Origin of the sequence: Photorhabdus temperata (genome assembly GCF_025384845.1) — a bacterium.
GTDB classification, from domain to species: Bacteria; Pseudomonadota; Gammaproteobacteria; order Enterobacterales; family Enterobacteriaceae; genus Photorhabdus; species Photorhabdus temperata.
Map to the genome: position 1 here is coordinate 1 of NZ_JAJAFX010000016.1, position 57,671 is coordinate 57,671.

49 protein-coding genes, 3 tRNA genes and 2 pseudogenes (1 of these 54 running past the window's edge) are annotated in these 57,671 nt (G+C 45.4%); 12 read left to right on the forward strand and 42 right to left on the reverse strand.

Features of this window, described 5'->3' with window-relative positions:
- Positions 1 to 555 precede the first annotated feature (555 nt).
- Positions 556 to 1,542 (reverse strand): 6-phosphogluconolactonase, encoded by a 987-nt coding sequence (gene pgl / locus LGZ99_RS08100; RefSeq protein ID WP_023044212.1) that lies wholly within the window; start codon positions 1,540 to 1,542, stop codon positions 556 to 558.
- A 148-nt stretch (positions 1,543 to 1,690) separates the two neighbouring features.
- Between pgl and LGZ99_RS08105 the strand changes: the two genes are divergently transcribed.
- Positions 1,691 to 2,509 (forward strand): pyridoxal phosphatase, encoded by an 819-nt coding sequence (locus tag LGZ99_RS08105; protein ID WP_023044211.1) that lies wholly within the window; start codon positions 1,691 to 1,693, stop codon positions 2,507 to 2,509.
- A 131-nt stretch (positions 2,510 to 2,640) separates the two neighbouring features.
- Here the strand turns inward: LGZ99_RS08105 and modC are convergent, their stop codons facing one another.
- From modC to LGZ99_RS08125, 4 genes are all read right to left on the reverse strand, one after another.
- Positions 2,641 to 3,705: a molybdenum ABC transporter ATP-binding protein ModC gene (gene modC / locus LGZ99_RS08110; protein WP_036838614.1), complete on the reverse strand. Its 1,065-nt coding sequence runs from the start codon at positions 3,703 to 3,705 to the stop codon at positions 2,641 to 2,643.
- A complete protein-coding gene (gene modB / locus LGZ99_RS08115; protein ID WP_036838612.1) occupies positions 3,699 to 4,391 on the reverse strand; it encodes a molybdate ABC transporter permease subunit in 693 nt (230 codons plus the stop codon). The genes modC and modB overlap by 7 nt, the downstream gene beginning before the upstream one ends.
- Positions 4,392 to 4,407: 16 nt before the next feature.
- A complete protein-coding gene (gene modA / locus LGZ99_RS08120; RefSeq protein ID WP_036838610.1) occupies positions 4,408 to 5,178 on the reverse strand; it encodes a molybdate ABC transporter substrate-binding protein in 771 nt (256 codons plus the stop codon).
- 240 nt (positions 5,179 to 5,418) lie between these two features.
- Positions 5,419 to 5,553, reverse strand: a complete 135-nt coding sequence (locus LGZ99_RS08125; protein WP_071789454.1) for an AcrZ family multidrug efflux pump-associated protein — start codon at positions 5,551 to 5,553, stop codon at positions 5,419 to 5,421.
- A gap of 183 nt (positions 5,554 to 5,736) precedes the next feature.
- Here LGZ99_RS08125 and modE point away from each other — a divergent pair, with 183 nt between their 5' ends.
- From modE to gpmA, 7 genes are all read left to right on the forward strand, one after another.
- Entirely contained in the window at positions 5,737 to 6,528 is a 792-nt protein-coding gene (modE, locus tag LGZ99_RS08130) for a molybdenum-dependent transcriptional regulator (protein ID WP_021325683.1), read from the forward strand.
- Positions 6,529 to 6,704: 176 nt separating this feature from the next.
- Positions 6,705 to 8,180, forward strand: coding sequence for a molybdate ABC transporter ATP-binding protein ModF (modF, locus tag LGZ99_RS08135; RefSeq protein ID WP_036838608.1), 1,476 nt, complete (start codon positions 6,705 to 6,707; stop codon positions 8,178 to 8,180).
- 458 nt (positions 8,181 to 8,638) lie between these two features.
- A complete protein-coding gene (locus LGZ99_RS08140) occupies positions 8,639 to 8,968 on the forward strand; it encodes a hypothetical protein (RefSeq protein ID WP_036838605.1) in 330 nt (109 codons plus the stop codon).
- A 90-nt stretch (positions 8,969 to 9,058) separates the two neighbouring features.
- Positions 9,059 to 12,778: a hypothetical protein gene (locus LGZ99_RS08145; protein WP_036838603.1), complete on the forward strand. Its 3,720-nt coding sequence runs from the start codon at positions 9,059 to 9,061 to the stop codon at positions 12,776 to 12,778.
- Between the two features lie 44 nt (positions 12,779 to 12,822).
- Complete coding sequence (locus LGZ99_RS08150) at positions 12,823 to 13,605, forward strand: hypothetical protein (RefSeq protein ID WP_051769397.1); 783 nt, start codon at positions 12,823 to 12,825, stop codon at positions 13,603 to 13,605.
- Between the two features lie 349 nt (positions 13,606 to 13,954).
- Positions 13,955 to 14,779, forward strand: a complete 825-nt coding sequence (locus LGZ99_RS08155; RefSeq protein ID WP_200875275.1) for a CPBP family intramembrane glutamic endopeptidase — start codon at positions 13,955 to 13,957, stop codon at positions 14,777 to 14,779.
- Positions 14,780 to 14,939: 160 nt separating this feature from the next.
- Entirely contained in the window at positions 14,940 to 15,692 is a 753-nt protein-coding gene (gene gpmA, locus LGZ99_RS08160) for a 2,3-diphosphoglycerate-dependent phosphoglycerate mutase (protein ID WP_021325676.1), read from the forward strand.
- A gap of 93 nt (positions 15,693 to 15,785) precedes the next feature.
- Here the strand turns inward: gpmA and aroG are convergent, their stop codons facing one another.
- From aroG to nadA, 3 genes are all read right to left on the reverse strand, one after another.
- Positions 15,786 to 16,838: a 3-deoxy-7-phosphoheptulonate synthase AroG gene (gene aroG / locus LGZ99_RS08165; protein ID WP_023045246.1), complete on the reverse strand. Its 1,053-nt coding sequence runs from the start codon at positions 16,836 to 16,838 to the stop codon at positions 15,786 to 15,788.
- Positions 16,839 to 17,098: 260 nt separating this feature from the next.
- Positions 17,099 to 17,824 carry a nicotinamide riboside transporter PnuC gene (gene pnuC / locus LGZ99_RS08170; protein ID WP_021325674.1) on the reverse strand — a complete coding sequence of 242 codons (726 nt, stop codon included), beginning with the start codon at positions 17,822 to 17,824 and terminating at the stop codon, positions 17,099 to 17,101.
- 42 nt (positions 17,825 to 17,866) lie between these two features.
- Entirely contained in the window at positions 17,867 to 18,919 is a 1,053-nt protein-coding gene (gene nadA, locus LGZ99_RS08175; protein ID WP_036838598.1) for a quinolinate synthase NadA, read from the reverse strand.
- Between the two features lie 221 nt (positions 18,920 to 19,140).
- Here nadA and LGZ99_RS08180 point away from each other — a divergent pair, with 221 nt between their 5' ends.
- A complete protein-coding gene (locus LGZ99_RS08180) occupies positions 19,141 to 19,992 on the forward strand; it encodes an aminoglycoside 6-adenylyltransferase (RefSeq protein ID WP_036838597.1) in 852 nt (283 codons plus the stop codon).
- A 39-nt stretch (positions 19,993 to 20,031) separates the two neighbouring features.
- On the opposite strand, the gene LGZ99_RS08185 is transcribed toward LGZ99_RS08180, so the two are convergent.
- From LGZ99_RS08185 to tnpA, 12 genes are all read right to left on the reverse strand, one after another.
- A tRNA-Lys gene (locus tag LGZ99_RS08185) sits at positions 20,032 to 20,171 on the reverse strand.
- Between the two features lie 35 nt (positions 20,172 to 20,206).
- A tRNA-Lys gene (locus LGZ99_RS08190) sits at positions 20,207 to 20,282 on the reverse strand.
- Between the two features lie 35 nt (positions 20,283 to 20,317).
- Positions 20,318 to 20,393 (reverse strand) — tRNA-Lys (locus LGZ99_RS08195).
- A 147-nt stretch (positions 20,394 to 20,540) separates the two neighbouring features.
- On the reverse strand, positions 20,541 to 21,308 hold the full coding sequence (gene cpoB / locus LGZ99_RS08200) for a cell division protein CpoB (protein ID WP_036838595.1): 768 nt from the start codon (positions 21,306 to 21,308) through the stop codon (positions 20,541 to 20,543).
- 9 nt (positions 21,309 to 21,317) lie between these two features.
- Positions 21,318 to 21,818, reverse strand: coding sequence for a peptidoglycan-associated lipoprotein Pal (gene pal, locus LGZ99_RS08205; protein WP_021325044.1), 501 nt, complete (start codon positions 21,816 to 21,818; stop codon positions 21,318 to 21,320).
- Between the two features lie 42 nt (positions 21,819 to 21,860).
- Positions 21,861 to 23,153: a Tol-Pal system beta propeller repeat protein TolB gene (gene tolB / locus LGZ99_RS08210; RefSeq protein WP_021325045.1), complete on the reverse strand. Its 1,293-nt coding sequence runs from the start codon at positions 23,151 to 23,153 to the stop codon at positions 21,861 to 21,863.
- 133 nt (positions 23,154 to 23,286) lie between these two features.
- Positions 23,287 to 24,324, reverse strand: coding sequence for a cell envelope integrity protein TolA (gene tolA, locus LGZ99_RS08215; RefSeq protein ID WP_036838594.1), 1,038 nt, complete (start codon positions 24,322 to 24,324; stop codon positions 23,287 to 23,289).
- 45 nt (positions 24,325 to 24,369) lie between these two features.
- Positions 24,370 to 24,795, reverse strand: coding sequence for a colicin uptake protein TolR (gene tolR, locus LGZ99_RS08220; RefSeq protein WP_023045408.1), 426 nt, complete (start codon positions 24,793 to 24,795; stop codon positions 24,370 to 24,372).
- Between the two features lie 14 nt (positions 24,796 to 24,809).
- Positions 24,810 to 25,505 carry a Tol-Pal system protein TolQ gene (gene tolQ, locus LGZ99_RS08225; RefSeq protein ID WP_021325048.1) on the reverse strand — a complete coding sequence of 232 codons (696 nt, stop codon included), beginning with the start codon at positions 25,503 to 25,505 and terminating at the stop codon, positions 24,810 to 24,812.
- Positions 25,505 to 25,906, reverse strand: coding sequence for a tol-pal system-associated acyl-CoA thioesterase (gene ybgC, locus LGZ99_RS08230; protein ID WP_036838592.1), 402 nt, complete (start codon positions 25,904 to 25,906; stop codon positions 25,505 to 25,507). Before ybgC ends, tolQ begins: the two co-directional genes overlap by 1 nt.
- 116 nt (positions 25,907 to 26,022) lie before the next feature.
- Positions 26,023 to 26,145 (reverse strand): cyd operon YbgE family protein, encoded by a 123-nt coding sequence (locus LGZ99_RS08235; protein WP_081704233.1) that lies wholly within the window; start codon positions 26,143 to 26,145, stop codon positions 26,023 to 26,025.
- An 84-nt stretch (positions 26,146 to 26,229) separates the two neighbouring features.
- On the reverse strand, positions 26,230 to 26,634 hold the full coding sequence (tnpA, locus tag LGZ99_RS08240; RefSeq protein WP_051769400.1) for an IS200/IS605 family transposase: 405 nt from the start codon (positions 26,632 to 26,634) through the stop codon (positions 26,230 to 26,232).
- Between the two features lie 58 nt (positions 26,635 to 26,692).
- Here tnpA and LGZ99_RS08245 point away from each other — a divergent pair, with 58 nt between their 5' ends.
- Positions 26,693 to 27,919: an RNA-guided endonuclease InsQ/TnpB family protein gene (locus LGZ99_RS08245; RefSeq protein ID WP_262979014.1), complete on the forward strand. Its 1,227-nt coding sequence runs from the start codon at positions 26,693 to 26,695 to the stop codon at positions 27,917 to 27,919.
- A gap of 50 nt (positions 27,920 to 27,969) precedes the next feature.
- Here the strand turns inward: LGZ99_RS08245 and LGZ99_RS08250 are convergent.
- From LGZ99_RS08250 to sdhC, 12 genes and pseudogenes are all read right to left on the reverse strand, one after another.
- A pseudogene (locus tag LGZ99_RS08250) lies at positions 27,970 to 28,128 on the reverse strand (cyd operon YbgE family protein); the annotation flags it as partial.
- Positions 28,128 to 28,244 (reverse strand): cytochrome bd-I oxidase subunit CydX, encoded by a 117-nt coding sequence (gene cydX, locus LGZ99_RS08255; RefSeq protein WP_021325053.1) that lies wholly within the window; start codon positions 28,242 to 28,244, stop codon positions 28,128 to 28,130. The gene cydX and the pseudogene LGZ99_RS08250, both read right to left, overlap by 1 nt.
- 12 nt (positions 28,245 to 28,256) lie before the next feature.
- On the reverse strand, positions 28,257 to 29,396 hold the full coding sequence (cydB, locus tag LGZ99_RS08260; protein WP_036838580.1) for a cytochrome d ubiquinol oxidase subunit II: 1,140 nt from the start codon (positions 29,394 to 29,396) through the stop codon (positions 28,257 to 28,259).
- A 17-nt stretch (positions 29,397 to 29,413) separates the two neighbouring features.
- The gene (gene cydA / locus LGZ99_RS08265; protein WP_021325055.1) at positions 29,414 to 30,982 is read right to left on the reverse strand and encodes a cytochrome ubiquinol oxidase subunit I; all 1,569 of its coding nucleotides are present in this window, start codon (positions 30,980 to 30,982) and stop codon (positions 29,414 to 29,416) included.
- 662 nt (positions 30,983 to 31,644) lie between these two features.
- On the reverse strand, positions 31,645 to 32,520 hold the full coding sequence (gene sucD / locus LGZ99_RS08270) for a succinate--CoA ligase subunit alpha (protein ID WP_262979015.1): 876 nt from the start codon (positions 32,518 to 32,520) through the stop codon (positions 31,645 to 31,647).
- Entirely contained in the window at positions 32,520 to 33,686 is a 1,167-nt protein-coding gene (sucC, locus tag LGZ99_RS08275; RefSeq protein ID WP_023045846.1) for an ADP-forming succinate--CoA ligase subunit beta, read from the reverse strand. The genes sucD and sucC overlap by 1 nt, the downstream gene beginning before the upstream one ends.
- A gap of 158 nt (positions 33,687 to 33,844) precedes the next feature.
- Positions 33,845 to 35,062, reverse strand: a complete 1,218-nt coding sequence (gene odhB / locus LGZ99_RS08280) for a 2-oxoglutarate dehydrogenase complex dihydrolipoyllysine-residue succinyltransferase (protein WP_021325057.1) — start codon at positions 35,060 to 35,062, stop codon at positions 33,845 to 33,847.
- A 13-nt stretch (positions 35,063 to 35,075) separates the two neighbouring features.
- The gene (gene sucA / locus LGZ99_RS08285; RefSeq protein WP_262979016.1) at positions 35,076 to 37,883 is read right to left on the reverse strand and encodes a 2-oxoglutarate dehydrogenase E1 component; all 2,808 of its coding nucleotides are present in this window, start codon (positions 37,881 to 37,883) and stop codon (positions 35,076 to 35,078) included.
- Positions 37,884 to 38,149: 266 nt separating this feature from the next.
- Positions 38,150 to 38,866 (reverse strand): succinate dehydrogenase iron-sulfur subunit, encoded by a 717-nt coding sequence (locus tag LGZ99_RS08290; protein ID WP_021325058.1) that lies wholly within the window; start codon positions 38,864 to 38,866, stop codon positions 38,150 to 38,152.
- A 36-nt stretch (positions 38,867 to 38,902) separates the two neighbouring features.
- Complete coding sequence (gene sdhA, locus LGZ99_RS08295; RefSeq protein WP_262979017.1) at positions 38,903 to 40,669, reverse strand: succinate dehydrogenase flavoprotein subunit; 1,767 nt, start codon at positions 40,667 to 40,669, stop codon at positions 38,903 to 38,905.
- The gene (gene sdhD / locus LGZ99_RS08300) at positions 40,670 to 41,017 is read right to left on the reverse strand and encodes a succinate dehydrogenase membrane anchor subunit (RefSeq protein WP_023045843.1); all 348 of its coding nucleotides are present in this window, start codon (positions 41,015 to 41,017) and stop codon (positions 40,670 to 40,672) included.
- Positions 41,011 to 41,400: a succinate dehydrogenase cytochrome b556 subunit gene (gene sdhC, locus LGZ99_RS08305; RefSeq protein WP_036838571.1), complete on the reverse strand. Its 390-nt coding sequence runs from the start codon at positions 41,398 to 41,400 to the stop codon at positions 41,011 to 41,013. Before sdhC ends, sdhD begins: the two co-directional genes overlap by 7 nt.
- Positions 41,401 to 42,267: 867 nt before the next feature.
- On the opposite strand from sdhC, the gene LGZ99_RS08310 reads away from it, so the two are divergent.
- The gene (locus LGZ99_RS08310; protein ID WP_023045841.1) at positions 42,268 to 43,554 is read left to right on the forward strand and encodes a citrate synthase; all 1,287 of its coding nucleotides are present in this window, start codon (positions 42,268 to 42,270) and stop codon (positions 43,552 to 43,554) included.
- Between the two features lie 361 nt (positions 43,555 to 43,915).
- Here the strand turns inward: LGZ99_RS08310 and LGZ99_RS08315 are convergent, their stop codons facing one another.
- Complete coding sequence (locus tag LGZ99_RS08315; protein WP_036838570.1) at positions 43,916 to 44,659, reverse strand: type 2 GTP cyclohydrolase I; 744 nt, start codon at positions 44,657 to 44,659, stop codon at positions 43,916 to 43,918.
- A gap of 174 nt (positions 44,660 to 44,833) precedes the next feature.
- On the reverse strand, positions 44,834 to 45,043 hold the full coding sequence (locus LGZ99_RS08320; protein WP_021325062.1) for a YbfA family protein: 210 nt from the start codon (positions 45,041 to 45,043) through the stop codon (positions 44,834 to 44,836).
- A 241-nt stretch (positions 45,044 to 45,284) separates the two neighbouring features.
- Between LGZ99_RS08320 and LGZ99_RS08325 the strand changes: the two are divergent.
- A pseudogene (locus LGZ99_RS08325) lies at positions 45,285 to 45,383 on the forward strand (hypothetical protein); the annotation flags it as partial.
- Between the two features lie 72 nt (positions 45,384 to 45,455).
- Here LGZ99_RS08325 and LGZ99_RS08330 read toward each other — a convergent pair.
- The 8 genes from LGZ99_RS08330 to LGZ99_RS08360 form a co-directional block, all read right to left on the reverse strand.
- Positions 45,456 to 51,761, reverse strand: coding sequence for an SPM autocatalytic domain-containing protein (locus LGZ99_RS08330; RefSeq protein WP_262979018.1), 6,306 nt, complete (start codon positions 51,759 to 51,761; stop codon positions 45,456 to 45,458).
- A gap of 48 nt (positions 51,762 to 51,809) precedes the next feature.
- Entirely contained in the window at positions 51,810 to 52,331 is a 522-nt protein-coding gene (locus LGZ99_RS08335) for a DUF5625 family protein (protein WP_023045838.1), read from the reverse strand.
- Between the two features lie 48 nt (positions 52,332 to 52,379).
- Positions 52,380 to 52,901: a DUF5625 family protein gene (locus LGZ99_RS08340; RefSeq protein ID WP_023045837.1), complete on the reverse strand. Its 522-nt coding sequence runs from the start codon at positions 52,899 to 52,901 to the stop codon at positions 52,380 to 52,382.
- 58 nt (positions 52,902 to 52,959) lie between these two features.
- Entirely contained in the window at positions 52,960 to 53,481 is a 522-nt protein-coding gene (locus LGZ99_RS08345; protein ID WP_023045836.1) for a DUF5625 family protein, read from the reverse strand.
- Between the two features lie 28 nt (positions 53,482 to 53,509).
- Positions 53,510 to 53,785, reverse strand: coding sequence for a DUF5625 family protein (locus tag LGZ99_RS24665; RefSeq protein ID WP_315903478.1), 276 nt, complete (start codon positions 53,783 to 53,785; stop codon positions 53,510 to 53,512).
- Complete coding sequence (locus LGZ99_RS24670) at positions 53,715 to 54,029, reverse strand: DUF5625 family protein (protein WP_023045835.1); 315 nt, start codon at positions 54,027 to 54,029, stop codon at positions 53,715 to 53,717. Before LGZ99_RS24670 ends, LGZ99_RS24665 begins: the two co-directional genes overlap by 71 nt.
- Before the next feature lie 120 nt (positions 54,030 to 54,149).
- A complete protein-coding gene (locus LGZ99_RS08355; protein ID WP_036838566.1) occupies positions 54,150 to 55,565 on the reverse strand; it encodes an HlyD family type I secretion periplasmic adaptor subunit in 1,416 nt (471 codons plus the stop codon).
- Positions 55,566 to 55,669: 104 nt separating this feature from the next.
- Positions 55,670 to 57,671 carry the 3' portion of a type I secretion system permease/ATPase gene (locus tag LGZ99_RS08360; protein WP_036838564.1) on the reverse strand. It continues 134 nt past the right edge of the window, so only the last 2,002 of its 2,136 coding nucleotides appear in the window; the start codon falls outside the window, past its right edge; it ends in the stop codon at positions 55,670 to 55,672.

A 57,671-nucleotide genomic window follows, 5' to 3' on the forward strand; every position in this document is an offset into this window, starting at 1 on the left:
GCCCGCCCGTTAAATGTGATGGTCTGGTCACCGGTGATGATAACTCCACCACAGGTCGTTTTATCACCAACGAGCAGATAATAGCCTTTTGCCATTCTATTGACTTCCCCATTGGTTTACAGTACGAAGAGTGGGTCTAACTAAATTGGTCATCATATCCTTACCACTTATAGGTTAATAGATAATCAATAGTGCAATGAATTTAACTTAAAAAGATATAGGAATATTCCGAAAATTGGAGAAATTAGCTTGATTGATTGTGGTAATTCATCATGTTAATTAACATATTGGATACATTTTTTTAGCAAAAGTGGGCATCACGAATGAATTTAAAATCAATGGCGACATCGGTTTTACGTACCAAATGATTTTTAGGAAAGTCATGTCACGCTAATGGGACGTGGGCAGGTTTTACTCAAAAAATGGTCAGATCATTTTTGTACTCATCTTCATCAGTTCAAAGTGCTGACCAAAAGACCGGCACTTTGTCATTAATCTGAGATGTATTTACAATCTACCTATTATCGCCGTCATTACATAGCAATCCTATCGAACTCAAAGAACCAGCACCGTCACCCACATTGGCGCTTTTCCGACAGGATAACGCGCTAATTCAGTCAATTTACCGGTATATTTATCAATAGCAGAAACCGAGATATGGTCAGACTTTTGACCGGATGCAATTAGGTATTTTCCGCTATGATCGATAGCAAAACCACGTGGCTGAGTTTCGGTTTTATAGTGCCCTGCCAAAGTCAGATTAAAACCATCTTGTGAAATAACAAAATGGCTGATCAAACTTTCAGTACGCTCACAGGTATAAAGGTGACGACCATCCGGTGTAATATGAATATCCGCCGACCAACGAACACCCGCTAAATCTTCCGGCAATGAATCAATGGTCTGAATAATCCGGTATTTTTCCCATTTGCGATAAACATCCACGGTAGAATCCAGTTCATTAATGCAGTAAATCACCTGCTGATTCGGGTGGAATGCCATATGACGAGGACCAGCCCCCGCTGCTGTAGCCACTTTTTCAGCACGCTTCTCTGTCAGATAACCCTCTTCTGTCATCTCAAAAATTCGGATGTGATCTTCTTTCAGACAAGGTACTAATAGCTGTTTATTATCCCAATCAATATTGGCTGAATGCGGTGCTTGCAAGCCTTCAATAATCTGAACAGGCGCGCCTGCAATACCTTGATCGTCAATTGGGCTGACACTCAGGTTGTTATAACTATAGGAAACAGAGAATAGAAAACGACCTTGCCTGTCAGTAGCGATATGCGTCGGGCTACCCGGTATTGGTGAAATTCCCTGCTGTACCAGTTTCCCATCAGAGCCAATCTGGTAAGTGACAATACTGAATTGTGGCCGGACCCCAACATAAAGATGCTTGCGATCCGGGCTAACCACCATTGGCTGTACTTCTCCCGGCACATCAACTGTCTGAATTAATGATAACTCACCTTCATTATTCAGGTTCCAAACATGAATCTGACGACTGTTTGGACTCGCAGTATAAACCACCTGTTTCATCTTCACTCCTTAATTATCCGTTACTATTTTATTGATCTGTAACGACTCAATTTCAATTTTATCGGCCAAATTCACCGCACAATTGGTTTAACTTTATTCAGTTCCAATGTAATATCTTTTACATTATATATAGTTATGAGGCTAATCTATGTCATATCGCGTCATTGCTTTGGATCTGGACGGTACGTTACTGAGTCCGCAAAAGAATATCCTGCCAGAATCACTCACTGTACTAAATGAAGCCCGTAAAGCCGGTGTTAAGGTGCTGATTGCAACTGGCCGCCATCATGTCGCTATCCACCCTTTTTATCAGGCTTTGCAACTCGATACGCCTGTCATCTGCTGTAATGGGACGTATCTGTATGATTACCATCAGAAGAAAGTATTAGCCTCAGATCCACTGTCATCTCAGGAAGCGATAAAAGTTCTCGCCCACTTAAGCAACACAGATATTCATCGTCTGATGTATGTGGATGATGCCATGTTATATGAAGAACTGCATGACACAATTATCCGCACCATGACATGGTCTGAGACCCTGCCTGAATCTCAACGCCCAAATATGCAGCATGTCAGTAGTTTTCAATATGCTATTGGTGAAGTGCAGTCTATCTGGAAGTTCGCTACCTGTTCCCCTGATTTAGTAAAACTTCGTGAAATAACTGAACAGATCGAAAATGATATCGATCTTGCGTGTGAATGGTCATGGTTTGATCAAGTGGATATCACCAAAAAAGGTAACAGTAAAGGTATGCGTTTGAAACAATGGGTTGAATCACAGGGAATGAGCATGCAGGATGTTATCGCCTTTGGTGACAATTTTAATGACCTGAGCATGTTGGAAACCGTCGGGCTCGGTGTTGCTATGGGTAACAGTGTCGATGCGGTCAAAGAACGGGCCGATTTAGTGACGTTGGATAATACTCAACCAGGTATTGCCGAAATTATTCGCAAGCATGTTCTTTAATTTCTTATCTGATTTAGCGATATCCATAAATCACACTCAGGGGCAACCCCACATGGGAACCCCTTGTTATCCCAGACAATCTTCTTTCTTCCAACTGACAACCCGTTTACTCATTTATGAAAAATCAGATTCTACAGTTGCCGATTAAGAGAAACGCTCTTTATCTGGGCATATAGCCATTGCCCTTGCCGCAAATTAAGTTCATCCCTTGCCCACGGAGTAATTCTTGCCCATAAATAATGACCACTCAGCGCCAATTTAACATCGACCTGGTCATCATCATCAAAAAATTCAACCACTTTCGCGGCTAAAATATTACGGATACTACTACCGCGAGGAGGTTCCAGTACTAATGAAACATCGGAAGCGTCTATCCTGACACGCAAATCAGTTCCCGATTGAGCATCAATTTTAGGCAACCATAAAGCCTGGTCAGCAAAGGCTACTGCGGTCATTTCATAGCGATTATGATGTTCGACCATTGAAACGTTCAGAATGCTGCTGAGAGTCTCTTTTTGTAACCAGGGACGCAGTGCGCTGCTAGCCCAAACCTCTGCTAATTTCCCTGTTGCCCTGACTTTCCCGTTATCCATTACGATCACATTTTCAGCCAGACGAAGAATTTCATCCAAATTATGGCTAACATACAAAATCGGGATTTTGACATCCTGAGAAAGTCTTTCAAGATAAGGCAAGAGTTCTCGTTTCCGCGGGAGATCCAAAGATGCCAATGGCTCATCCATTAACAGTAATTCAGGGGCAGTCAACAAAGCGCGACCAATAGCAACCCGCTGTTTTTCACCACCGGACAGGGTAAGAGGAAAACGCGATAGCAGGTGTTCAATTCCCAGCAAATTAATGATGCTGTCAAACTCCGGTTTCATCACCGGAGACATTCCGTATTGAAGATTGCCTTTTACCCGGTAATGAGGAAACAGCCGGGCATCCTGAAAGACATAACCTATCCGGCGCTGCTCTGGCGGCAAACAAATCCCTTTTTCAATATCCACCAACACATGATCATTGAGAAGAACCCGCCCTTTCTGTGGACGTAACAAACCCGCAATCACATTTATCAGTGAAGTTTTTCCAGCACCTGAAAGGCCAAAAACAGCCGTAATTCCCTCAGAGGATAACTGCGTGTCAACCTGTAAATGAAGATCACCAAGTTGTTGTTCAAAATCCAGCTCTAACATGTTGCTCCCAGACGTTTCCTTCCCCAACGGGTTAACCATTCAGAAATCATCAATGACATCAACGCAAGAATAATGGCAATAATACATAAACGAGCCGCGGCAGTTTCTGCGCCAGGTGTCTCAATCAGGGTATACATTGCCAAAGGTATTGTCCGCGTTTCACCCGGAATATTAGATACAAAGGTGATGGTTGCGCCAAACTCCCCCAATGAACGGGCAAACGCCAGAATAGTGCCAACAATAATCCCGGGCAAAGAGAACGGCAATGTAATAGTAAAAAAGACCCTGAATGGATTCGCCCCCAAGGTGCGGGCAGCCTGTTCCAACCGTCGATCAACACTTTCCAGCGCCAAACGTATCGCCCTGACCATCAGCGGAAAAGCAACAACAGCAGAAGCCAATACAGCACCACGCCAACTGAATGCAACGCTGATCCCAAACCAGTCATATAACCATTCACCAATGAATCCACGACGTCCCATGCTGATCAACAGCAGATACCCCACTACCACTGGCGGCAATACCAATGGCAGATGAATAACACTGTCAAGCAATGATTTACCCGGAAACCGGAAACGAACCAGAATCCATGCCATCAAGATCCCAAATGGCAGACTGATTAACACCGCCATACCTGAAACTTTCAGACTCAGGATGATGGCTTGCCATTCGTATTCACTTAACATCTCCAAAAATCTATTCCTAAAGTGGGCGAAAACCGTAACGTTTAAAAATTGCAGCGGCCTCTGGGGTTTTCAGATAGTTATAAAAGCTAAGAACTGCGGGATTATTATGATCTTTGATCATCGCCATAGGGTATTCAACAGGCTTGTGGCTCTCTGCCGGGAAAATCCCCACAACGTTGACTTTATCACTGGCAACCGCATCTGAAGCATAAACAATACCCAATGGAGCTTCAGCACGTTCCACCAGCGCCATACCACTGCGCACATTACTGGTACGGGCCAGCAGAGGATTAACCGTCTCCCATGCTCCCAAATATTGCAGCGATTGTTTAGCGTAGATACCGACCGGAACATGATCTGGATCACCGACAGCAAGACGACCATCAGCCAACAAAGATTTCCATTTGGTCTCTTTATTAATGTCAATTTTATTGAGTTTACTCTCTTTCGGTGCAATCAGAACCAGTTGATTTCCCAGAATAGTAAAGCGAGTTTTATCAATAATCAGTTTCTTCCCGGCAACGTAATCCATCCACTGTTGGTCAGCGGAAATAAAAATATCTGCCGGAGCGCCTTGTTCAATCTGACGGGCCAAAGTAGAGGATGATGCATAGGAAGCCACCACGTCACCTTTTTTCTCTTGCTTATATTGTATCGAAATCTCGTCAAGAGCATTGGTCAGTGAGGCAGCAGCAAATACGGTGACTTTCTCCGTAGCCCATGCTTGCCACGTCAAAGTAAAAGAAATGATAACTCCCGCTAACAGTTTAGCAAAACTCTTCTTCATCTATTTTCCACCTGCTTAATTACCCATTGGTTCGCTGTATATAACAAGATATAGCGCTAAATGGAAGACTATCCCATTAATAATCGGCAAATTGTGAGCAACTTTTACTATCTGATTTAATTTGAAGTAAAATGCTGTAATAGAAAAACAGAATAAACTGATTGTGATCAATTAAGACAAATTACCCGGTGAATCACCGGGTAATCAGAATAGCACCTGGTGTACAAAGAAATATTAGTTCTACTTTTCAGAATGACCAATACGGGAAATGATATTAAACAATTCCCCAAGGGCATAAATTAAACCTAAGATTCCGACCATCACTACCGGTACCATGACCAGGGAGAAGGCCATACTTTTAATCAACTCAAACATGGTAGCCTCACATAGTGGCTCATTAGATGAGCCGGCAACATAACACATTTTTAACCATAGCGCATAATAGCGCTATAATTAGTACCATTCTAAACAAAGACAAACAACTATAACTGGCTAAACGTGCGTTTTTCCGGGTTAGCCAACAAAAATTCACGATTTTATTTCCTGAAAAAAACAATTATGCAAGCCGAAATTCTATTGACACTGAAATTACAGCAACGGTTATTCGCAGATCCACGGCGAATATTATTACTGAAACAGATTAAAGCAACGGGTTCTATCAGCCAGGGGGCAAAGCTGGCTGGCATCAGTTATAAAAGCGCCTGGGATGCCATCAATGAAATGAATCAGTTAGCAGATGAAACCGTCGTGGATCGTGCTACTGGTGGTAAGGGCGGCGGCGGGACGAATCTTACCCATTATGGTGAACGTTTATTACAACTTTATGATTTACTCGCACAAATTCAACAAAAAGCCTTTGATGTGCTGAAAGATGATCCCCTTCCCCTCAATAGCTTGCTGGCTGCGATTTCCCGTTTTTCGCTGCAAACCAGCGCCCGTAATCAATTCTTTGGCACAATTACTGACCGTGACCATAATCAGGTGCAGCAACATGTCCGCATATTGCTGGCAGATGGTCAAACATCACTGAATGCGGCATTGACAGAACAGAGTGCTGACCGTCTTGGTCTGATAAAAGGTAAGGAGGTATTGGCTCTGATTAAAGCGCCCTGGATAACATTGACTAAAGAACAACTTCCCACTAGCCATTTTGACAATGCCCTGACAGGACAAGTGAGTAAAATCGAAACTGGCGAAAAGAGCACAGAAGTTCTTATGGTTCTTGATGGTGGTGAAACCCTCTGTTCTACTCTGACCAATCAAAGCGCTGATAAACTGAAACTGCATCCTAAAGATAAAATCACTGCACTTTTTAATGCTGATCAGGTGATTATTGCAACTCTTTGTTGAAAATTGACACTATTATCACTGAATAATTCGGAATATCAGGGGATATTATGCAGTTATGTACCTCACATATCCCCTGATATCTAACATTAAATGTTAATTAAAAGTTAATATTGACATTCAGCGTCATTCCGCTTATTTGTGAGAGGATATTTGCGTTGCTTAAAAAGGAATAAAAGATGTCTGAATTGCAAATAACGCAAGGCTGTTTCCGTTTAAGTGATACCCAAACCTTGCAGTTACCGTCACTAAAAATTACCTCTGGTGAAAACTGGGCTTTTGTTGGTGCTAACGGTAGTGGTAAATCATCATTGGCCCGTGCGCTGTCAAATGAATTAGTACAACTTTCCGGCGAACGAAATTGCTCATTTCGTACATGTGGCCGCGTCTCTTTAGAACAATTACAAAAACTGACTGAGAAAGAGTGGCAACGCAATAATACTGATATGCTGAGTGATGATGAGGATGATACCGGCCGCACTGCGGCAGAAATTATTCAGCTTAATCATAAAGATAATGAGCTTTGTCTGGAACTGGCAAAACAGTTCGGTATTATGGATTTACTTTCCCGTCGTTTTAAATACCTTTCTACCGGGGAAACCCGAAAGACATTGCTTTGCCAGGCACTGATGGCTGCACCTGATTTACTGATCCTTGATGAACCTTTTGATGGCCTTGATGCATTTGCCCGCGGTCAACTTGCTGAATTACTGGAAACATTGTCAGCAAAAGGCATCGTTTTGGTGCTTATCCTTAACCGGTTCAGTGAAATCCCAGGTTTTATTGATCAAATTGGTGTACTGGCAGATTGCCATCTGACATCTGCTGGCATAAAAGAAAAAGTGATGGCGGATCCACTGGTTGCTCAACTGGTGCACAGCGAAAAACTTGATGGTATCCATTTACCAGAAGCGGATGAATATCGCATTGATGATCAGTTACCTCCTGACCAACCTTTGATTATCTTGCGTAATGGTGTGGTTCAGTATAACGAACAACCCATTTTGCACGGGCTGGACTGGCAGGTAAACCCGGGTGAACACTGGCAGATTATGGGTCAAAACGGTGCTGGAAAATCAACCCTCCTGAATCTGATTACCGGAGATCATCCCCAAGGCTACAGTAATGAATTGATTTTGTTTGGCCGCCAGCGCGGTAGTGGCGAAACGATTTGGGATATCAAACGCCATATTGGCTATATCAGTCACAGTATTCATCTGCAATATCGGGTCAGTACCAGTGTTCGTAATGTGATTCTGTCCGGCTTCTTCGATTCAATAGGTCTTTACCAGGCAGTATCAGATCGCCAGCAACAACTTGCCGATGAATGGCTGGCTTTGCTGGGATTATCCGCTCAGATTGCCAACGGCCCGTTTCACAGCCTTTCATGGGGACAACAACGGCTGGTTCTGATAGCTCGTGCTCTGGTTAAACATCCGGCTTTATTGATTCTTGATGAACCTCTGCAAGGGCTTGATCCACTCAACCGTCAGTTAATATTACGTTTTATTGATATCATGATTGCTGACGGTGATACTCAGCTACTATTTGTTTCTCATCATCAGGAAGATGCTCCGCAATGCATTACTCACCGGCTGATATTTATTCCTGATGGTGACATATATCGTTATAAAACAGAAAGAATCAATCATTAAAGTATTAAAATGAGCATTAATGCTGAAACAAAAGCCAGCATTGCAAAGTGTGTTTATGTCAACCTCGTAGCAATACATATGCAAGTATGCTGGCTTTATCTATTCGTAGCAATTATAAAGTATCAAGAAAGTTAGGTAACATAAAAATACCCGTCGTTAATCTTTTCCCCATAAAATAATTTAACTTTATGAATGACAGATTTAAATATAAGAATATTAATTTAATATAGACAAAGATAATAAAAAGAATCTCTCAATCATTTATCTTTTAATGAAACTTTTATTCATTTAAAAATTCCATTTTATGATCATTATATAGACATTCATCACATTAATTAAATAGATTATTTAGCGAATTGGATTTTAGATTAAACTATTATTAGAAGTAGAGTGAAAAAATGTTTCCATCAGGCCAAAGATGGATTCCCTACTATTACATACCCATTCGGAGAATAATAATGAGTGGTATAAATGCCGTCATATCAGTCAAACTTAAACTTGGTCAAGACAGTTATAATGTTGATTTAAATATTCCATCGTCAACTCCGGCTCCTGAAGCACCTTTTCTTTTTAGTGTAGCTTCACTCGACAAAGATGGAAAACCTGTAGATACCTTATTGGAAGTCGCTATCGGTGATTCAAGTAATATCTATATTGCCGTTGCGCCACCAGGTTCATTATTGAAAGAAACCGGTGTTGATAAGGTAGTGGAAAATCTTAATGTTGTTGTTTCCGAAGGTAAATACAACAAAACAGATAAGAAGTTTGACGAAGATAAAAAAGACTAAATTATCAGTTCAATATTGACTATAAGGCTATGCGTTTAGAACCATAAATCACATAGCCTTCGCAATACATTTTACTATCTGAGGTAAAGTATGGGGATACGATTTGAGGTTAAAGCCAATTTTGATTGGTGCAAAATATTTGATGGCGAAATGCGTAGCCCAATGCAATGCCAGCTTGCTTTATTCAACAGTTATTCTCTAATCTATATTGATATGACTGCGAAACAAGCTGAGGCTGATAATCTCAATATCTTTAAATTACTCAACCATGCTTTTCATCTTGATTTACCAGAGAAAGAAGCTCCGCTATTAATACAGGATGCGGGTTTTTTTACTTTCTCCAATCATGCCAATCCACCAGAAGCAGAGAAACTATGTAACATTTTTCCACAAATACCTTTGCCAAAGTCAGTGACAGAAATAGAAACGCCTGTATCCCATAGTTGTACCTTCTGGCTAACCTTGCGTTTAAAAGGCAATTATCTATTTAACAACTTAATTGAGGTTGGTGTTAAAAATGGCGATCTACCACAGGCAGACATTTCGCTCTGGGGGCGTTTGGATCGGGGAATATCCGCAGGTGAATCAATTAAACAAAGCCGCTATATTGCCGTTCTTCCTAATTTCAAACTATTTAAGATTTTTGGCTTCAATAATTTAATACTTAAATATCAGTTTGATAATTACGCAAAATACGAAATAAAAGGCATTATCACATTAGATTTGTTCCAGAAAACGTATTATTTTGACGGTGCTTTAAACGCGGATGAAAAGCAAGTACAGGCATCTTTACAAATCTGTGATAAAGATTCAGAAAAAACTATTCATCAGCCCTTTAACGGAGGCATGACTGGCATCACGTTTAATGATTTATCTTTTGGCATTGATTATACCTTTGCCGTGCCAGAGAAAAAACAACCTAAAGTTGGATTATATTGGGTAAAAGGAACAATCAATTATGCAAAACTATTGGTATTAAGCGGATCTATTTATCTTCTGGATAATACCCCCATACTAGCCTCAGTGGCTATTAATAAAGATTTATCGATACATGATATATTCGAAGCATCATTTTCTGATTCTGGTTCTGTTTTCTCCTGGCCGAGTGATTTTATCGATATCGTTTTTCATCCCGGGAGCAACCTTTATTACCGCCGCAAAACAGATGGAGATATTAAACAGGAAAATGCTATTATTTCCTCTTTAGCCGAAAAGTCTCTGTTATTAAATCAGGATATCACCAATTATCAACCAGGATTTCACCTCCATGCCCTGTTTGACATTACACTGATTGAAACTTTGAAGCTCAAAGGGGATATGCAAATTACTAAAGAAGGCGTCAATGCAGAGATCCAGCTACTTAATCCAATTTCATTATTTATACTGCAAATAACGGGTTTTGGGCAGGATCCCGGTCCAACTCTGTTTTTCTCTACCGTAAAAGAAAATAAATTCAGCTTTCGCTGTGGGTTGCTATTTTTTAAACATGATTTTGGTTTAAATGTAGAAGTCTCTGGTGTAAAAGATAAAACCGGGAAATTAAAAATCAGCGGTTCACTGTCCTCGGACAAAATTGCTTCCCCTTTGTTACCCAGTTCAGCAAAATTAGGTTTTTCCTATAGTAAGAGCGAAGGATTTAAAATCACTGACTGGCCTGCATTTAATTTAGATAACAACCAGTTTATTAATTTTATAGAAGAATTAAAGAAATTCTCACATAGTAAAGGTTCCAATTGCGGCCAATTAACCCAATTTGTCAATGAACATTTACTCACATCCAAGTTTTCTATTTCCCCGTCGTTTAATACTAAGACGGATACTTCTAGTCAGAATGACCAACTGTATTTTGTATTAGACGGTAAGTATACCATGGCAATGGCAGGAACGGATTTCGTGACTCTCTCCTTCCCAAAATCCGTAGAATTTTTACTGCCAAACAACCTCTCTTTAGAGGAATTACCTGATGCTATCGGTGCAGCGCTGAAAAGTGCGGCAGAGTCTTTCATTCAAGGGCTATTGAAAAATCGTGAAGCTATCGCTATCTTTCTGACGTTGACAGCGGCCGGGAAAGCCGCTGATTATGCCATGACGTTACTGTGTGAGGGATTGATTGACTCCGCACTAACAGAAACAATCCAGACCAGTGCTGAAGCTTTAGTCGCTGCCGGGGGTGTAGCAGCGGGAGCAGCTGTCATAAGTGATATTATCAATAAAATTAAAGATGAAATTGACAGCAAACCAACACCTCCCGATCCCCCCAAACCTACCAATCCCAAACCACCTGAAAATTTGTCAGCAATCTATGAGGATCATAAAGCTAAATTCTCATGGAACTATACGGAAAATGCTGACGGTTATCAGGTCAAACTAAAAGCGCCAAATGGCAAAGTGTTATTCGATGACAAACAGAATCACAACGATAATTCATTTATTTCATCTATTGGGCCAGAACTAGCCGCTGGTGTTTATATCTGGTCAGTAGCCGCCACCAAGAAAGGCTTTACCAGCTCAGAAAGTCAATTACAGCAGTATCGTCTAACAATACCGGAATTGAACATCAATTTAGAAATGAAACCCACTACTGAAAGAGATATTAATCTTATATTGAACTGGAATCTGGTAACAGACGCCAGGCACTATAACGTACAAACCGAAGAAAATGGGCAAACCAAAAACCTCTCAATTGCCGCTCCACAGAGTTCAGAGACTATTATTTTTGATAAGCTTAAACCTGCCGGGAAATATCGTTTTTCATTAGCAGCATTGAACAACCCTAATTATATTGCCAGCGAATTTTGTCAGGTTCAGGAATGGTTACGTCTGGATACTCCTCAGCAAATTCAAGCTAATTACCAATCTGGTGGTATAGAGATTCAATGGCAATGCTGTCCCGGTGTTACTCATTATTTACTCGGCTTACAGGATCCAAACGGTGCATGGATACACCAACAAACCGTGAATTCCACAACTGGGCAAGCCCATATCGCTTTACCGCCGATCCCGATCGCAGGAACATATCAACTTTATCTGGCTAGTATGCCGGATACGGATACCGCCGCAACATCACGTCAGATCCCAAGTATCTGGAGTGATGGAGTGGCAATACAGGTGGCGATAACACCAGAACAAATCGCACAGTCGGCATATCAACAGCAGATGAGCGGCAATGATTGCGGCAAACTGATAATTAAATCCTTTCCCGATCTCAAGACGAATATGCTAGCAACAGCGATGGCACAAGCAGGCTATATAGCAGTAGAAACTGGGCAAGGAATAAAGTCGGCCTACCCATCCATCAGCGCCAGCGAAATAACCGAAATACTACTGGCTATATATGGCAAAGCATTAACGCTAGAACAATTGGCTCAGAAAGCGTATGACGAACACATATCCGGCAGTCAATGCGGAAAAATACTCATCACTGAATATCCTGCAACCCAAGACAAAGCATTAGGTCGCGCTATAGCGCTGGCGGGTTATCCAGCAACAGAAACCGGGCGAGGATTAAAATCAGCCTACCCATCCATCAGCGCCAACGAAATAACCGAAATACTACTGGCTATCTATGGCAGAGCATTAACGCTAGAACAATTGGCTCAGAAAGCGTATGACGAACACATATCCGGCAGCCAATGCGGAAAAATACTCATCACTGAATATCCTGCAACCCAAGACAAAGCATTAGGTCGCGCTATGGCGCTGGCGGGTTATCCAGCAATAGAAACCGGGCGAGGATTAAAATCAGCCTATCCATCTATCAGCGCCAGCGAAACAGCAGCTGTCCTGCTAGAAATTTATGGTAGACAGTAGTTGTCTCATGAGCTTATTTAATCGACAGATAAAGGAGTATTGCTATGACCTTAGTCTCCAAAACGAAGTTAATAGATGCATCGCAATCCCAAGAGCAACAACAAGTTTCAACACAGCAAGCGAGCATAAACCCTATTCAGACCGACAGTGCTGATCCATTGTCTGGTTTAAAACAAATAAACAGCAATACTATTGTTGGTGCTCTATCTGAAGTCTATCAGAAAGCCCTCAATGCAACCGATATCGCAGTTATTTTACGTCTGCTTGATTTTCCTATTGGTGAGATTGCAATTGCACTACACAATCACTTCCCAACGCTTCATCCGCTAGAAGTTGGTCAAATTTTGCTTGATCCTAAAGTATATCCAGCTACCACTCGCTCAGAGCTAGTCGCAGCCTTGGGTGCAGCTGGCTTTCAAGCCCAAGAAGTTGAATTAGCGGCCAATATTTTGTATCCGGTAACCCTGTCTGTATCTGCGAATAAACCTTGGCAAAATAGCGGCATGACAGTCAATACAAATCAGACAACCACAATTACCTATCTCAGCGGCAAATGGTCTTTTAACCCGGAATACGACCGTTGCGAGGCAGAAGGAAATAAGAATCATATTGCCCAGGAATACTACGCGTTACCAAATCATCCAGTAGGCGCATTGGTAGGCCGTGTCGGTGAAACCGTTTTTTTGATTAGTCGTGAAGCCAGTGTTCCGAGTGGGTTATCTGGTGAATTACAGCTTTGTATCAATGATGACTTAGAAGGGCATTATGGTAAAGGATTAACAGATAATGAAGGTGAGCTGGAGGTTAAAATCAGTACGCGAAAATAAGCGAATTGGTACTAGATCAAGCCCAATCTGACAGCCACCCGTTATTTATACAAGTGGCTGATCTGTCCAATATCTTAATGAAGTTTATTCTCCATATTATATTGAATCAGATCCAATGAATGGTACATGTCAGTAATAAACCTTACAATAACACAGGTTTTTCCTAGCCGAATTTTGACTAAAAAATAATTGTCACCGATGGGTTTCTTCTCCGACCAGTGAAAAAAACATCGCAATTTAATCATCTTACGTTACTATTTTTTGACCATTTAATAATAGTTATCATCAATCTTTGGTTTGCTTCTCAGATATTATCTTTTAACTTATTGAAAACAACAGGGTATATATGATTTGGGGTTTACTTGCCGCATCGCTGGCATTATTAGCTATCCACCGCACGACTGCGCTTATCGTTCTACTGGCCGCCGTTGTTACCGGATTTATAACACAAGTTATAATTTATCCAGCAATTGCGACTATCACAATTATTTTCGTGTTAGGTGCACTACGTATCTATTTTCAGCAAAATAACATCATCAAAATAACAACTGAGCTGCTATTGCTCGCTTTTGGTATCGCGTTATTCCTGCATCTGATCCCAGGTTTTCATAACCTGAAATATCTCGATAAAGTTCAAGTTGGCCCTCATAGTGCGTCATTCTCAATGTATTTCAACTTCGATAAGGCACTTATTCCTTTCCTTCTGCTATGTTGCATTCCTGGATTATTTACCACAAAACCACTGGCAAAGGTTCGCCCTTATGCGTGGATAATCTTGACTGTTGCCATTCCTGTACTACTCGGTATAGCAACAGTCTTGGGAGGACTTGCGATTGAACTGCATATGCCACAATGGTTGCCGATGTTTGTTTTGACAAATATTTTCTTTGTTTCTCTGGCAGAAGAAGCGCTGTTTCGTGGCTATATCCAACAAAGGTTGAGTCAGTGGATTAATCCCTATTTTGCCCTGATCATCACTGCCTTGATTTTTGGTGGCGCACACTTCGCTGGAGGTCTATTACTGATGATTTTCGCTACACTCGCAGGATTAATATATGGTCTGGCATGGATGTGGAGTGGCCGGCTGTGGGTCGCTGTCGGGTTCCATTTCGTCCTTAACTTGGTTCATTTGCTGTTCTTTACTTATCCCATCAAGTTAGTAACAGCACTATAACGTGTCAAACTTGCCCGGTATCTATTCAGTAATCTGCAAAAATTTAAGGTTTTCAGGCAAATAACGTTATGGAACTAGACTATTGATTGCCGTTCTGGTGTATAGGGCAATATAATGCGCACAGTTATCATTAAGTTTGGTTTTTTAAGGAGTTTAAGCTATGGCTGTAACTAAACTGGTTTTGGTAAGACATGGTGAAAGCGAGTGGAACAAAGAAAACCGTTTCACTGGCTGGACTGACGTCGCTCTCTCTGAAAAAGGTCGCGCCGAAGCTCAACAAGCAGGCCAGCTACTGAAAGAAGAAGGCTTTGTTTTTGATTTCGCCTACACCTCTGTGCTGAAACGCGCTATTCACACACTGTGGAACATTCTGGATCAGGTTGATCAACAATGGTTACCTGTTGAGAAAAGCTGGAAACTGAATGAACGCCATTATGGTGCCCTACAAGGTCTGGACAAATCAGAAACCGCAGCTAAATACGGTGATGATCAAGTTAAACTGTGGCGTCGTGGATTTGCTATCACCCCACCAGATTTAACTCAAGATGATGAGCGTTTTCCAGGTCATGATCCACGTTACGCAAATCTGAAACCAGAAGAGCTACCAGTGACTGAAAGCCTGGCAACAACTATTGAGCGAGTGATCCCTTACTGGGAAGACGTTATCAAACCTCGTGTCGCTAAAGGGGAAAAAGTGATTATCGCTGCTCACGGTAACTCTTTGCGCGCTCTGGTTAAATATCTGGACAACATGAGCGAAGAAGCCATCCTTGAACTGAACATTCCAACAGCAGTACCTTTGGTTTATGAATTCGACGAAAACATGAAACCAATTAAGCATTACTATCTGGGTAACGCTGATGAAATCGCAGCAAAAGCCGCCGCTGTAGCAAACCAGGGTAAAGCGAAATAATTCATTACCAATAAATTGCTGATATCGTACTTTTTCAGCAAATATAAAAAACCGGAATCATGAATTCCGGTTTTTTACATCCGAAAAATGTTATCAGCCACGACGTGCTTTCACCGCCAACGATAATTGACGTAACAAGATTTCAGTGTCAGCCCAACCAATGCAAGCATCGGTAATACTTTTACCGTATACCAATGGTTGATCACTCTCCGGGTCCTGGTTCCCTTCTTCTAAATGACTTTCCACCATAACACCAATAATCGCCTTCTCTCCGGCAGCAATTTGCCCACTGACATCTGAGCACACATCCATCTGTTTTTTAAATTGTTTGGAACTATTGGCATGACTGAAATCAATCATAATTTTTGCCGGCAAACTTGCTTTTTCCAAGCTTTGCTTCACGACAATAACATGTTCAGAGCTATAGTTTGGTTCTCTACCACCACGCAGGATAATATGGCAATCAGAATTTCCACTAGTATTCACAATCGCGGAATGTCCCCACTTAGTGACAGAAAGGAAACTGTGTGGTGAACCTGCGGCATTAATAGCATCAATTGCAACTTTTATCCCGCCGTCGGTGCCATTTTTAAAACCAACTGGACAAGAGAGGCCAGAAGCCAGCTCACGATGGACCTGCGATTCCGTGGTACGAGCGCCGATTGCTCCCCAACTCATCAAATCCGCCAAATACTGTGGAGAAATCATATCCAGATATTCACCCGCAGCTGGTAGCCCCATGTCATTAATATCCCGCAACAATTCACGAGCCAGACGTAAACCATCATTAATATCAAAGCTGTGATTCATATGAGGGTCATTAATTAGCCCTTTCCAACCAATAGTTGTACGCGGTTTTTCAAAATAAACCCGCATGACAATTTCCAAATCGTCTTTGAGTTCTTCACGCAGCTTATTCAACCGTTCAGCATATTCCATTGCTGCTTTAGGATCGTGAATAGAACAAGGACCAATCACAACCAACAGGCGATCATCTTCACCCGTCAGAATCTGATGAATAGTTTTGCGAGCCTTACGTACTGTAAATGCAGCCTTTTCAGTTGCTGGAAATTTTTCAAGTAGTGCTACAGGAGGTAATAATTCTTTTATCTCTTTAATTCTTATATCGTCATTCTGATAATTCATAACCCTCTCTCATCCACATCTTTGTATTTTTGTTTAAAACAATCTTGTGATTTTAATCTAACTGTTAGAAGACAAACTGTAAATATTCTTTGTAGATAATAAATAAATCAGCGTTTAACTAAAGACATAGAAAAATATAGTCAAATGTGATCTGAGCTGTTTTTTATAATTGAAATATCTTTAGAAATGAGAATTATCAGAGTAAATCCCTAAAAATATGCCAGAGATCGACAAATCAATTCTCTGGCATCATTAAAAAATTATTCGATACGGGATAATGGCTGCGAATGATTTTTCTTAGCTACCTGAATCCACAAACGGGAGCCATTAAGCGCAATGCCAAAGAGAATCACATACTGCAATGACATCGCCAAAACGCCTTGATGGAAATAGATAACAACGCTTATCACATTGATAACCATCCATACCAGCCAGTTTTCAACATATTTGCGAGTCATCAGAATCATTGCCACAATAGATAGCACCGTCATTGTCGAATCCCAGAATGGGAATGCATCAGGCGCCAATACCGGCATTTGAACATTAAAATCAAACTTTTGCATAATCGTAACGGCAATCTGAGTCAAAGAGCCAAAGATCCGATCGATATTAAAAGTCATAATAACAATCAATAGCACAGAAATCAGACTAATTATTAACGCCTTATTCAGACTTAACCAGCGTATTTTAAGTTCAATCTGCTGCTGATCATTAACCCTACTCCAGGCATACCAGCCATAAATATTTGCAGCAAAAAAGAATAATTGCAGCAATAAACTGGCATAAAGTTGAATTTGGAAGAAAATCACAGCAAATAATGTGACATTAATCAGTCCAAACAAATAGTTAATTATTTTTTCCTGACTTGCAAACCAAATACATAGCAAACCAGCAATCGTACCTATTGCTTCAATCCACGATAAATCATAACCGCCTTTTCCCAGTGGGATATTTACTAATATATTGTTAATACTGAAAAAATCCATCTGTTATATCCTATTATTATCTAAAACAAAGAATTATACCCATTATTTGTTTTCCCATTTTAACCGAGTTGCAAAATCAAGCATCCTGTTTAAAGGAATAAGCGCCTTTTCGCGTAACTCTTCTTTAACAAAGATTTCATGCTGAACCCCGCCCCGCTCCAATCCCTGAACGATAGCTTGTAAGCCATTCATTGCCATCCACGGACAATGGGCACAACTACGGCAACTCGCACCTTCTCCAGCCGTAGGCGCTTCAAATAACTGCTTCCCTGGACATGCTTGCTGCATTTTATAAAAGATGCCTTTATCTGTTGCCACAATCAGCTTCTGATGCGGCAAAGACTGCGCTGCTTTGATTAACTGACTGGTTGAGCCAACGGCATCAGCCAGATCAATAACTGCTTGTGGTGATTCAGGATGAACCAATACCGCAGCATCAGGATGCAGACCTTGCATTCTTACCAAAGCCTGAGTTTTAAATTCATCATGGACAATACAAGCACCTTGCCAACAAAGAATATCGGCTCCGGTCTGTTTACGGACATAATTTCCCAAATGGCGATCCGGCGCCCAAATTATCTTTTGCCCCTGGCTATCAAGATGATCGATCAGCTCAACAGCAATACTTGAAGTCACAACCCAATCAGCCCGTGCTTTAACCGCTGCTGATGTATTTGCATAAACCACTACGGTACGATCCGGATTATTATCACAAAACTCAGTAAATTCTTTTTCAGGACAACCCAGATCCAGCGAACACTCAGCTTCCAACGTTGGCATTAAAACACGCTTTTCCGGGTTGAGAATTTTGGCGGTTTCTCCCATAAATCGCACTCCAGCCACTAATAGAGTAGAAGCTGGATGATTGCTGCCAAAACGCGCCATTTCCAATGAATCTGCCACACACCCTCCGGTCTCCTCAGCCAAAGCCTGGATCTCTGGATCGGTGTAATAATGTGCAACCATAACGGCATCCTGCTGTTTCAGGAGGCGCTTAATCTTTTCACGGCAATGTTTCTTTTCATCCTTACTGAGAAAAACAGGTTTCGGTGGGAATGGGTAAATGGTTGAATTAAAATCAATATACTCGCTCATTACTCTGATTCTCTGTTTAGTATATAGTTTAAAAAAGCGATAAAACCGGCTAATTATCAAAAAATTCACGCAATTTTGTTTTATATACTAAACAAAATAACCAATTTATATCAGTTTGTCGCGGAGTATTTTACCTGTTATAAGTTATTACATTACCTGCTAATTTATGAGATTAAGCTTATTCATCAATCATCACTAAAGTGAAATAGGAACTTCATATAATGGAAGACCCGGTAATCCTTCTGGAAAAAATTCTTACTTTTGCCCGTAACGATCCCCGCATTGATACCGTTATCCAAACAGGTTCCCGAGCCAGAAACACACGTGTAGATAAATTCTCAGATCTGGATATAGAACTGATTGGTTCGGGAACAGATGAATTAATAGGCAATGATTTATGGTTTAAGCAATTGGGTGACGTTATGGTTGCATTGCATCTGGCTAATGAAAAAGAGGGTGAACCAGATTGGCCAACTTGTTTGGTAGTTTTTAGCAGCGGTCGTAAAGTTGATTTCACACTGGCAAGCGCTGAACGCCTGAAAGATATGAAACAGAGAGGTTTGGATAAACTCTATCAACGGGGCTATAAGATCCTCCTTGATAAGACGAGCCTTACAAACGGGCTTCCTGAAATCACTCACCAATTGACTAAATTACATATTCCATCATCAGCAGAATTTAATGAAAACCTGCGCGAGTTCTGGTTCGAGGCAACACAAGTGCCTGTTTATATCGCTCGTGGTGATTTATGGCCTGCAAGAATGAGGGATAATGAGATGAAAGAATCATTGCTGGCAATGATGGAGTGGTACGTCTCGATAAAAAGTGATGGAAAAACGGATGTCTGGTACAACGGCCATCACTTGCATGAGTGGTTACCTGAGAAGTTCAGCAAGCGTATTCAAGGGATTTTTGGCAGTTATGGCAAAGAAGAAGCGATACGAGCATTGCTGGAAACCACAGAGCTTTATACGGAAATTTCTGCTGAAGTAGCGGAAATTAAGGGGTTTGAGTTTGATAGTGAGCTACCCGGTAAGGTTAGGAAGCATATTATGCAAGTTATTGGGAGGTAAGTTTTAAGAAGGAATTTGTTTTCGAATGAAGCTCTAAGATGGTGGGTCGTGCAGGATGACTCGGCCTACGGCCTCGCCCTTCGGGCCAACGCTTACGCGTTGTTGTCTCGCTTCGCTCGGCTCGAACCTGCAACCAATTGATTAAAAGTCAACTGCTCTACCGACTGAGCTAACAACACATCTAAGGAATTTGTTTTTGAGTAAAGCTTTAAGATGGTGGGTCGTGCAGGATTCGAACCTGCGACCAATTGATTAAAAGTCAACTGCTCTACCGACTGAGCTAACGACCCATCTAAGGAATCCGTTTTTGAGTGAAGCTTCAAGATGGTGGGTCGTGCAGGATTCGAACCTGCGACCAATTGATTAAAAGTCAACTGCTCTACCGACTGAGCTAACGACCCATCTTGTGACTTCTCTCGGCAACGGCGGCACATATTACTGATTTCTCCGCGTAGCGCAATGATTATTTTTTCAAATTACGTTTAAATGCTTATTAAGCACTCAAAAAACCCCGAAAACATATTAATATTGCCTTCCGGGGCCGATAATTACAACGTAGAAAGCTTTTTCTCAGCCAATTTAGCCGCATTCGAACCAGGATACTGTTTCATAACCTGCTGGTAAACAGATTTAGCTTTATCCTTCTGGCCCTTGTCCTGCATGATCAAACCAACTTTATACAACGACTCACCACTTTTCTGAGACTTAGGATAATCTTTCACCACCGTAGCAAAGTAGTAAGCAGCTTCGTCTTTCTTACCCTTGTTGTAATGAAGTTGACCTAACCAGTAATTCGCATTAGGCATATAACTTGACTTTGGATAAGACTTCACAAAGCTCTGAAAGGCAGTAATCGCTTTATCATATTCTTTGGTATTCACCGCCAAAGAAACGGCAGCATCATAATCACCCTTCTCGCTACCCGTACTTGTAGCTGAAGACGCCTGATTACCACTATTACTTGCAGTTGAAGATGCTGTATTTGTAGCAGATTTACTATCCGCAGAACTGGTAGCGCCTTCCAGTTGCTGATAAATATCCTTCTGCCGCTCTATAACCTGATTAAGCTGATACTGATTCTCTTGAATCTGCCCACGGAGCATGTCGATATCACGTTGAGAATCGGCGAGTTGTTGCTGGAGCTGGGTTAACAGCTGACTGTGAGCGTTGGAAATACGCTCTAATTGGGTAAGGCGCTCATCGGGAGAACCCGAGCCGACATTACTGATTGGCGCTTGGGCAATAGCGGCCCAGGGAGCCGCTACGCCAACCAATAACGACAGACCCAAAAAATGACGTCTGAAGTTACTGTTCATGAATTACTCTTAGTATGCCAATACTGCGCGACGGTTTTTAGCATATGCTGCTTCTTCGTGGCCCAGTACAGCTGGTTTTTCTTTACCGTAAGAGACGATAGAGATTTGCTCACCGGAAACACCTTTACCTTGCAGGTACATTTTCACTGCGTTAGCACGGCGTTCACCTAATGCGATGTTGTACTCAGGAGTACCACGTTCGTCAGCATGACCTTCTACAACAACTTTATAAGATGGGTTGCTACGCAGGAATGCTGCATGAGCGTCTAACAGCTGAGAAAAATCTGAGCTGATATCGAATTTATCGAAACCAAAATATACGATGTTGTTGTTTTGCAGCTCTTGCATTTGCTGACGAGCTAATTCTTCCGCTGATAGACCCGCATTAGTTTCGTTAACAGTGCCTACACCAGACTGATCGTTATCAGCATTTTTATTAGAACTACACGCTGCTACGGCCATAACTGGTAAAGCTAACATCAGCCCTTTTAGCACTTTATTCAGTTGCATCTCTTTGATCCTTTTAAAATTTGCCATACATATTATTATGCATCACAGATACGGCGACCAGGCAGGGAATTTTACCTGTCCATCAGTCGCCGGAAGACGCGCTTTGAAACGCCCGTCAGTCGAAACTAGCTGCAATACAGTCCCCAACCCTTGAGTGGAGCTATAAATCACCATAGTGCCGTTAGGTGCGATACTTGGCGTTTCATCCAGGAACGTATCCGTCAAAGTTTGAACGGCTCCCGTTGCCAGATCTTGTTTAGCAATGTGCTGCTTACCACTCTCTGAGCTGACCATCACCACAAAACTACCATCGGAGCTAACATCAACATCCTGGTTTTGTGTGCCTTCCCAAGTGAGGCGTTGAGGAGCACCGCCATTAATATTGACTTTGTATAACTGCGGACGACCACCCTGATCGGAGGTATAGACCAAAGTCTGGTTATCCGGCATCCAACTTGGCTCAGTATTGTTACTGCGGCCATCTGTAACCTGACGGATCTGAGCTGAACCCAAGTCCATCACGTAAAGATTCAAACTACCCGATTTGGACAGAGCAAACGCCAGCTTACTGCCATCAGGGGAAAATGCAGGTGCTCCGTTATGACGCGGAAAAGAAGCAACCTGACGTACTTCACCGCTAGCCAAGGTCTGAATAACCAAGGCGGAACGGCCACTCTCAAAGGTCACATAAGCCAGTTTAGCGCCATCAGGAGACCATGCCGGTGACATCAATGGTTCTGGCGAACGGTGAACAGTGAACTGGTTGTAACCATCGTAATCGGATACACGCAGCTCATATGGATATTTGCCGCCATTCGTTTTCACAACATAAGCCAAGCGAGTACGGAATGCGCCTTTAATGCCAGTCAGCTTTTCAAACGCTTCATCACTGACTGTATGCGCCGCATAACGCAACCACTGCTTAGTCACTTTAAGCTGATTCTGAGCAAGAACGGTTCCCGGAGCGCCAGCGGTATCAACCAACTGATAAGAAATCAGGAAACCACCATCCGCACTTGGCTGAATCTGCCCGACAATAACCGCATCAATCCCCAGGGCCGACCAAGCAGCAGGCGTCACCTCAGATGCAGTCGTCGGTTGCTGTGGCATACGGCTAGCATCAATAGGATTAAATTTACCGCTGTTGCGAAGATCCGCCCCAACGATCGCACCTATCTCTTCAGGAGCACCACCCGCCCCAGTCCATTTAAATGGCACAACACCAATAGGACGTGCAGAATCAACACCCTGTGTGATTTCAATACGAACTTCTGCGTGAGCAACAGCAGCCCACAACATCAAAATGCCCAGCACTACTTTAAAAGCCTGCTTCATCATCTCTCCCTTATCGCAGATGGAATGCCGCAATAATTCGCAGAATATTAACAAACGTCAACAAACAAAACCAGATAGCTTAATAACATTGAATGGTTTTGTTTGTTATTAATAATCTCTATAAATAACAATCTTATTGAGGTTTGAAATCAATCGGAGCATTCTTAAACACTTCGTAAACCTCTTTACTTGGTGGTTTCGGAATTTTCGCTTGTTTAGCTGCGGCTACCGCTGCCTGACACAGTGCCTGATCCCCCCCTTCTGGTTTTATATCTATTAGCAAACCATCAGGAGCAAGCTTAATCCGTAATGTACACATACGCCCACGATACATACTTGGATCATAAAACTTATTCTGTATTGCTATCTGAATCTGTCCAAGATAGTTATTAATATCAGAATTTGAAGCACCACTTTTCTTACCGCCACCTTTACCCGCAGCAGAAGCCCCCCCCTGCTTTGGCGCATTAGAAGTTAAACCACCCAGTAAATCATCAACTTCACTTGCCTGTTTGGCGGCTTGTGCCGCGGCTTTTTTCTTGGCGTCAGCGTCAGCTTTTGCCTTAGCTTTTGCATCTGCCTCAGCTTTGACTTTAGCATCCGCATCAGCCTTGGCTTTTGCCTCAGTTTCTGCTTTGGCTTTCGCTTCCTCCGCGGCTTTTTGTTTAGCAGCAGCGGCTTCTGCTTTTTTCTGTGCCTCAGCCTGCTCTTTAATCAGTTTTTCTTTTTCAGCCTTAGCCTTTGCCGCAGCTTCTTCTGCCTGTTTTTGTTCTTCACGGGCTTTTGCTGCTGATTCTACAGCTTGCTTTTTCTGTTCTTCCGCAACCTGTTGCGCTTTAATCCGTTCTTCTTCTACCGCTTTCAGGCGTTCCTGCTCCTCAGCCTGTTTCTCTCTCAATTCGGCTGCTTGCTGCTCCGCTTTCTTGTTACGTAACTGTTCTGCACGTTTAGCGTCAGCTTGCTGTTGCTGGTGTTGATTGTACTGTTGTACTACCGCATTCGGATCGACCATAACAGCGTCAATAACAGAACCATCCTGTCCGCCACCACCCATTTCAGTTTTTTGCGTCAGGGAACCCCAAATAAGTACCCCTATTAAAATAATATGCAACACAACCGAAACGATAACGGCGCGATTTAGCTTATTGTTTTGCCCGTTTGTCTTTCCCACGCTCGATATCCAAAATCTTTAAATAACAGCAACTGCCGGCCAGACTCAGATAGGCTGAGTCATTAAACCAACGGATTTCACACCGGCCTGATGTAACATGTTCAGTGCTTTAATAATCTCATCATAAGGCACTTCTTTCGAACCACCGATCAAGAAAACGGTTTTCGGATTCTCTTTTATTCGGGCCTGCGCTTCAGCAATAATCTGCGGCTCAGGTAATAACTCCAGCCGTTCATGGTTAATTACCATGGTGTATTGACCAACACCAGAAACTTCTACGATTACCGGCGGGTTATCGGAACTGGAAACCGTTTTGGAATCTACTGCATCCGGCAAATCAACTTCTACGCTCTGAGTGATAATCGGTGCTGTTGCCATAAAAATAAGCAACAAAACCAGCAACACGTCCAGTAAGGGAACGATATTGATTTCGGATTTCAGCTCACGCTTGCGACTACGAGTGCGTGCCATAGCCTCTCCCCTTACTATTTGTTTTCCGCTTTATTTTCAGCAGAGAAAGCCTGACGATGCAAAATAGCCAGAAACTCTTCCATAAAGTTATCGTAATTTTGCTCCAGCTTATTAACGCGCTGATTCAGGCGGTTGTATGCCATAACAGCCGGAATAGCAGCAAACAGACCAATCGCCGTTGCAATCAACGCTTCTGCAATACCCGGCGCTACCATCTGAAGAGTTGCCTGTTTTACCGCCCCTAATGCGATAAATGCATGCATAATCCCCCAAACTGTACCAAACAGGCCGATATACGGGCTGATTGAACCCACAGTACCCAAAAATGGAATATGGCTTTCGAGTGTTTCCAATTCACGGTTCATAGATATGCGCATTGCACGTGAAGCACCTGTTACTACCGCCTCAGGTGCATGGTTATTTGCATGGTGCAAACGGGCAAATTCTTTGAACCCAGAATAAAAAATTTGTTCCGTTCCACCCAAGGAATCACGGCGAGACTGACTTTCCTTATACAAGCGTGATAATTCAATACCTGACCAGAATTTGTCCTCAAACGCTTCCGCTTCACGGGTTGCCCCATTGAGAATTTTGGTCCTTTGAATAATGATTGCCCATGAAGCAATGGAAAAGCAGATCAAAATAAGCATGATCAGCTGCACCAAAAGGCCCGCCTTCAAGAATAAATCAAGAATGTTCATGTCAGTCACTACTTAAACTCCGCGACAATAGACTTAGGAAGCGCAATCGGCTTCATTTGAGATGTATTCACGCAGGCGATTAGAACTTCTGCGCTGTTAAGAATTGTTCCGTTAACATCAACAATGCGTTGAATAAATGTCAAAGATGCTCCACGAATATCCGTAATTTCGCTCTCTATCTGCAACATATCATCAAGCCGGGCTGGGACTCGGTAATCAACCACAATACGCCGAACAACAAATGCAATTTGTTCGTCAAGTAAACGCTGCTGATGAATGCCATGCTGACGTAACATCTCTGTACGGGCTCTTTCATAAAAGGCGACATAACGGGCGTTATAAACTACCCCACCAGCATCCGTATCTTCGTAATAAACACGGACGGGCCAACGGAACAACGTATTACTCACTTTCAATCCTAAATAAGGCGAATTAACGCTGCCACTATACTCAAGACCATGCAGCTTTGGAATAATGTGCAAATAAAAAATTTATTGGTTAAAAATCCCGTAACATACAGAATTAATTAATGGAAGAAGTGGTACAAGCCCCAAATCAAAATTAAGAACGCAGGCAGAGGAAAGAAAAAGATCCGCCAGACGATATTTCTTGGGTGAAAACCCGTTCCGAAAGTCACACCTGTGCACACAGCCCATCTTTACCTCCAAAGGGTATTCCCGCCGACATCAGGCGGGAGGGGAATTTGGACGGGCTTGAAAAGCCCGTAGAATCATCAGCCACGCTGATGTTGAATGTATTGTTTCACCATTTCCAGCGGTGCTCCACCGCATGAACCCGCAAAGTAGGAGCGAGACCAGAGAACGGCCTTTCCGTATGCTTCGCGTAAGTCCAGAAACTCATTACGTAAGCGACGGGAGGTTACCGCTTTCAGCGAGTTAACCAATACCGATAGCTGAACGGTCGGGGGATACTCAATCAGCATATGAACATGATCTAAATCGCCGTGACTCTCTTTAAGTTCTGCGCGGAAGTCACGGCAGATTTCACCTGCATACTGATGAAAGGCGGCATAGTGTCGCTCGCCAAGAATCTTTCTACGGTATTTGGTCACAAACACAAGATGTACATGCAAAAGAAAGGCGGCATGTCGTGAACGATTAATTTTGTATTTTTGCATTGAAGTTAGCCGAAGGCACAGTAAAATAGAGAATAAACCTACTACACACTGAATGATAATGCTAATACTGAAGGCCTACAAGTTCAGACTAGAGCCAACTGAAGAACAGTCGCAGCGTTTGCGGCAGTTATGCGGGTGTGCTCGTTTTGTCTGGGATCACGGACTTCAGGTAACAAAACACATTCTGGATTCCGGCGGAAAACTTCCCTCCGCGTTTGAACTCAACCGAATGCTCACGGGGTGGAAAAAAACACCGGAATACGCCTTCTTACAGGAAGCTTACACCGATAACCTTCAACAAAAACTTAAAGACTTACAGGGGGCATGGAGGCGTAGCTTCGATAAAACACTGGCAGCGAAAGCGCCTGTATGGAAACGAAAAAATGACGGCAGGGATTCAATCCGGTTCGTCAATTTTGAAAAATATTGTCTCCTTGAAAATCGCAGAGTCAGGCTGCCTTCTGGGCTCGGATGGATAAAGTTCCGGCAATCGCAGGAGGTGAACGGCAAAATCAAAAATGCCACGATCAGCCAGTCAGTGGGTAAGTGGTATGTGTCGTTTCAAGTCGAGATAGAAGCCTCTGAGCCACACCACGAATCAACAACAATGGTGGGTCTGGATGCCGGGATATCGAAACTGGCGACGCTCTCAGACGGGACGATATACGAACCGGTCAACAGTTTTAAAACCCGCCAGCGCAAGCTGGCGAAGCTCCAGAGACAGTTAAGCCGCAAAGTTAAGTTCAGCGCCAACTGGCAGAAACAGAAGCGAAAAATTCAGCGTCTGCACTCGCATATTGCCAATATTCGCCACGACTACCTTCATAAGACCACCACGAAAATAAGCAAAAACCACGCGATGATTGTGATTGAAGATTTGAAGGTCAGTAACATGTCGAAGTCAGCTAAAGGCACGGCAGAACAGCCCGGAAGGAACGTTCGGGCTAAATCAGGCTTAAATCGCGCGATACGGGATCAGGGCTGGTATGAAATGCGCCGTCAGCTAGAATATAAGCAGCGCTGTCGCGGCGGTCAGGTACTGGCAGTCCCTCCGGCATACACCAGCCAGCGGTGCGCATGTTGCGGTCATACAGCGAAAGAAAACCGCATATCACAAAGTCAATTCGAGTGCCTTGAATGCGGATATACGGAAAATGCCGATATCAACGGAGCTCGTAACATTTTAGCGGCAGGACATGCCGTGCTTGCCTGTGGAGGGAGGGTGCAGTCAGGCCGCCCGTCGAAGCAGGAACCAGACGCAGAGCGATCAGCCGTCGCCCACTAACGGGGATCCCCCTCTTGAGTCACGAAGTGCGAAAGTGGGGGAGGATGTCAAATGAGTAAAATGCCTTGCCATCGGTGCAATGAGCTGGTGTTGGCTGCAAAACGGGCGGGATTCCAGAAGACACAAGAAGCAAGCACCAACGCCATAATAAGGATAAGGCCCCTTACAGGACCTTTATCCATCAGCCGATAGCATTTATCTATCAACATTATTTCTCACTATTTTCAGCGGTTTTTTCCGCTTCATTATGCTCAAGCGCTAAGGCAGCGATTATAGCGAAACTACAAGCCAAGAGCGTTCCGAGAATCCAAGCAAAATACCACATGCTCTGTGCTCCTTAGTACAGTGAATGTTTGTTATTTTCAATAAAGCTTTTATCCAAACGCCCAAACATTTTGTAGTAACACCAAATAGTGTATCCCAGAATGATTGGGACAAAAATCAATGCAACTATAAACATGACACGCAGTGTCAACAGACTTGAAGTCGCATCCCACATTGTCAGGCTGACATTTGGATTAGTGATTGATGGCATAACAAATGGGAACATCGTCACACCACAGGTCAGAATAATGCAAACAATGGTCAGTGAAGAGAACAAGAATGCCCATCCTGCCCGATTCATACCGGTCATCAATATTGTCAGCAGAGGAGAAACAACACCCAGTGCCGGTAACGCCCACAACCACGGATAGTGATTAAAGTTGGTCATCCAGGCACCAGCCTGATGAGCTACTTCTTTATGTAATGGGTTAGACTGAGCCATAGTATCCAAGCCGCCAGTCACAATATAACCATCAATACCATAAATCAGCCATACACCTGCCAGCAGGAAAGCAACCATTGTCACCAGCGCACAGAGATAAGTTGCGGCACGGGAACGCAGACGCAGTTCACCGGTAGTACGCATTTGCAGATAAGTTGCCCCCTGAGTCACAATCATCATCAGGCTGATCACCCCTGCCAGCAAACCGTATGGATTTAGCAATCCGAAGAACGAACCGCTATAGAACAGACGTAGTTGGGAATCAACGTTGAACGGCACCCCTTGTAACAGATTACCGAATGCCACACCGATAACTAATGGCGGAACAAAACTACCGACAAATATCCCCCAATCCCACATGTTGCGCCACTTACGACTTTCCAGTTTGGAACGGTAATCAAAACCAACCGGACGGAAAAACAGCGCGGATAACACAAGGATCATAGCGACATAGAAGCCAGAGAATGCGGCGGCATAAACCGTCGGCCATGCTGCGAACAATGCCCCACCAGCAGTGATCAACCAAACCTGGTTACCATCCCAGTGTGGCGCTACTGAGTTAATCATGATGCGGCGTTCAGTATCGTTTTTACCAATGATGCGTAACAGGACACCCACGCCCATGTCAAAACCATCAGTTACCGCGAAACCGATTAGCAACACACCAATCAGCAGCCACCATATAAACCGTAGTACTTCATAATCAAACATAAGTGGACTCCCGTTTATTACTGAGCATCGTGCGCTGAAGTTGTTTTCTGTTCAAAGTGGTAGCGGCCAGTATTCAGACTACTTGGGCCACGACGAGCGAATTTGAACATCAAAAACATTTCTGCGATCAGGAACAAGGTGTAAAGACCACAAATCAGCGCCATCGAGAACAGGATATCGCTGGCTGCCAAATTGGAACTCGCCACCGCCGTTGGCAAAACTTCACCAATCGCCCACGGCTGACGACCATATTCAGCGACAAACCAGCCTGATTCTATGGCAATCCACGGCAATGGGATGCTGTACAATGCTGCGCGCAGTAACCATTTTTGCTCACCAATACGGCCACGGATCACGCTCCAAAACGCCAGACCAATCAACAGTAACATCAGAAAGCCGGCTGCAACCATGATACGGAATGCAAAATAGAGCGGAGCAACGCGAGGAATGGAATCTTTCGCGGCGGCTTTAATTTGTTCTTCGCTGGCATCAGTCACTTTGCTGGTATAACGTTTCAGCAACATGCCATAGCCAAGATCTTGCTTACTTTCATTGAATGCGGTACGAACCGTCGGATCCGTGTTACCTGCCCGCAGCTCTTCTAACAGTTGATAAGCCTTCATGCCATTACGGATACGCAGCTCATGCTGGTCCATCAGATCACGCAGACCAATAACCGGAGTATCGACAGAACGGGTTGCAATCAGGCCCATGAGATAAGGGATCTGAATGGCATATTTGTTTTCCATTTTATCCTGATCCGGGATACTTATCAGTGTAAAGGCTGCCGGAGGTGGCTGAGTTTCCCATTCAGCTTCAATTGCAGCCAGTTTAGTCTTCTGTACGTCACCCATTTCGTAACCGGATTCGTCACCCAAAACAATAACGGATAGCACAGCGGCGATACCAAAACTTGAAGCAATCGCAAATGAACGTTTAGCAAATGGAATATCACGGCCTTTAAGCAGGTAATAAGAACTGATGCCAAGAACAAAAATCGCCCCTGTCACATAACCCGCCGCAACGGTATGAACAAATTTCACCTGAGCAACCGGATTCAGTACCAATTCAGCAAAACTCACCATTTCCATGCGCATGGTTTCAAAGTTGAAGTCAGAAGCAATTGGGTTTTGCATCCAACCATTAGCAACCAGAATCCAAAGTGCGGAGAAGTTAGAGCCTAACGCAACCAGCCAAGTTACCGCCAAGTGCTGTTTTTTACTGAGACGATCCCAACCGAAGAAGAACAAACCGACGAATGTAGACTCCAGGAAGAACGCCATCAGACCTTCGATCGCCAGAGGCGCGCCGAAAATGTCACCGACGTAGTGAGAGAAGTATGACCAGTTAGTCCCGAACTGGAACTCCATGGTCAACCCTGTTGCGACACCCAGAGCAAAGTTAATACCAAATAACTTGCCCCAGAATTTTGTCATATCTTTGTAAATTTGTTTACCGGAGAGCACATATACCGTTTCCATAATCGCCAGCAAAAACGCCATACCGAGCGTTAGCGGAACGAACAGGAAATGATACATTGCCGTTAAGGCAAACTGTAATCGTGACAGTTCGACAATATCAAACATCTTGACTCCTTGCTCCTAGCAGGAAAGCACCGGCTTGCGGCAACCTGACTTCGTACAAGAACCTATTCAGGGCTCTAAAACGAAATCCTTATAACTACCAGCAATAAATGCCTCTAAAATAACAACTAATTATCAAGTAAATTAAAAACCTAATTAGACTAATAGTATAGTACGCTTATATTCCCATACAATAAATACGTTTTACGTGATTCAGATTAGAATTCTGAATATAAGTCAATAATTGCAGTTATTGTTTAATGGAAACTTATTGATCAGGATCAATTTAAGCAAATTAGAAAAATAATGCTATAGTAATAACTTGATTTTAATAATTTTTTTCCGGTTAGTGTTAACTACCCTGTCTATTATTTCATTTTGGTTGGCATATTGTTAATTATTTGTTTATTTAGATAATTATTGATTTCTATATTGCTGTTAAATGACTTATAAAATTAACTTTTTATTTTCATTCTTAAGAAAATATTATTATTAACGTCGTCTTTATTAAATTTAATTTAAACAAAGAACACTAATGAAATTCAGTTTAAATTAATTGGAGAATACCAAACTGAAAATAAAAATTTAATCACAGACAATACTGCCCACACAAATAGAAAGGCCACTTATCAGTGGCCTCATATATAAATATTTTTTATCAGAAGTTACTTGCCAGCAAGTAACTCTTTCACTGCATCACCGATGTCTGCCAGACTGCGGACCGTCTTCACGCCAGCGGCTTCCAGAGCAGCAAATTTTTCGTCCGCTGTTCCTTTACCACCCGCGATAATGGCGCCGGCATGGCCCATACGCTTACCTTTTGGTGCAGTCACACCTGCGATGTAGCCAACAACAGGCTTAGTTACGTGCTCTTTGATATAAGCCGCCGCTTCTTCTTCCGCATTACCACCGATTTCACCAATCATTACGATGGCTTCTGTTTGCGGATCTTCCTGGAACAATTTCAGGATATCAATGAAGTTAGAACCTGGAATTGGGTCGCCACCGATCCCAACACAAGTAGATTGCCCTAAACCTGCATCAGTGGTCTGTTTTACTGCTTCATAAGTCAGCGTGCCCGAACGGGAAACGATACCGACTTTACCTGCCAGATGAATGTGGCCCGGCATAATGCCGATCTTACATTCACCCGGCGTGATAACGCCTGGGCAGTTAGGGCCGATCATACGAACACCCGCTTCATCCAGTTTCACTTTAACCGCCAGCATATCCGGAGTCGGGATACCTTCAGTAATCGTGATGATCAGTTTGATGCCAGCGTCGATAGCTTCCAGAATGGAATCTTTACAGAATGGAGCCGGAACATAGATAACGGAGGCCGTTGCCCCGGTCGCTTCTACCGCTTCACGAACGGTATTGAAAACAGGCAATCCCAGGTGTTCAGTACCGCCTTTACCTGGCGTAACACCACCCACCATTTGGGTGCCATAGGCAATCGCTTGTTCTGAATGAAAAGTACCCTGACTACCGGTAAAACCCTGACAGATAACTTTGGTGTTTTTATCGATTAAAATAGACATTATTTTGCCTCCACTGCGGCTACTGCTTGCTTCGCTGCGTCTGTCAGGCTGGTTGCAGCAATGATATTCAAACCACTGTCAGCCAGTTTTTTCGCTCCCAGTTCAGCATTGTTCCCTTCTAAACGAACAACGACCGGTACGTGAACACCTACTTCTTCCACTGCACCAATAATACCGTCGGCAATCAGGTCACAACGGACAATACCACCAAAGATGTTAACCAATACTGCTTTCACATTTTCATCTGACAGGATGATTTTAAACGCTTCTGTAACACGTTCTTTGGTTGCTCCACCACCCACATCAAGGAAGTTCGCTGGGGCGCCACCATGCAATTTAACGATATCCATCGTACCCATTGCCAGACCTGCGCCATTTACCATGCAACCAATGTTGCCATCCAGAGCAACATAGTTCAGTTCCCACTGTGCCGCCTGCGCTTCACGCGGATCTTCCTGAGATGGGTCATGCATTTCACGCAGTTCAGCCTGACGGAACAGTGCGTTACCATCAGCGCCCAGTTTGCCATCCAGACAAATCAGATCACCCTGAGTCGTGATAACCAGCGGATTAATTTCAACCAGAGCCAGATCGCGCTCCAGGAACAGATTTGCCAATCCTAAAAAAATTTTAGTGAACTGGCTGATTTGTTTACCGGTTAATCCCAGTTTAAATGCCAGTTCACGCCCCTGATAAGGCATAGGGCCAACCAGTGGGTCGATAATCGCTTTATGAATGAGTTCCGGAGTTTCTTCCGCAACTTTTTCAATTTCAACACCACCTTCAGTAGAGGCCATGAACACTACACGACGCGTACCACGATCAACCACAGCACCGAGATACAACTCTTTCGCAATATCAGTTGCCCCTTCGACCAAAATCTGGTGAACAGGCTGCCCTTGCGCATCTGTTTGGTAAGTGACCAGACGTTTGCCCAGCCATTGTTCAGCGAAAGCGCGAATTTCTTCTTTACTGTTAACCAATTTCACGCCACCCGCTTTACCGCGACCACCAGCGTGAACCTGACACTTAACCACCCAAGGGCCAGCACCAATTTTAGATGCCGCTTCTTCTGCTTCACGCGGTGTAGTGCAGGCATAACCAGCCGGAGCGGGTAAACCATACCGTGCAAAAAGCTGTTTTGCCTGATACTCGTGTAAATTCATGATGTTCTATCCATAATCTAGTCTGAGAAGAGCAAATTGCTCTCTTAATTTTTTTGTTGCTCTGGATATAGCCAGCCCAAAGACTGGCTGTGCATGTACATTTGTTTACTTCAGACCGGGCAGATATTAGCGCGTATCTGCCCTTATTTATTATGTTGCTATACGTCCAGCAGCAAACGTGCAGGATCTTCCAGCATTTCTTTGATGGTCACCAGGAAGCCTACAGACTCGCGTCCATCGATCAGACGGTGGTCATAAGACAGTGCCAGATACATCATCGGAAGGATCTCTACCTGACCATTCACCGCCATCGGACGATCTTTAATGGCATGCATACCAAGAATCGCGCTCTGTGGCGGGTTAATGATCGGAGTAGACATTAAAGAACCGAATACACCACCATTAGTAATCGTGAAATTACCGCCGGTCAGCTCTTCGACGGTCAATTTACCGTCACGGCCTTTGATAGCCAGCTCTTTAATACGTTTTTCGAGTTCAGCCATGCTCAATGCATCCGCATCACGCAGTACCGGCGTTACCAGACCACGCGGTGTAGATACCGCAATACTGATATCGAAATAGTTGTGGTAAACCACATCAGCGCCATCAATAGAAGCATTCACTTCCGGATAGCGTTTCAGTGCTTCAACCACCGCTTTCACATAGAAAGACATAAAGCCCAGACGCACACCGTGGCGTTTTTCAAACGCTTCGCCGTACAGCTTACGCATTTCCTGAATCGGCTTCATGTTAACTTCGTTAAACGTCGTCAACATCGCAGTGTTGTTTTTCGCTTCCAGCAGACGTTCAGCCACGCGCTTACGCAAGCGAGTCATTGGAACACGTTTTTCGCTGCGGTGCGGCAACAAAGAATCTTGGACAGAAGCAGAGACTGCTGCTGATTTATTACCCGCTTTTTCGTTATCAGCCATATGTTTTTCCACGTCTTCGCGGACAATACGCCCACCAACACCACTGCCTTTAATCGCTTTGGCATCAAGATCATGCTCTGCAATCAGACGGCGAACCGCCGGGCTGAGTGCGTCGTTGCTCTCTTCTTCCAAACCCGCAGTCTGGCGTTTAGCCAAAGTTGCTTCCGTTTTTTCTTTTATTTCTGTCGGCTTACCCGTGCTATCGCCCAAACGGATACGACCAAGAAGCTGACTGGACAGAACGGTTGCATCTTTCACTTCCAAAATGGCTTCTAAAACACCGGCTTCACTGGCAGGCACTTCCAGTACCACTTTATCCGTTTCGATTTCAACCAGCACTTCATCACGTTCAACACGGTCACCCTCTTTTTTGTGCCAGACTGCAACAGTGGCATCAGCAACAGACTCGGGCAAAACAGGAACCAGAATATCTACGCTACTCATTTTCTATCCTTATTTATTCAACGTTCAGTGCGTCATTAACCAGCTCTTGCTGCTGCTGCTGGTGAACTGACGTATATCCAACTGCCGGGGAAGCAGACGCAGGACGACCTGCATAACGTAAAGAAGCCCCGAACGGGATCACTTCACGGAAGTTATGCTGACTGCAATACCAGGCCCCTTGGTTTAATGGCTCTTCCTGGCACCAGACAAAATCGTGTATATGAGCATACTGCTCCAATGCTGATTGAACATCCTGATGAGGGAATGGATACAGTTGTTCAATACGCACGATAGCGACATCAGTTTGTTCGTTCTTACGGCGTTGCTCCAACAAGTCGTAGTAAACTTTACCTGAACAGAGTACAACCCGTTTAATACCTTTAGGATCCAGCGCATCAGCTTCACCGATAACTGTCTGGAATTTACCGTTAGCCAGTTCATCCAGGCTGGAAACCGCTAATGGATGACGTAACAGTGACTTCGGTGACATAACAATCAATGGACGACGCATACCACGCAGGGCCTGACGGCGAAGCATGTGGTAGACCTGAGCTGGCGTTGACGGTACACAAACCTGCATGTTCTGTTCTGCACACAGTTGCAGATAGCGTTCCAAGCGGGCTGAAGAGTGTTCGGGCCCCTGCCCTTCATAACCATGCGGCAACAGCATAACCAGACCGCACATACGGCCCCATTTCTGCTCACCGGAGCTGATGAATTGGTCAATAACAACCTGTGCTCCGTTAGCGAAATCACCAAACTGTGCTTCCCAGATTGTTAAAGCGCGGGGTTCTGTTGTCGCATAGCCATACTCAAACGCCAGAACCGCTTCTTCAGACAAAACAGAATCCCATACATTGAACGCACCCTGACCGTTATGAACGTTCGCCAGAGGCACATAAACAGAACCGTTGGTCTGATTATGAATAACAGCATGACGATGGAAGAAAGTACCACGGCCCGCGTCCTCACCGGACAAACGCACCGGAACACCTTCATCAACCAAAGTCGCGTAGGCTAAATTTTCTGCCCCACCCCAATCGAACAATTTATCGCCGTTAGCCATCTCTGCGCGGTCATTATAGATTTTCACCACGCGGGAGTGCATTTCCACTTCTTCCGGGACAGAGCTGATACGTCTGCCCAGATCCTGCAAACGCTTAATATCGACTTTATATGGATATTCTTCATCCCAATCATGGTTAAGATAAGGCTCCCATGTAAATGAGTGCAGCCCCATTGAGCGCCACTCTTCAACGACACAGTCACCACGGTCAAGAGCATCACGATACAGATTAACCATTTCAGTCACATCATCGACTGATATCAACTTCTCAGTAACCAGCTTGTCAGCGTAGATTTTACGCGGCGTTGGGTGTTTCTTAATTTTCTGATACATCATTGGCTGAGTCGCACTTGGCTCATCAGCTTCGTTATGACCATGACGGCGGTAACATACCAGATCGATCATCACGTCACGTTTAAAGGCATTACGGAAATCCAGAGCCAGACGGGTAACGAATGCCACCGCTTCTGGATCGTCTGCATTAACGTGGAAAATCGGCGTCTGTACCATTTTGATGATATCGGTACAATATTGTGTTGAACGGGCATCTTTCGGATTAGACGTTGTGAAACCAATCTGGTTGTTGATAACAATACGAATCGTACCACCCACTTCATAACCACGGGCCTGAGACATGTTCAGGGTTTCCTGCACAACGCCCTGACCGGTAACGGCAGCATCCCCGTGGATAGTGATTGGCAACACCATATTGCTGCGACCTTCATCCAGACGATCACGGCGGGCGCGTACTGAACCAATAACCACAGGGCTGACAATCTCAAGGTGAGATGGGTTAAATGCCAGTGCCAAATGAACCTTAGCGCCTTCGGTGGCAAAATCAGACGAGAAACCCTGATGGTATTTCACGTCGCCGGTACCAAGGTGCTCTTTATGCTTACCGGCAAACTCATCGAACAGATCAGCCGGTTTTTTACCTAAGATATTAACCAGAACGTTGAGGCGACCACGATGAGCCATCCCCATCACAACTTCCCGTGTATCGTGCTTACCCGCATGACGGATAAGATCCTTCAACATGGGGACCAGTGCGTCACCACCCTCAAGAGAGAAACGTTTCGCTCCCGGAAACTTCGCGCCCAGATAACGTTCCAAACCTTCAGCTGCCGTCAGTTCCGCCAGAAAACGCTGTTTTTCCTCTGCGCTGAACTGAGAACTGACGGTAACAGATTCCAGACGCTGCTGAATCCAACGTTTTTCTTCCGTATTCGTGATGTGCATGTATTCAGCACCAATAGAACCGCAATAAGTGCGTTTCAGTGCTTCATACAAATCCGCCAACTTCATCGTTTCTTTGCCGAGAGCAAAAGAACCTACATTAAATGTCTCTGCAAAATCAGCTTCCGTCAGATTATGGAAAACAGGATCTAAATCAGGAACACTATCCTGCTTCCATAATCCCAACGGGTCAAGATTGGCATTTTGATGACCGCGGAAACGGAATGCGTTGATGAGCTGCAAAACTTTAACTTGTTTTGCATCCATTGCCGGATCGCTGACAGAGGAGTGATAACGCGTAGTATCTTTCGCAAGGCGGCGGAAGTAATCACGCGTCTGCGAGTGGAGTTGTTCACCGTTTAATCCCGCATTCGGCAATTGTTGGAAAATTTCTTTCCAACTTGCATCAACGGAGTTTGGATCGGTTATATAGTCTTCATAGACTTGCTCTATGTAAGACTGGTTTGAGCCAGCCAGGAAGCTTGAATCCAGCCAGTCCTTCATTGCGCCGTTCTGCATTGTGATCCCTTAAGCTTTAAAAGCTTTAGTTTTCGCCGTGGTTAACTATCACCGCTTAAATGCGGTGTCGATAAAAGGTTCATTTGGACGTGCTTTATGCATGTTCTCTTTTGGGTTTCGGAACCCTTCAAGGAACCTTTAAAAACCGTTAAATGGTTTTTAAAGGTTCCTTGCCTCAAAGCTTTTGTCATCATTAGCAGTTGGCAACTCATCATTCTCAATTCTTTGTGCCCTCCGCCGATAAAACTGCGCGGAGGGCAGGCCAATTACGCGCTATGTTTTAACAGCATAGACTTAATATGACCAATGGCTTTTGTTGGATTCAACCCTTTAGGGCACACACTGACACAATTCATGATGCTATGGCAGCGGAAAACACTGAAAGCATCATTTAGCTTATCTAACCGTGAATCGGTTTCAGTATCTCGACTGTCGATCAGGAAGCGATATGCTGCCAGCAAACCCGCAGGTCCGATAAACTTGTCTGGATTCCACCAGAATGACGGACAAGAAGTTGAACAACATGCACACAGAATACATTCGTACAAGCCATCCAGTTTTTCCCTTTGTGCAGGTGACTGTAAATGCTCACGCGCCGGTGGATTTTTACCGTCATTCAGCAAATATGGGCGAATCTTCTCATATTGCGCATAGAATTGCCCCATATCCACAACCAGGTCACGGATAACCGGCAAACCTGGCAGAGGACGGATCACAATCTTCTTACTGCCACGCCGTAAAGCCGAAACCGGTGTAATACAGGCTAGACCATTTTTACCATTCATGTTGAGGCCGTCAGAACCACAAACCCCTTCACGGCAAGAACGACGGAAAGAGAGTGTTGGATCCTGCTCTTTAAGCTGGATTAACGCATCCAGCAACATCATGTCACGCCCATCTTTTGCTTCCAGCGTGTAATCCTGCATACGAGGCACGCTGTCAACATCAGGATTGTAACGATAAATCGAAAATTCAAGTTTCATAATCTATTCCTTCGCAACTGGATCATCAGCAACTCATTAGTAAATACGCGCTTTCGGCGGAAATGCTTCACGCAGTTTTGGCTGCATGTTGACATCACGACGCGTCATGGTCTCAGTTTGCGGCAGATAGAGGGTATGGCATAACCAGTTCGCATCATCACGATCAGGATAGTCGAAACGGCTATGAGCACCACGACTCTCAGTACGGAAGTTAGCGGCAACAGCCGTAGAAAACGCCGTTTCCATCAGGTTATCAAGCTCCAGACACTCAATTCTCTGGGTGTTGAACTCTGAGGAAGTATCATCCAAACGCGCGCTTTTCAGCCGTTCACGGATAACTTTCAGCTCTTCCAGGCCCTTCGCCATTGCATCACCCTCACGGAATACCGAGAAGTTATTCTGCATACACGCCTGCAAATCTTTACGAATTTCCACCGGATCTTCGCCAGTACGGGTGCTGTTCCAACGGTTCAGGCGTTGCAATGATTGCTCAATATCAGATTCACTAGCTTCGCGGCTGGTACCCTGCTCCATCAGTGACTCTTTCAGATGTAAACCGGCAGAACGGCCAAACACCACCAAATCAAGCAGAGAGTTACCCCCCAGACGGTTTGCGCCGTGAACCGATACGCAGGCAATTTCACCAACAGCGAACAGGCCCGGAATAACCACATCTTCGCCTTTCTCGTTCACAGCCAGTGCCTGACCGGTCACTTTCGTTGGGATACCGCCCATCATATAGTGGCAGGTTGGAATAACCGGAATCGGCTCTTTTACCGGATCAACGTGGGCAAAAGTACGAGACAGCTCAAGAATGCCCGGCAGACGGGATTCCAGCACCTCTTTGCCCAAATGATCCAATTTCAGTTTAGCATGAGGCCCCCAGGGACCATCACAACCACGGCCTTCGCGGATTTCTATCATGATGGAACGGGCCACCACATCACGACCCGCCAGGTCTTTGGCATTTGGCGCGTAACGCTCCATAAAGCGCTCGCCATCTTTATTCAGCAAATAACCGCCTTCACCACGGCAGCCTTCGGTTACCAGAACCCCAGCTCCCGCGATACCGGTCGGATGGAATTGCCACATTTCCATATCCTGCACAGGTACACCGGCACGCAGTGCCATACCGACGCCGTCACCGGTATTAATGTGGGCATTAGTTGTCGATTGATAAATACGGCCTGCGCCACCGGTTGCCAGAATTGTCGCCTTCGCTTTGAAATAAACAACTTCACCGGTTTCAATCGAGATAGCCGTACAACCCACAATGCTGCCATCCTGGTTTTTAACCAGATCCAACGAATACCATTCAGAAAAAATAGTGGTGTGATTCTTTAAGTTCTGCTGATACAGGGTGTGCAACAATGCATGACCGGTACGGTCTGCCGCTGCGGCTGTACGGGCGGCCTGTTCACCACCAAAGTTTTTTGACTGGCCACCGAATGGACGCTGATAAACACGGCCGTCATCCAAACGAGAAAATGGCAATCCCATGTGTTCCAGCTCTAAAATAGCTTCCGGGCCAGTCTTACACATGTACTCAATCGCATCCTGGTCACCGATATAGTCGGAACCTTTTACCGTGTCATACATGTGCCACTCCCAGTTATCTTCATGGGAGTTGCCCAGCGCAACGGTGATGCCACCCTGCGCGGATACAGTATGAGAACGGGTTGGGAATACTTTGGAAATCAAAGCACAGGATAATCCCATTTGTGAAATTTGCAGCGCAGCGCGCATACCCGCACCACCCGCGCCAATAACGACCGCGTCAAACTCTCTTACCGGCAGTTTCATCTATACACCCCACACCACAATTGTTCCGTAAATCAAGTAAGCCATCAGTGCAACGATAATCGCCAATTGCAACACCAAGCGCAGCGCCAGCGGCTTTACATAGTCAGTCAGTACTTGCCACATACCAATCCAAGCGTGAGCCAAGATGGAAAACAGTGCCAGCACGGTAAAGACTTTAGTGATGGGTGAGGAGAAGAAACCACTCCAAACTTCATAAGTGATATCCGACGTTGTCGCGACGAAGCCCAACATATAGAGAACATATAAAACAATAATGATTGCGGACGCGCGCAATAATAACCAATCATGGATACCCGTGCGACCTAATGCAGAAGCGTTACTTACCATACCAGTACTCCAGCCAGAATCGACAGAATCACAGCAATCCCGATTGCCACTTTGGCAGAGAGACTACCGACCACTAAGTTTTCTTCCAAGTAGCCGAAATCCATCAGCATATGACGGATACCACCACAGATATGGTAAGCCAGTGCGGTCAGAATGCCCCACACGATAAACTTAGCGAAAAATCCCGTCATAATATCGGCGGCTTGCTGAAACCCTTCTTGCGAGGAGAGAGACATCCCTAACAACCAGAGGAGAATTCCTACTGCTATGAAAGTAATGACGCCAGAGACACGGTGCAAGATCGAGGCTATTGCAGAGATTGGAAAGTGTATCGTCTGCAAATCAAGGTTGACAGGTCTTTGTTTTTTCACAATTTTGCCCACACAGCTCTTTTATTATTTTCCTTCCTCCGGACCTGGGCGGAAATCAGACAGCGATAAGGGGATACAAAGACACAACATTTAATCAAGATGAGAGATCCTTCATGTTAAAAAATGTCGTGGTTTAGTTACGCTGGGTGCTCCTACAGCAGGGTAATCCGGAGACCTGGCGGCAGTATATGTGCTTCACATTATTATTACAATTCCAACACAATATGATTAGCTACATTTCCACTGAACAGTGATTAAGATCACGATTCAAACATATTGCACAAAATTAATTATCTTGTTTGACAAACTTTAAACATTTATCTTACATATATGGTTGAAAATACTTTTGAGATTGATTTCCGATAAAAGGAAAGACTTCACTAAAAGCTAAAGTTATGTAACTGTGTAGTCCACACAAATCATAATTTTTTTTGTAGTCATGCATAAAACATAACACTCAAAAACTCGCTAACAATCTGAAAACCATTGTCGTCCGGGGTGAGATTTCAGCCTTAAATGTGATATTGGCCTGATTTCAAATTTTTTCCGGTGGTACAGTGCCAGGGAGCACAGTATAAGAACCTATTCCGTTGGGCATATTGGCGTAGGCCATTCTTGTCAATAAATTGAGGGCATAGCTCGCGCGCAGAAACCGGAATATGCACGCAGTCTGTAAAAAGCGATTCACTCACAAATCGCTCACCGGCGGCGGGCCATACTAAACGCTCAAAAGTGATCGCTTTTGTCAGAGCACTCTCCAGGCCCGTTTATGACCACCAAGAATGGTCAATAAAATAGCCTGATGAGATAGACCCTATACTGTATCTTTCTGCCGTGGTTGTTAAGAGTTATAAAAATGAAAGCGCTAAGGAGACTGTAATGGCAGATAACAAAGCAACTCTAACCCCCCCAAATGGTACAGTTGCTATTGAATTGGACGTGCTAACACCGACCCTTGGGTCTCAAGTCATCGACGTTCGTACTCTTGGCTCCAAAGGTTTTTATACCTACGACCCTGGTTTTACTTCCACAGCATCTTGCGAATCCAAGATCACCTACATTGATGGTAATGAAGGCGTATTGCTTCACCGTGGTTTCCCTATCGACCAGTTGGCGACAAAATCCACTTATCTGGAAGTTTGCTACATCCTGCTTTATGGCGAAACACCAACACAAGAACAATTTGATAAATTCAAAAAAACCGTTACCCGTCATACCATGATCCACGAACAGATCCATCGTCTGTTCAACGGCTTCCGCCGTGATTCTCATCCAATGGCAGTACTGTGTGGTGTCACCGGGGCTCTGGCGGCTTTCTATCACGATGCCCTTGATGTGAACAACCCGCTTCATCGTGACATTACCGCATACCGTCTGCTGTCCAAAATGCCGACAGTGGCTGCAATGTGCTACAAATATTCTATTGGTCAACCGTTCGTTTATCCCCGCAATGACCTCTCCTATGCCGGCAATTTCCTGCATATGATGTTCTCCACACCATGCGAAGAATATAAAGTGAACCCAGTGCTGGAACGTGCTATGGATTGCATCCTGATCCTGCATGCCGACCACGAACAGAACGCTTCTACCTCAACAGTACGTACCGCAGGTTCTTCCGGCGCTAACCCATTTGCCTGTATCGCCGCAGGTATCGCTTCCCTTTGGGGGCCTGCGCATGGCGGCGCAAACGAAGCTTGTCTGCGTATGCTGGAAGAAATTCAGTCAGTTGAACATATTCCTGAATTTATTGAACGCGCCAAAGATAAGAACGACGCTTTCCGCCTGATGGGATTTGGTCATCGTGTTTACAAAAACTATGACCCTCGCGCAACAGTCATGCGTAAAACCTGCCATGAAGTGCTGGATGAACTCGGCCTGAATGACAGCCTACTGGAAGTTGCGATGGAGCTTGAACGTATTGCTCTGCACGACCCGTATTTTATTGAGAAGAAACTGTATCCGAACGTGGATTTCTACTCAGGCATTATCCTGAAAGCCATGGGTATTCCATCCACCATGTTCACTGTTATTTTTGCCATTGCCCGTACCATCGGCTGGATAGCTCACTGGAACGAAATGCATGATGACGGTGTGAAAATCGCCCGCCCTCGTCAACTCTACACCGGCTACACTCAACGTGATTTCCAAAGCCAGTTGAAAAAATAATAATAAAATCCGATTACGATTAAGGGCAAAGCTCTAACTTGATAGTTAGAGCTTTCATTTAATTGAGGAAATAACCTAGTGAAAACTGAGGTTATACCAGCGCGACTGAAATCACCGTAAAAATTGATCTCGCCATCTTCCTTGTGTATGCTCGTTTTTCAAGAGCAGATAAACGCTATCCTGCCCTCTAAATTATCAAACGTAGCCACCGCTTGCGTGTGTAGCCGGATCATCAGGATCAAAATTCACAATTCTATAAAGCGGATAGAACAACGTTAATTATGAAAATATGAAAAGTTTGTCAAAAGCTTTGAAGCCCACTCTGGTGGGCTTCGTTTATTACCGTATTAGAAAAACTTGATCAAGCTGGATTGGGGATATCAATAAAAGTCACATCCAACCCATAGTTACCAGCCAACCACTCCCCCAACGCCTTAACACCATAACGCTCAGTGGCATGATGACCCGCCGCATAAAAATGCAGTCCCATTTCACGGGCGATATGAACAGTCTGCTCTGAAACTTCACCGGTAATAAACGCATCAACACCAAATTCAGCCGCCTGTTGAATAAAGCCCTGCCCACCGCCAGTACACCAGGCAAGAGTGCGAATCTCTGCGGGTGCATGATCACCCACATGCAATGCCTTGCGACCCAGCGCCTGCTCAATGCGTGAAGCTAACTCAACCGGCGTTATTGGCTGATCAAACTCCCCATACGGCACGAATGGCTCAATCAGCCCGACAACTTTCGCCCCCATCTTCTGGGCTAGTTGCGCATTATTTCCCAGTGATGGATGGGCATCCAGCGGCAAATGGTAGCCATACAAATTAATGTCATTGCAGAGCAACGTCTTCAGACGACGATGTTTCATGCCACGAATCACCGCCGGTTCATTTTTCCAAAAATAGCCATGATGAACGATAATTGCATCAACCTGATGGCGAACCGCTTCATCCAATAATGCCTGACAAGCTGTGACACCGGTAACGACCCGCTGAATATGAGTACGCCCTTCAACTTGTAAACCATTGGGCGCATAATCCTGAAACTCGCCAACATTCAGCTCTTGGTTAATCACATTTTCCAGCTCAATATTATGCATCATATTCGTCCTGTATTTGGTTGTGTGGGAGTAACATACCCATCTGCACCAGCCATAGCAATTGAGCTTTGTGATTTTTCCGATTCCAGATAAAGCAAAACGCCTTGCCAGAATAAACAGGCAAGGCGTTTAACTATATTATCAACAGCGGGAAACCAGATTCCCCGCCAAACATCAGTTATTTCTGACTTGAGCAACCAGCTCGGATTGCTCTAACCATACAGGCTTATCGCTGGTTTTTACCCATACACGGTACAAATAACTGTAAAAACGAGCACGATCACAACGAAACAACATCACTGGTAGCGCCAACACACCTACAGTTACAGCACCAATACGACGTAACAGAATCTGGTGCCGAGGATATTTACGATATGCAGACATATTAGACCCTCCTAAAAAAGATCCTGCCGGGCAGCAGAACCCCAAAAATAATCCATCTGTAAATTGTTTAAAATTTTACCGTACAAAATGAAAATTTACTACTTATCCGACCACTTTTAAGCAGTTATCATCACTTTATTTTCCATATTATGTAATTTTATTACATTAAATATGATAAAAATGTAATATTATAATCAAACAATAACACTTGATTAACAATTAATGGGAATGGAATTAATAACGGGATAACAAAAAGCTACGTACGTTACTGATTCAGTGCGCCAGAGCTTTTATACAACAGCTGGAACATCAGTTAGGCAAACTGGCCGACTGGATCAAAGAGTGACTTTGTCGAAAAAGTAACTTTGTGGTTATGAAAACCCGCGATAACCATCGCGGGTCTTGTTACCGATCAGTGCCAGTTGGCAGCCAGCACAGGTTGCAGCCGCTGTTGCTCGACATCGCCGAACGTTGCGGTCGCAGGCGCTGGCGGCGCGAATGCAGCCATGGCTTGGACAAGGTGTTCGACATCACTGTCCATCAACCGATGACCGTCACCGGCCATGATGTCACCTGGTCGTTCGGAGGGACTGGCATACCAATTATGCAGTGTTACCTCCTGCTTACTGCCAATGACCGAAATTTGCAGATCCTGTCCTTCATGCTGGAACCACAGACGATCAGGGCTGATGTCCTTTCCGAACACCAACCGCCCCATCTCACCGCTAAATTCCAAGTCGTTGACCCCATGCCCGATTTCTACCGTCGGCATATTACCGCTGACCACGATATTGTTACTACCATCCCCTACTTTCACCTTCGGCATACGACCGCTAGCCACGATATCGTTATTACCATTCCCGACTTCTACCGTCGACATCTCACCGCTGGTCACGATATTGTTATTACCATCCCCTACTTTCATTTGCGTGAAGGTTCCCGACTCTTTAATGGTGTTGTTGCCATGTCCGACTGTTAGTTTGTCGATATTGCCGACAATGACGTTGTTACCATTACCTAGCGTGATATCGGACATCCGTCCCGTCACATTTACCTTATTGTCACCGTTGCCGGCAACCACTTCTCCACCTATAGCTTTCACATTGATAGTCTTGCTCTCGTCCCCCAAAGTAACCTTGCCAAAGGTTTTTTGGACCGTAATGGAATTGGGATCAGTGGTCACCGGTGTAGGTTCCACTGCTGGCTCAATTTTCGGAGCGGTGAACGTTGGGTGTAGTTCAAGAGGAGGAATGCTAATTGGTCGCAGCTTAACAGAAGGAATGCTAATCGGCTCCAAGTCAACACGGGGAATACTAATCAGCTCCCGGTCAATAAGCGGCTTCCTGTCAAGAAGGCGAGTACTAACCGGCTCCAGGTCAATAAGGGGAATACTAATCGGCTTCAGGTTGATAGGGGAAAGTGGCGAAAGCTTGTCAACGCCAAGGGGGTCGACAATTGGTGTCAATGAGCCCGGTACAGTAATCGTCGGTTTATCAGGAGATTGCGTCACCACTGGCCCGACCGTTGGGACCAAATCCGGCGTAGGCTCCGCAAAAAGGAAGTCGGCCGCATCGACCTGCGAAATATCCAGGGTATCGAGATACAGCAACTTCACGTTTGAATCAGTACCGCTGGCCCCATTAAAGATCACTTCAACGCCATGAATTTGTGACAGGCCGTTGATCGTGCCTCGATTACTCTTAGCAATTGTTAGTTGGCTGAAATCAGTGACTCCGGTTTGACGCAAATCAATTTTATCAATGCTGTGACGGAACCCACGTAATGCATTCTTGTAGTCCTTGACACCCAGTTGGGCTGCCACCACAAAAACGTCTGACGCCGCACTGTCATGACTATAGATCGTCCCATTCAGGCTAAATTTCATCTGACCCTGAGCATCGCTAGTGAGCATAACACCCTTACCGCCGCCCTTAAGGATCACGGTTCCCAAGCCTTCTTGTGGCTGGAGCGTTGAGGCGTCACTACTCGTGTAAGCCATCGGGGCGATAAAGGTATCCTGGAACTTGAAGTTCGCCGCACCGATCCCGGCGAGTGTCTGATTTTTTAGGACAACGCTCTGATCTTTACCCAGATCAACCTTAACATCCTCCCCCTGCTGAGTCAGCAGCAGATCGGCAAACGTTTTTCCACCAAATCCTACCAGATCGATGATTTCGCCACGAGCCGCCTCGAAGTTGCTGATGATATCGCTGCCCGCCTCACGGCGGTGGACCACAAAGAAGTCCTTACCCGCACCGCCTGCCAATGCGTTGTTTCCACGCCCGCCATCAAGCAATGCATCGGCATTACCAGCGACCAGCGTATCGTTGCCATCGCCGGTGACGATGTTCTGAATGCTCGACGGATTCTTTATCGTCAACGCTGTGCCGCCAATGCTGGCAACACCGGTCTGCAAGTTGACTGAGGTATCCCGCGAAACAGCCGCCGCATTGAGGGTATTACGCCCACCCGCCACGCCATTGACCGCGTCATCCAGCACCGCGCGGTTGACTTGCCCGACCACTGACTGAATATATTCGTCGGTGTAAAAGTAAGTGTCATCCGAGGTGCTCTTGCTGCCGTACAAACGTAGCGACCAAGCATTTAATGTGACCGGCAAGCCGGAATTCGCATCGGTCACCTGTAGAGTCCAATTGCCAGCCGAGCGTTCACCAAAATCATGGGTCGACATAAAGCTGTACTTGAACGTCCCCGACTGGCTGCTACCCAGATCGGTCGCACTCGCGCCCGGCATACCGTCTGGAACCTTGCCCTGACGATTGAGCAATACGCTCTGAGTGCCATCGGGAGAGATCAGTTTGAGCGTCAGATCGCCAAGACGGCCAACCTGAGCGTTAAAATCGATCTCGACATGCTCGACATTCAGACCAGCATTCATGGCGATGGACGACGTCAGCGTCTCACCCGCTGCCAAGGTTTTCCCCAGAGGGCCGCTAGATGCGTTATAGACGTACTCGTTGGCCGCGGTGCTTTGGGTCATCCAAGACTCGGCCAAGCGAACAGCGGCTCGCGCATCGACTTGACCAAAACCGTAATCGTTGCTGGTATGCATACCGCCGCCATTCCAGCTGTGGCTGTTATTATCGCTCCATTCAGTAGATGGGTCGTTGATCTTGCGAGCGGATAGAGCAAGGATCTGCTGCACATCCCGATAGCCCAGGTTCGGGTTGGCCTCAAGCATCAGCACAACAACACCGGAAACTATCGGAGCGGCAAAGCTGGTGCCTTGCATGCTGGTGTAGTCATTGCCGAAAGTTGAGCCACGTTCGGTTTTCAGCATATGGCTAGTCGACACGACATTACTGCCCGGCGCTGAAACCAGCAGGCTGGCTCCCGGGTTGGAGAACGGTGAGGAGCCAATCTGCAAAGTCGACAAATCGCCCTGTGCGTTGATCGCACCAACTTCCACCGAAAAGCGGTTGTTATTAGTCAGCGACCCTTGGGCATTGCCGCCTTCTGCACGATGGTTGCCGCCCGCCGCCACGATGACGGTACCCAATCCGCCACGACCATTAGCCGCCGCGTACTGCGCATTCATGCTCAGCGACGCGGCAGTATCTATAGAGCCGTCCTGAAAACTGCTGAGTGCGAAATCGTTGGTAAATCCCCAGCTATTGTTGGCAACGTCAAAACTGACCATATGCCCCAGCCCCGCAAGATCGGCACCGCTATTAGCCAGATAATAGCCGCCCAACGTCGCATCATAGGCAACCCCTACGCCACCTGTATTATTCTTCGCCGCGACCATCACCCCCGCCACCATTGTCGCGTGGTTGGAGACCACATTCGGCAAAGTGCCATTGGTTTGTTGAGTCTGCAACCAGGCTTTATCGACATTCGCCGCAAGGTCAGGGTGATTGATATCAAAGATTTCAGGCGCGGTAGCGAACTGGCCGCCTGGCTCGAACTGACCAATGCGCACGCCCTTGCCGGTGTAGTCTTTCCAGACCGGCAGAATGTTGGCATCGCTCAGATACCATTGCTGAGCAGCCAATGGATCGAGCGGGACTTCCGGCGTCAGTAATGTAGCAACGGCGCGCATCGGCGCTGTTTCCCCACTGCTCAGATCAACTACCGATGCTGACGGATTACCAGTTGCGTCAGTTACACCATATTTAAAGCTAATTACACCTGTGTAATCTGCATCCGGCGTAAACAAGACATCGCCTTGGTCTGTGAGTTTGACCGTACCGCCTATCGCATCCCCAACATTGGCAATGCGCAGTGAACCCTGACTGTTAAGGTGTTGATCGTTAGCCAACAGACTTTCTGCGGAAATCAGATGAGGCTGAGCACGATCAAAAACCTTGCCGTCCTTGTCGTGAGTGAGGACATCCTCGACAGGCATAGCATTGGGTATTTGTAAATCAACCGCCGAAATATCCGAAAAATTGAGTTTTTGGATATTTTTCAGCGTTACTGTGCCGTCACGCCCGGCAACCTTATCGGCCACTACATACCCACTGTCGGTGCGGGTGATTCGATAATCGCCGTGGTTACCGTGCAGGCTGACGATGTTGATCCCGCCGTCCCCATCAATCGTTGCATTGCCGTGACCTACTTCGATCACGTCGTCACCTACACCGCCAAAAATCTTATCGTCCCCGCCACCAGCGTGAATGATACTGCCGCCTTTGGAGGCGTAAATTGTGTCACCCTGAGGACCGGCATAGATAACCGACTTACCAGTGCCACCAATGATGGTATTGTGTCCGCTGCCGCCGACCAGAACGTCGTTACCCATTCCCCCAACCAGAGTCGAATCGCCGGAGCCTCCTTTGATAAAGATACCGTTGGCTCCTCCGCTTTTAATGACATCACTGCCGCTCCCGCCTTGAGCCATAGTTAAACCGGCTTGAGCCATGTCCAGCTCCACACCTTTTTTGCCGACAATGATCGCCGTATCGTGACCGCCATTGCCGTGAATGTTTTTCGTATCATCAGAAGCGCTGATGACAAAAACGTCATCACCGGCACCGCCAACATAGGTATTGCTCCCTGCGCCCCCAACCAGCCAACTGCCGGTTTTTGCCGCAATCAACGTATCATTGCCGCTGCCACCATACAGATTGCTCACCCCCAGTTGCTCCGCATCTAGGGTTTCATCTGTTTCACTCTGGCTGGCGTAAGCCGTGGTTGTGATATCGTTGTGAGTGGAGGTCACGCGTGTGCCAGCACCCTCAGTACTCAAGGTATTGCTGACGGGGTCACCGAGAAAGTCGACGGCCAGCACTTCCTGAGTTTTCCCATTGATAGTAAACGACCCACTGGCAACGACCTTATTCCCATCACGGACTTCTGTTTTGTTCGAAGCCCGAACGTTTATCTGAGTAATACCCAATTCCGCCAGTGTTTTGAGTTCGCCCGCATCAACTTTTGCATCGTGTGTACCATCAACCCAGACCCGCAACTGGCTCCAGATCGGATCACGTTCATCAATCACTCCATCCTTATTGGCATCTTCACTGGCTAAAGCACCGAAACCATCCTTGAATTTTTTCTCGCCAGCAGCACCGTTTATTCCGGCCTTACCACCGTAGTATTCGGAAAACATCTGGCTGGCATTTTTTATCTGACCGCTACCATCGTCGATCACCAGTATTCCGGTATTGCGATCCGCCCAGCCACTGCGTTTGAGCGTACCACTGTTGTCCATGTCGAATAGCACTCCGTCACGGATGTCAGTCATGTGCACGCCATTGCCGCTCAAATCCAATAACAATGGATCAACATAGGTGTTGAACGTCGTCATCGCCGATAAGCCGTTCAACGTTACGGCGTTACGTAAGCCGAAGTCCAGCTTGCTAGTGTCCCCGGGTTGGTAGAAAGGCTTGTAGAACTCCGACAGATAGCTGTTGGGTTTGACATTGGGGTCAAGCTGCATTTCACCGGGACGAATACCACCGGTGGCAAGGCCAGCCATTTGGGTTGAAGTGAAGTCTGTTTTATTGAGAATATCCCCAAGGGCAGATATTTTGTGTGTCGCGGCATTTTGGATATAACCGTTGGCGACATCCTGCTGAGCTTTATTTTCGCCCTGAATATGTTTCTGCGGTTGTGGGGAAGATTTGATATCAATGTTAATCAAGTTTGTCGATGGTATAGGGACTCGCTTACTCTCATCCGGGGTCAGGTATAAAGTTTTAATAACATCTCTTGCCTCATGATACTCATAATACTTACCATCACGAACCAGATTGTTACGAATAATTTCAGCTCCATTATATTTTAACATATTACTCAAAGGAATAATGTTATTTACGGGAAACTGATTTCCTTGCATACCATGCGTATTGTATCCAATGGATGTTAATGAGAAAAACACGAAATCTACGCAACTATTGGAGTGCAGACTGTATTCTTTATCCCTAAATCCACCTATTTTCTTTGGATTTTCCGAAAATTCGACTAACTTGTTATACTGAACTTCCGTCAAAGCTACGGTAACTTCATGAGAGGTCTGTTGGTAGGCGGCATTATCAAACCGCGTTACTCGCCCTTCGCCCCATGGTTTATCATGCACTGACTCGAAACCATAACTCTTTTCATTTCCGTTCACGTCATTTATTACATACCACATATGACCACCAGATGAAGAATGTACGTCTCCCGCTTTGTGATCACCCTTATCGGCCTGATAAACATACTTAGCCCCCATTGGAGCAATTTTATAGGTTACGGTATATTTTTTTTCCATACTTGTTATTTCCTCTATTTGTTATTTCTCTTCGTTTTTCTACAGAAGTTAAATTTTCGGATTGTAATAAGTGAATTCGACAAAACTCTCGATTCCATTAAAGGCGGGGACATCCTCCAAAGTGGTAATGACAGCAGAGTAACGTCCGGGGGATAATGAAAATGTTTTAATTTCTCGCACCGCCGTGGTTATACTCCTTTCTTCATAATCGAAGGTACGTCCCCAGCCATATCCCCCAGCGTTTATTTTCTCATCAAAAAAGACCTTGCCATCTTTAACTATCTGAAGTGAAACAGGGGTTATTATCCCGTCCTTATCAATATCCCCGAACAACTCAAGCCGCTTTTTCATTTCTTCATAGTCATCCCCTTTATCAAACAGCAGGGCAAACTGATAATTCCCTTTCTTACTGATTTCAAAATCAATCTTGACGGATTGACCAGAATGCGACACGTCAATCGGTTTGTATATATCAATGGGCTTAGAGCAAGCCATTAATAAGGTGCAACTCATGAAAATAATCATGTTTCGCCAGTTTTTAAACCTTTCTTGTACCCGTAATATTTTCATCACGTCACTCCAAACTTTGATATTTTCTTTGTTTATACTGATACCATTTTAAATCTTCGGATTAAAATACGTGAGTTCTACAAAACTCTGAATGCCATTAAAAGCAGGTACATCCTCTAGAGTGGTAATTACCGCAGAGTAACGTCCGGGGGGTAACGAAAGTGTTTTAATATCGCGCACCGCCGTAGTTACCGTTCTTTCTTCGTAATCAAAGGAGTGCCCCCCATCGTATCCCCCTGCCTTTATTTTTTCGTCAAAAAAAACCTGGCCGTTTCTAACCAGATGAAGAGAAACGGGAGTTGTCACCCCGTCATCATGAATACTCCCAAATAACTCATCTCGCCTGTTCATTTCATCATGACCATGCCCTCTAGCAAACAGCAGGGCAAACTGATAATCTCCCTTCTTACTGATTTCAAAATCAATTTTGACTGACTGGTCAGAATGCGACACATCAATCGGTCTGTATATATTAATGGGCTCAGAACATGCCATTAATAAAATGCAACTCATAAAAACAATAATATTTCGCCAATTTTTAAACCTTTCGTGTACCTGTAATATTTTCATCACGTCACTCCAAATTTTTATATTTCCTTTGTTTATACTGATATCATTTTAAATCTTATTAAATTTTCGGATTGTAATAGGCGAATTCGACAAAACTCTCGATGTCATCAAAAGCAGGGACATCCTCCAGTGTGGTAATTACCGCAGAGTAACGCCCAGGGGGTAACTCAAGTATTTTAATGTTTCGCACAGCCATATTTATTCTTCTTCCTTCATAATCGAGAGACTGTCCCCAACCACGTCCTCCTGCATTTATTTTCTTGTCAAAAAAAATCTTGCTATCTTTAACCAGATGAAGCGAAACAGGGGTTATTACCCCGTCCTTATCAACATTCCCGAACAAATCAAGCCGCCTTTTCATTTCTTCATAGTCATCCCCTTTATCAAACAGCAGGGCAAACTGATAATTCCCTTTCTTGCTAATTTCAAAATCAATCCTGACTGATTGACCAAACTGTGACACGTCAATCGGTTTGTATATATCAATTGGCTCAGAGCAAGCCACCAACCAGACACAACTCAAAAAAATAATAATTATGCGCCAGTTCTTGAACCTTTCATGTATACGTAATACCTTCATCTCGTCACTCCAAATAAAGTAATTCGCGTTAAATTTTCGGATTGTAATAAGTGAACTCGACAAAACTCTCAATTCCATTAAAAGCAGGGACATCTTCTAAGGTGGTAATTACCGCAGAGTAGCGTCCGGGAGGTAATGAAAACGTTCTAATTTCTCGCACAGTCGTATTTACTAATCTCATTTCGTAATAGAAAGATTCCCACCCATAGAGCCTCACCGCATTTATTTTCTCGTCAAAAAAAAACCCGGCCGTCTTTAACCAAACGAAACAAAACGGGGATGGCAACCCCATCAACATGAGCATTGAACAACTTAAATCGCCTTTCTCTTTCCTCCTGACTATCCCCAGTCGCAAATAGCAAGGAAACCTGATATTCTCCAACCTTGCTAATTTCAAAATCAATCTTGACGGACTGACCCGCATGCGACACATCAATCGGTTTGCAGATATCAATGCGCTCAGAGCATGCCGTCAGGCAGACACAACTCAAAATAATAATCATTTTGTGCCAGCTTTTAACTATTTTATGTACCTGTAATTTCTTCATCATGTCACTCCAAACAAAGTAAGACTGCGAAAAACATTAACGGCAACTTATCTCAAACCCGGAAAACGGTGAATATGACAAACCGGGTCCACAGAAAAGCCCTCACGAGCATTCGTTCTTTTACCGCTCTCTCAAACTTTCATCCATATGCTGCCGCAGCGGGCTCAAGAAGTAATCGATTACCTGACGCTGATCGGTTTTTATTTCTGCCGTGATCGACATTCCCGGAGACAGCGCGACTTGCTGACCATTGACCAACAAGTGATCAGACTTCAGACGAATACGGGTGCTATAGACGAGTCCATGCTTTTCGTCTTCGATAGCGTCGTTCGACACACTGAGCACTTCACCGTCAACGGTGCCGTACTTGGTGAAATTGAAGGTTTCCACCTTGACGGTGACCGGTTGACCAATGTGTACGAACCCCACATCCTTGTTTTCCAGCATGGCTTCCACTTCTATCGGTTGGTTTGCGGGAACGATGACCATCAGCGACTGAGCCGGTGTAACCACTCCACCGACGGTATGCACAGCGAGTTGTTGAACTGTGCCAGCCACCGGTGCTTTGAGGCTGGTCAGGTTTTCCTGGTGACGGGCTTTCGCCAGTTCCTGCCCCAGGATCGTCGCTTTCTGGTTGGCTTCCTGTTGCAGGTCGAGCATGGCGCGGCGATTTTGCGCAACAACAGCTTCACGCCGACGCCGTGCCTCGTCCTGGGCGGCGGTGTGCTGCAAGACACTGGCCTGCTGTACGCTTAACTGACGTTGCAGATCCAGCCGGCTCTGCTCTTTTTCCAGATACTCATGCCGCGACACATACTGTTTCGTCAATAACCGTTGGTAGTCCTCGGCCAATCGCGTGGCAATCGGCACCGTTTGTCTCAGGTTAGCCACCTGGGCCTGAGCAGACTGGATTTCGGCGCTGCGTTGGAGGATTTCTGCGTCCACCAACTCCAGGTTGCTACGGTATTCCAGGTATTGCCCTTGAAGCCAGCTCTGGGCACTGAGCACCTGCTCCGGGTCGGCGTTGATAATCGCCCCTACCAACGACGCCGGCGGCTGTTGCTGATTGATCGCATCGAGCATAGCTGCGCCCCGCGCACTGTCGATACGAGCAGCCAGCAGCTCGCTCTGGATCCGGCTGACATCGGCGTTCGCCGCCGTCGGGTCGAGTTCGATCAACAACTCACCGGCTTTCACCGCCTGACCGTCATTGACGTGAATCGCTCTGACCACCGCCGTTTCACTGGATTGAATCAGCTTGGTTTTGCCATTGGGAACAACCTTTCCCGGGGCGACCGCCACGACCTCGATTTTGCCGATGCAGGCCCAGAGCAACGCCAATAAGGCAAAGCCCATGATGCTCCAGATGAAAATTCTCGGCGCGGGGTGAACCGGCGTTTCCTGCAACTCCAAAGCCGTCGGTAAAAAATGCAGTTCATGGGGGAGCCGCGGCGACACATCCATGCTTTTACGTTGGCGCCAAGACTGACGCCACGCGTGGCGATAGCGCTGTAATAAGGAAAGGGTGGCGCTCATACGAAGTTATTTTCCTTAAGTCCGAGTATGTTTGTCTTGATCACTTCTGCCTCTGGTTACGTTATTAGCCGGTGTCATCGTACGTTCTGGGAAATGGAAGCCTCTCAGCTCTGCTGCATTCGATACAGTCGTGAATAGTGGCCGTCCTGACGCGCCAATAACTCAGCGTGGGCTCCCTGTTCAACGATCTGCCCGCGATCCATCACGAGGATACGATGAGCGTCGCGTACAGCTGACAACCGATGAGCGATAATGATGACCGTGCGTCCCTTGCAAATGCTTTGCATGTTCTGCTGAACCACCCGTTCAGACTCGTAGTCCAGCGCACTGGTCGCCTCGTCGAAAATCAAAATGCGAGGATTGCCGATCAAGGCCCGGGCAATAGCCACCCGTTGCCGCTGACCGCCCGAAAGTGACGTGCCGTGCTCACCCACCATAGTGTCGTAACCTTCAGGCAGTTCAAGGATGAATTCATGGGCTCCAGCCATACGGGCGGCGTGCATGACCACTTCGAGCGGCGCACCCGGGTCGCTCAAGGCGATGTTTTCACGAATGCTGCGGTTGAATAGCATATTGTCCTGCAACACCACGCCAATCTGCCGGCGCAGCGAGGACACATCAGCCAATGCCAGATCCATGCCATCGACCATAACCCGCCCGCGCTCCGGAACATAGAGCCGCTGCAACAAGCGGGTCAGAGTGCTCTTACCGGAACCAGAGCGGCCAACCACACCAATGATTTCTCCCGCGCCAACGACCAGGTTGATGCCACGCAGCACCTCAGAACCATCGGGCAGATAACGAAAATGCACCTGATCGAACTCTACCCGCCCCTTGAGCGGCGGTACTGTGCTACGTGTAGCCTGAGACAATTCAGTACGGGAATTAAGGATGTCTCCCAGACGCTGCACCGAGACACCGGTTTGCTGGAAGCTGGTCCACAGTTGCGCCAGGCGCATAATAGGGCCGCTGACACGGCCAGCCAGCATATTGAATGCGATCAGTTCCCCCACCGACAGCTGCCCCTCTATCACAAGGCGAGCACCGAGCCAAAGTGTGGCGACCGTCACGAGCTTGCCGATAAGTGAGACGCTTTCATTAGCGAGAGTGGACAAAGTCTGTGTTTTGAAACCAGCGGCCACATAAGACGCCATCTGGTTGTCCCATTTGCGGATGGCCTGCGGTTCAACCGCCATTGACTTTAGGGTATCGATGCCATTTACCGTTTCGACAAGGAATGCCTGGTTCTCGGCGTTGCGTGTGAAGCTATCCTGTAATCGCTTACGCAAGAGAGGTGTCACCAACGCCGAGACTAGTGCATAGAGCGGCAATGATAACACCACAACGAGGGTCAACCAGCCACTGTAATAGAGCATCACAAGGATGAACACCAGAGAAAAAAGCACGTCGAGCATCAGGGTAATGGCGTTGCCGGTGAGGAAGCTTCGGATGTTTTCCAGTTCGCGTACACGAGCCACAGAATCACCGACCCGTCTGGCCTGGAAGTAAGCCAGCGGCAAATTAATCAAGTGCCGAAACAGACCCGATCCCAACTCCACATCAATACGACTGGTCGTATGGGCAAACACGTAGCTACGCAGACCGCTCAGGGCCGACTCGAACAGCATGATGGCTAGCAGTCCCGTCGCGACAACATCCAGTGTGGTTAGACCGTGGTGCACCAGTACTTTGTCCATGACCACCTGAAAGAACAACGGAGTCACTAGGGCAAACAGCTGCAAGGCAAAAGACACCAGCAAAACTTCACCCAACAACTTGCGGTATTTGACGATAGCTGGGATAAACCAAGTGAAGTCAAAACGCGAGGATTCGCCGGACACACCGTTACTGGAACGCACCAGCACCAGTTGCCCAGTCCAACGCTGTTCAAGCCCCTCGAAGCTGATAACTTCGGGACGCGCCGAACGTGGATCCTGAATCAAAGCTTGTTCCTGATCCAGCTTGGCTAAAATAAAAAATTTCCCATCTCGGTCAATGGCAATAGCAGGCAATGGCGTGTGCTCAAGCCTGGTAAGTGTGGTGCGCACAGCCTTGGCTTTCAACCCCGACTTCCGGGCAGCCAGCAGCAGCTCCGGCAGAGTAACA

Coding starts and splice junctions, on each gene's coding strand:
- pgl (WP_023044212.1), bottom strand. CDS start 1,542: ATGAAACAGGTGGTTTATACTGCGAGTCCAAACAGTCGTCAGATTCAT.
- LGZ99_RS08105 (WP_023044211.1), top strand. CDS start 1,691: ATGTCATATCGCGTCATTGCTTTGGATCTGGACGGTACGTTACTGAGT.
- modC (WP_036838614.1), bottom strand. CDS start 3,705: ATGTTAGAGCTGGATTTTGAACAACAACTTGGTGATCTTCATTTACAG.
- modB (WP_036838612.1), bottom strand. CDS start 4,391: ATGTTAAGTGAATACGAATGGCAAGCCATCATCCTGAGTCTGAAAGTT.
- modA (WP_036838610.1), bottom strand. CDS start 5,178: ATGAAGAAGAGTTTTGCTAAACTGTTAGCGGGAGTTATCATTTCTTTT.
- LGZ99_RS08125 (WP_071789454.1), bottom strand. CDS start 5,553: ATGTTTGAGTTGATTAAAAGTATGGCCTTCTCCCTGGTCATGGTACCG.
- modE (WP_021325683.1), top strand. CDS start 5,737: ATGCAAGCCGAAATTCTATTGACACTGAAATTACAGCAACGGTTATTC.
- modF (WP_036838608.1), top strand. CDS start 6,705: ATGTCTGAATTGCAAATAACGCAAGGCTGTTTCCGTTTAAGTGATACC.
- LGZ99_RS08140 (WP_036838605.1), top strand. CDS start 8,639: ATGAGTGGTATAAATGCCGTCATATCAGTCAAACTTAAACTTGGTCAA.
- LGZ99_RS08145 (WP_036838603.1), top strand. CDS start 9,059: ATGGGGATACGATTTGAGGTTAAAGCCAATTTTGATTGGTGCAAAATA.
- LGZ99_RS08150 (WP_051769397.1), top strand. CDS start 12,823: ATGACCTTAGTCTCCAAAACGAAGTTAATAGATGCATCGCAATCCCAA.
- gpmA (WP_021325676.1), top strand. CDS start 14,940: ATGGCTGTAACTAAACTGGTTTTGGTAAGACATGGTGAAAGCGAGTGG.
- aroG (WP_023045246.1), bottom strand. CDS start 16,838: ATGAATTATCAGAATGACGATATAAGAATTAAAGAGATAAAAGAATTA.
- pnuC (WP_021325674.1), bottom strand. CDS start 17,824: ATGGATTTTTTCAGTATTAACAATATATTAGTAAATATCCCACTGGGA.
- nadA (WP_036838598.1), bottom strand. CDS start 18,919: ATGAGCGAGTATATTGATTTTAATTCAACCATTTACCCATTCCCACCG.
- LGZ99_RS08180 (WP_036838597.1), top strand. CDS start 19,141: ATGGAAGACCCGGTAATCCTTCTGGAAAAAATTCTTACTTTTGCCCGT.
- cpoB (WP_036838595.1), bottom strand. CDS start 21,308: ATGAACAGTAACTTCAGACGTCATTTTTTGGGTCTGTCGTTATTGGTT.
- pal (WP_021325044.1), bottom strand. CDS start 21,818: ATGCAACTGAATAAAGTGCTAAAAGGGCTGATGTTAGCTTTACCAGTT.
- tolB (WP_021325045.1), bottom strand. CDS start 23,153: ATGAAGCAGGCTTTTAAAGTAGTGCTGGGCATTTTGATGTTGTGGGCT.
- tolR (WP_023045408.1), bottom strand. CDS start 24,795: ATGGCACGCACTCGTAGTCGCAAGCGTGAGCTGAAATCCGAAATCAAT.
- tnpA (WP_051769400.1), bottom strand. CDS start 26,634: ATGCAAAAATACAAAATTAATCGTTCACGACATGCCGCCTTTCTTTTG.
- LGZ99_RS08245 (WP_262979014.1), top strand. CDS start 26,693: ATGCTAATACTGAAGGCCTACAAGTTCAGACTAGAGCCAACTGAAGAA.
- cydX (WP_021325053.1), bottom strand. CDS start 28,244: ATGTGGTATTTTGCTTGGATTCTCGGAACGCTCTTGGCTTGTAGTTTC.
- cydB (WP_036838580.1), bottom strand. CDS start 29,396: ATGTTTGATTATGAAGTACTACGGTTTATATGGTGGCTGCTGATTGGT.
- cydA (WP_021325055.1), bottom strand. CDS start 30,982: ATGTTTGATATTGTCGAACTGTCACGATTACAGTTTGCCTTAACGGCA.
- sucD (WP_262979015.1), bottom strand. CDS start 32,520: ATGTCTATTTTAATCGATAAAAACACCAAAGTTATCTGTCAGGGTTTT.
- sucC (WP_023045846.1), bottom strand. CDS start 33,686: ATGAATTTACACGAGTATCAGGCAAAACAGCTTTTTGCACGGTATGGT.
- odhB (WP_021325057.1), bottom strand. CDS start 35,062: ATGAGTAGCGTAGATATTCTGGTTCCTGTTTTGCCCGAGTCTGTTGCT.
- sucA (WP_262979016.1), bottom strand. CDS start 37,883: ATGCAGAACGGCGCAATGAAGGACTGGCTGGATTCAAGCTTCCTGGCT.
- LGZ99_RS08290 (WP_021325058.1), bottom strand. CDS start 38,866: ATGAAACTTGAATTTTCGATTTATCGTTACAATCCTGATGTTGACAGC.
- sdhA (WP_262979017.1), bottom strand. CDS start 40,669: ATGAAACTGCCGGTAAGAGAGTTTGACGCGGTCGTTATTGGCGCGGGT.
- sdhD (WP_023045843.1), bottom strand. CDS start 41,017: ATGGTAAGTAACGCTTCTGCATTAGGTCGCACGGGTATCCATGATTGG.
- LGZ99_RS08310 (WP_023045841.1), top strand. CDS start 42,268: ATGGCAGATAACAAAGCAACTCTAACCCCCCCAAATGGTACAGTTGCT.
- LGZ99_RS08315 (WP_036838570.1), bottom strand. CDS start 44,659: ATGCATAATATTGAGCTGGAAAATGTGATTAACCAAGAGCTGAATGTT.
- LGZ99_RS08320 (WP_021325062.1), bottom strand. CDS start 45,043: ATGTCTGCATATCGTAAATATCCTCGGCACCAGATTCTGTTACGTCGT.
- LGZ99_RS08330 (WP_262979018.1), bottom strand. CDS start 51,761: ATGGAAAAAAAATATACCGTAACCTATAAAATTGCTCCAATGGGGGCT.
- LGZ99_RS08335 (WP_023045838.1), bottom strand. CDS start 52,331: ATGAAAATATTACGGGTACAAGAAAGGTTTAAAAACTGGCGAAACATG.
- LGZ99_RS08340 (WP_023045837.1), bottom strand. CDS start 52,901: ATGAAAATATTACAGGTACACGAAAGGTTTAAAAATTGGCGAAATATT.
- LGZ99_RS08345 (WP_023045836.1), bottom strand. CDS start 53,481: ATGAAGGTATTACGTATACATGAAAGGTTCAAGAACTGGCGCATAATT.
- LGZ99_RS24665 (WP_315903478.1), bottom strand. CDS start 53,785: ATGCTCATGTTGATGGGGTTGCCATCCCCGTTTTGTTTCGTTTGGTTA.
- LGZ99_RS24670 (WP_023045835.1), bottom strand. CDS start 54,029: ATGAAGAAATTACAGGTACATAAAATAGTTAAAAGCTGGCACAAAATG.
- LGZ99_RS08355 (WP_036838566.1), bottom strand. CDS start 55,565: ATGAGCGCCACCCTTTCCTTATTACAGCGCTATCGCCACGCGTGGCGT.